Origin of the sequence: Streptomyces sp. NPDC001868 (assembly GCF_040297125.1) — a bacterium.
Lineage (GTDB): Bacteria > Actinomycetota > Actinomycetes > Streptomycetales > Streptomycetaceae > Streptomyces.
Window position 1 is genome coordinate 1 of the sequence record NZ_JBEOYO010000071.1, and the last position, 43386, is coordinate 43386.

General features: G+C 70.8%; 35 protein-coding genes and 1 tRNA gene. 18 read left to right on the forward strand and 18 right to left on the reverse strand.

Annotated elements, in window-relative coordinates; genetic code table 11:
• Window positions 1-541: 541 nt before the first annotated feature.
• Both ABT147_RS42315 and ABT147_RS42320 read right to left on the reverse strand, forming a co-directional pair.
• Window positions 542-868 (reverse strand): DUF7336 domain-containing protein, encoded by a 327-nt coding sequence (locus tag ABT147_RS42315; RefSeq protein WP_351416747.1) that lies wholly within the window; start codon window positions 866-868, stop codon window positions 542-544.
• Between the two features lie 99 nt (window positions 869-967).
• Window positions 968-7159, reverse strand: a complete 6192-nt coding sequence (locus tag ABT147_RS42320; RefSeq protein ID WP_351416750.1) for a DNRLRE domain-containing protein — start codon at window positions 7157-7159, stop codon at window positions 968-970.
• Between the two features lie 484 nt (window positions 7160-7643).
• Between ABT147_RS42320 and ABT147_RS42325 the strand changes: the two genes are divergently transcribed.
• Window positions 7644-8270: a hypothetical protein gene (locus tag ABT147_RS42325; RefSeq protein WP_351416752.1), complete on the forward strand. Its 627-nt coding sequence runs from the start codon at window positions 7644-7646 to the stop codon at window positions 8268-8270.
• 348 nt (window positions 8271-8618) lie between these two features.
• On the opposite strand, the gene ABT147_RS42330 is transcribed toward ABT147_RS42325, so the two are convergent.
• From ABT147_RS42330 to ABT147_RS42340, 3 genes are all read right to left on the reverse strand, one after another.
• Window positions 8619-8692: transfer RNA gene (locus tag ABT147_RS42330), tRNA-Pro, on the reverse strand.
• Between the two features lie 29 nt (window positions 8693-8721).
• Window positions 8722-9555, reverse strand: coding sequence for a Pr6Pr family membrane protein (locus tag ABT147_RS42335; protein ID WP_351416755.1), 834 nt, complete (start codon window positions 9553-9555; stop codon window positions 8722-8724).
• 189 nt (window positions 9556-9744) lie between these two features.
• On the reverse strand, window positions 9745-10683 hold the full coding sequence (locus ABT147_RS42340; RefSeq protein ID WP_351416757.1) for a metallophosphoesterase: 939 nt from the start codon (window positions 10681-10683) through the stop codon (window positions 9745-9747).
• A gap of 204 nt (window positions 10684-10887) precedes the next feature.
• On the opposite strand from ABT147_RS42340, the gene ABT147_RS42345 reads away from it, so the two are divergent.
• The gene (locus ABT147_RS42345) at window positions 10888-11355 is read left to right on the forward strand and encodes a GatB/YqeY domain-containing protein (protein WP_351416760.1); all 468 of its coding nucleotides are present in this window, start codon (window positions 10888-10890) and stop codon (window positions 11353-11355) included.
• 230 nt (window positions 11356-11585) lie between these two features.
• Here ABT147_RS42345 and ABT147_RS42350 read toward each other — a convergent pair whose 3' ends face one another.
• Window positions 11586-13898 carry a transglycosylase domain-containing protein gene (locus tag ABT147_RS42350; RefSeq protein WP_351416762.1) on the reverse strand — a complete coding sequence of 771 codons (2313 nt, stop codon included), beginning with the start codon at window positions 13896-13898 and terminating at the stop codon, window positions 11586-11588.
• A gap of 540 nt (window positions 13899-14438) precedes the next feature.
• Here ABT147_RS42350 and wblA point away from each other — a divergent pair.
• Window positions 14439-14777, forward strand: coding sequence for a transcriptional regulator WblA (wblA, locus tag ABT147_RS42355; protein WP_013001830.1), 339 nt, complete (start codon window positions 14439-14441; stop codon window positions 14775-14777).
• Window positions 14778-14937: 160 nt separating this feature from the next.
• Here the strand turns inward: wblA and bagB are convergent, their stop codons facing one another.
• Together bagB and bagA are read right to left on the reverse strand one after the other, a co-directional pair.
• Window positions 14938-16356, reverse strand: a complete 1419-nt coding sequence (gene bagB / locus ABT147_RS42360; RefSeq protein ID WP_351416765.1) for an ATPase BagB — start codon at window positions 16354-16356, stop codon at window positions 14938-14940.
• Entirely contained in the window at window positions 16353-17330 is a 978-nt protein-coding gene (bagA, locus tag ABT147_RS42365; protein WP_351416767.1) for an ATPase BagA, read from the reverse strand. Before bagA ends, bagB begins: the two co-directional genes overlap by 4 nt.
• A 163-nt stretch (window positions 17331-17493) precedes the next feature.
• Between bagA and sp36 the strand changes: the two genes are divergently transcribed.
• The 4 genes from sp36 to ABT147_RS42385 all read left to right on the forward strand — a co-directional run bounded on the left by sp36 (window position 17494) and on the right by ABT147_RS42385 (window position 20044).
• Window positions 17494-17652 (forward strand): Sp36 family protein, encoded by a 159-nt coding sequence (sp36, locus tag ABT147_RS42370; protein ID WP_005476015.1) that lies wholly within the window; start codon window positions 17494-17496, stop codon window positions 17650-17652.
• Window positions 17649-18116 carry a RidA family protein gene (locus ABT147_RS42375; protein WP_351416770.1) on the forward strand — a complete coding sequence of 156 codons (468 nt, stop codon included), beginning with the start codon at window positions 17649-17651 and terminating at the stop codon, window positions 18114-18116. Before sp36 ends, ABT147_RS42375 begins: the two co-directional genes overlap by 4 nt.
• A gap of 61 nt (window positions 18117-18177) precedes the next feature.
• Window positions 18178-19047 (forward strand): NUDIX hydrolase, encoded by an 870-nt coding sequence (locus ABT147_RS42380; protein ID WP_351416772.1) that lies wholly within the window; start codon window positions 18178-18180, stop codon window positions 19045-19047.
• A 166-nt stretch (window positions 19048-19213) separates the two neighbouring features.
• Entirely contained in the window at window positions 19214-20044 is an 831-nt protein-coding gene (locus ABT147_RS42385) for an MBL fold metallo-hydrolase (protein WP_351416775.1), read from the forward strand.
• A 180-nt stretch (window positions 20045-20224) separates the two neighbouring features.
• Here ABT147_RS42385 and ABT147_RS42390 read toward each other — a convergent pair whose 3' ends face one another.
• Window positions 20225-21049: a nucleotidyltransferase domain-containing protein gene (locus ABT147_RS42390; RefSeq protein WP_351416777.1), complete on the reverse strand. Its 825-nt coding sequence runs from the start codon at window positions 21047-21049 to the stop codon at window positions 20225-20227.
• A gap of 365 nt (window positions 21050-21414) precedes the next feature.
• Window positions 21415-22089, reverse strand: a complete 675-nt coding sequence (locus ABT147_RS42395; protein ID WP_005476003.1) for a Crp/Fnr family transcriptional regulator — start codon at window positions 22087-22089, stop codon at window positions 21415-21417.
• Window positions 22090-22364: 275 nt separating this feature from the next.
• Here ABT147_RS42395 and nth point away from each other — a divergent pair, with 275 nt between their 5' ends.
• From nth to ABT147_RS42410, 3 genes are all read left to right on the forward strand, one after another.
• Window positions 22365-23486: an endonuclease III gene (gene nth, locus ABT147_RS42400; RefSeq protein ID WP_502983259.1), complete on the forward strand. Its 1122-nt coding sequence runs from the start codon at window positions 22365-22367 to the stop codon at window positions 23484-23486.
• A 133-nt stretch (window positions 23487-23619) separates the two neighbouring features.
• Entirely contained in the window at window positions 23620-24351 is a 732-nt protein-coding gene (locus ABT147_RS42405; protein ID WP_351416780.1) for an NUDIX hydrolase, read from the forward strand.
• A gap of 119 nt (window positions 24352-24470) precedes the next feature.
• Window positions 24471-25670, forward strand: a complete 1200-nt coding sequence (locus ABT147_RS42410) for a MarP family serine protease (protein WP_351416782.1) — start codon at window positions 24471-24473, stop codon at window positions 25668-25670.
• A 61-nt stretch (window positions 25671-25731) separates the two neighbouring features.
• Here ABT147_RS42410 and ABT147_RS42415 read toward each other — a convergent pair whose 3' ends face one another.
• The 6 genes from ABT147_RS42415 to ABT147_RS42440 form a co-directional block, all read right to left on the reverse strand.
• Window positions 25732-25911 (reverse strand): hypothetical protein, encoded by a 180-nt coding sequence (locus ABT147_RS42415; RefSeq protein WP_351416783.1) that lies wholly within the window; start codon window positions 25909-25911, stop codon window positions 25732-25734.
• A 96-nt stretch (window positions 25912-26007) separates the two neighbouring features.
• Window positions 26008-26970, reverse strand: coding sequence for an alpha/beta fold hydrolase (locus ABT147_RS42420; protein ID WP_351416785.1), 963 nt, complete (start codon window positions 26968-26970; stop codon window positions 26008-26010).
• Window positions 26967-27446 (reverse strand): phage holin family protein, encoded by a 480-nt coding sequence (locus tag ABT147_RS42425; protein WP_037702568.1) that lies wholly within the window; start codon window positions 27444-27446, stop codon window positions 26967-26969. The genes ABT147_RS42420 and ABT147_RS42425 overlap by 4 nt, the downstream gene beginning before the upstream one ends.
• Window positions 27447-27497: 51 nt before the next feature.
• Complete coding sequence (nhaA, locus tag ABT147_RS42430; protein ID WP_351416788.1) at window positions 27498-28901, reverse strand: Na+/H+ antiporter NhaA; 1404 nt, start codon at window positions 28899-28901, stop codon at window positions 27498-27500.
• Window positions 28902-29032: 131 nt separating this feature from the next.
• Window positions 29033-30991 carry an acetate--CoA ligase gene (gene acs, locus ABT147_RS42435; RefSeq protein ID WP_351416790.1) on the reverse strand — a complete coding sequence of 653 codons (1959 nt, stop codon included), beginning with the start codon at window positions 30989-30991 and terminating at the stop codon, window positions 29033-29035.
• Window positions 30992-31160: 169 nt separating this feature from the next.
• Window positions 31161-33533, reverse strand: coding sequence for a SulP family inorganic anion transporter (locus ABT147_RS42440; RefSeq protein ID WP_351416792.1), 2373 nt, complete (start codon window positions 33531-33533; stop codon window positions 31161-31163).
• A gap of 263 nt (window positions 33534-33796) precedes the next feature.
• On the opposite strand from ABT147_RS42440, the gene ABT147_RS42445 reads away from it, so the two are divergent.
• Entirely contained in the window at window positions 33797-35104 is a 1308-nt protein-coding gene (locus ABT147_RS42445) for a polysaccharide deacetylase family protein (RefSeq protein WP_351416794.1), read from the forward strand.
• A 6-nt stretch (window positions 35105-35110) separates the two neighbouring features.
• On the opposite strand, the gene ABT147_RS42450 is transcribed toward ABT147_RS42445, so the two are convergent.
• Window positions 35111-36091, reverse strand: coding sequence for an ATP-binding protein (locus tag ABT147_RS42450; protein WP_351416796.1), 981 nt, complete (start codon window positions 36089-36091; stop codon window positions 35111-35113).
• Between the two features lie 99 nt (window positions 36092-36190).
• Between ABT147_RS42450 and ABT147_RS42455 the strand changes: the two genes are divergently transcribed.
• The gene (locus tag ABT147_RS42455; protein ID WP_351416799.1) at window positions 36191-37024 is read left to right on the forward strand and encodes a Fic family protein; all 834 of its coding nucleotides are present in this window, start codon (window positions 36191-36193) and stop codon (window positions 37022-37024) included.
• Window positions 37025-37395: 371 nt separating this feature from the next.
• On the opposite strand, the gene ABT147_RS42460 is transcribed toward ABT147_RS42455, so the two are convergent.
• Window positions 37396-38220: an HAD family hydrolase gene (locus ABT147_RS42460; RefSeq protein ID WP_351416801.1), complete on the reverse strand. Its 825-nt coding sequence runs from the start codon at window positions 38218-38220 to the stop codon at window positions 37396-37398.
• A gap of 581 nt (window positions 38221-38801) precedes the next feature.
• Between ABT147_RS42460 and ssd the strand changes: the two genes are divergently transcribed.
• The 6 genes from ssd to ABT147_RS42490 form a co-directional block, all read left to right on the forward strand.
• Window positions 38802-39896, forward strand: coding sequence for a septum site-determining protein Ssd (gene ssd / locus ABT147_RS42465; protein ID WP_351416803.1), 1095 nt, complete (start codon window positions 38802-38804; stop codon window positions 39894-39896).
• Window positions 39897-39954: 58 nt separating this feature from the next.
• Window positions 39955-41196 carry a TadA family conjugal transfer-associated ATPase gene (locus ABT147_RS42470; protein WP_351416805.1) on the forward strand — a complete coding sequence of 414 codons (1242 nt, stop codon included), beginning with the start codon at window positions 39955-39957 and terminating at the stop codon, window positions 41194-41196.
• A gap of 14 nt (window positions 41197-41210) precedes the next feature.
• The gene (locus ABT147_RS42475; RefSeq protein WP_351416816.1) at window positions 41211-42050 is read left to right on the forward strand and encodes a type II secretion system F family protein; all 840 of its coding nucleotides are present in this window, start codon (window positions 41211-41213) and stop codon (window positions 42048-42050) included.
• The gene (locus ABT147_RS42480; RefSeq protein ID WP_351416807.1) at window positions 42047-42838 is read left to right on the forward strand and encodes a type II secretion system F family protein; all 792 of its coding nucleotides are present in this window, start codon (window positions 42047-42049) and stop codon (window positions 42836-42838) included. Before ABT147_RS42475 ends, ABT147_RS42480 begins: the two co-directional genes overlap by 4 nt.
• Window positions 42839-42941: 103 nt before the next feature.
• The gene (locus ABT147_RS42485; RefSeq protein ID WP_502983260.1) at window positions 42942-43193 is read left to right on the forward strand and encodes a DUF4244 domain-containing protein; all 252 of its coding nucleotides are present in this window, start codon (window positions 42942-42944) and stop codon (window positions 43191-43193) included.
• Window positions 43180-43386: TadE family type IV pilus minor pilin (locus tag ABT147_RS42490; RefSeq protein WP_351416810.1), on the forward strand; the 207-nt coding region annotated here is incomplete at its 3' end. The genes ABT147_RS42485 and ABT147_RS42490, both read left to right, overlap by 14 nt.

Below are 43386 nucleotides of genomic sequence, written 5' to 3' on the forward strand. Positions count from 1 at the left end.
CTCCTCCCCTGCTCCTGGCTTGGTTTTATTGTTTTAATGCGTTTTGGAATATCTGGACCACCTGTTGGTGGGGGGCGGCGCCCCCCCGCCCCCCCCCACCCCCGAAGTTTCGTTCAGGTGCCTTATCTACTCGATCTACTTGCGGTCGAGATACTTCTTGGCCTTGTTGATGGGCCCACCGGGCCCATCTCCTTTTTGGTCGGCGGGCGCTGGAAGGCCTTCTTGAAGTATTCCACCGCCGACTGCTGCGCCGATTTCCCGGGGATCTTGTTCTTCCCCTTGACGAAGCTCGGAGCGTCGCTCGGCCTTTCCTTCCCGGATTTGCGGGCCTTGCGCCAGAGCCTCTTCACCTTGTTGACGGCCCACTTCTCACACCTCGCCGACGGTGTCCTCGACCGTGGTCAGACGCCCGGCCTTGTCGTAGCCGTAGCGCTGGTCGGACCAGCCGGAGTGGCTGGTCGTCCGCCCTTGTGCGGACCGGGTCACCACGTCGGTGTAGACGGTGGTGCCGTCGCTGTCGCGGGTGTAGGCCCTGGGTGGTTCAGTCCGTCTCCTCTGTCTCCTCGGAGCCTTCACCACCGGTCATGACGGTCACGAAGCCGTCCTTCCACTCGTCGGCGTCCACCGTGAACTCCTCGATGTAGAAGCACTCCGGCTCGTCACGGAACCCCGGGAGCAGGCGTGCCCGGACGATGCGCTCCTGGGCCTTGTCCCGGCTCGAATAGACGCCGAGGAGTTTGACGTCGTCCCCCTCCTCCTCGTCGGCCCAGAAGTCGTCGTCCGCGGCGAAGTGCCGGATCTCCGACCCATCGGTCGGCTCGGCGTGCCTGACATGCCACAGCAGGTAGGCCCGGCCCTGTCCGTCCATCGTGATCACCTTGTGTCTCAGAAGGAAGCCGCAGCCCGCGCAGCGGGTTCGCCGGCGCGGGCCGCGGATGTTCGGTTTCTCTGGGGTCTCAGGTCCTGCTCAGTTACGGGACAGGTACTTGCGGACCTTGTTGTAGATCGACCTCGGCCCCTTTTGGTACGGCGGTCGATATCCGCCCTTCTTCATGACCCGGTCGGTCGCCTTGTCGAGCGTTTCATTTTTTCCTTTGCGCTGGCCCTTGGCGAAGTCGGGCACATCGTTGCCCTTCTCCTTCCCGGATTTACGGGCTTCCTTCCACAGCGTGCGGACCTTGTTGACGGCCCACTTCTTGCCCTTCCACCAGATCAGGCCGATGATCGCGATGACCGCGCCCACGCCGATCACGGCGAGGACCGTGCCGGCGCTGACACCGAGACCGGCCATGCCGACCAGGGCGACCGCGGTCATCCTGCCGTCGAGGTCGATCAGGTTGACGGGGTCACCGCAGACGTACTCGTAGCTGTTGCAGCTGCCGCCCGTGACGGGGTCGACGGACAGGAAGCGGCCGGTGGTGGGGTTGTAGAGGCGGGCTCCCATGAGGAGCAGACCGGTCGGGGTCTCGGCGGAGCGCTGCTTGGCGCCGAGCCAGCCGTACCGGTGGGCGCCGCCGCCCTCGCGGACGTTGCCGTACTCGTCCGTGTCGATGACGACGGGCGCCTGGCTCACGTCCAGCGGGAGCTGGAGCGCCACATCGCCGTGGACGGTCGTGAACTGCAGCTCCGTGCCACCGGTCTTGCCGGTGATCGCGGCCAGGTCACCGGCGGCGGACGTCACGTTGCGGCTGACGGCTCCGCTCGCGGCGTCCTCGACGATCCAGCGGGGGCTGTCGCCGTCGTCGCCGTAGTGGTTGACCTTGGACCCGGTCTGGGTCCAGGTGGTGCCACTGCCGGTCTCGGTCTTCCAGGAGCGGAAACGCATGGCCGCGTCGAGCTGCCAGGTCTGCCGCTCGCCGCCCGCGGTCTGCCGGTAGGCGAGGTCGTTGGCGTAGTAGTCGACGGTGCCGCCCGGCAGCGCGGTGGTGCGGCCGAAGGCGTCGTAGACGTAGCCGGAGTCGACGAGCCGGTCGGCACTGTCGTAGGTGTGGCCGGTGGTGGTGCCTCCCGAGGCGGGGCAGGCGCCGGAGACCTCGCCCGTCGCGGTGGTCAGACCGGTGCGGTTGGAACGCTTGTCGAAGGCGTACGTGCGCTTGGTGCACACCTCTCCGACGGTGTCCTCGACCGTGGTCAGACGACCGGCCCCGTCATAGCCGTAGCGCTGGTCGGACCAGCCGGAGTGGCTGGTCGTCCGCCCCTGCGCGGACCGGGTCACCACGTCGGTGTAGACGGTGGTGCCGTCGCTGTCCCGGGTGTAGGCCCTGGAGGTCGGGGCGCCGGTGGCGTCCTCGGTGACGTTCAGGGTGTAGCCGCCGGGCAGCTTCTCGGAGGTGACGGAACCGTCCGCGTCGTACGTGGCGGAGAAGTCACCGGCGACGGAGTCGCTGGCCTTGGTGACCAGTCCGCGCGGTTCGGCGCCGTGATCGTAGGTGTAGGTGACGGTCGACGGGACGGAGTCGCTGACCTTGACCGCGCGGTCCAGCGCGTCGTAGGCGGTGGTGGTCCTGCCCCCGTCCGCGTCGGTGTACGAGACGAGGCGGCCGAGCTTGTCGTACGCCTTGGTGATCGTGCCCGCCGTCGGAGAGGTGATCTTGGTGATCGCCCCCGTCGCCGGGTCGTACTCCACGGTGGACTCCGGGACCGCCTGGCCGAGGCCGCCGGTCACCGTGGTCTTCAGCGGCCGGGCGGCGTCGTCGTAGGACCTGGTGGTCGTGCGTGACTGACCGTTGGCCGTGTCGGTGATCTTGGTGGGCTGGCCGAAGTAGCCGTACTCCACGGTGGAGTCGGTCACCTCGTCGGGCCGGCTGCCGCCGCCGGTGATCTTTCCGGCGGGTCCGCTCCAGCAGACCTGGTCGGCCCACTCGGGGCGGCCCTTGCAGAAGCCGGTGCCGTCGGCCGCCCAGTACTCGGTGACGCGGCTGGCGGCGCCGTCGCCGGTGCCGGCCGGAGGCACGACGTCGGTGATCCGGCCCTGTGCGTCGTACGTGGCGGCGGTCGTCAGGTTCAGGCCGCCGGAGTCCTGGACGACCAGCTTCGGCAGGCCCTTGGCCCAGTCGTACTGGGTCTCGGTGACCTGCTTCTCACCCATGACCGAGTAGTGGTCGCGGACCCGGGCACCGACGATCTTGAGCGTGACCTGGTCCTTGGCCTTGGCCGTGCCGTCGGTGGGCCGGCCCTCGTCGTACTCGTTGACCGTCCAGGTGCGGGCGGGCACGGAGGTGTCGGCCTTGACCAGGACGGTGGTCCCGTCCTTGAGGTCCTCGGTCAGGTCCACCCGGTGCAGCGGACCGAACTCCTCCAGCTCCCGGGTGCCGGCCTCGTCGAACAGGGAGGTCGTCGACAGCAGATGGGCGCGCTCGGCCGCGGACCGGGAGATGATGCCGAGCCCCGTCAGCGTGTCCTTCTGCGCGTCCGTCGTACCGAGCGCCAGCGCCCGGTTGGCCGCGCTCAGTTCACGGACGGTGTTGCCGAACCGGTCGTACTCGGTGGTGCTGATGTGCTTGCCGGGCTCCGCCGTGTTGACGGTACGGCCGGAGGCGTCGAGGTAGTGCACCTCGGCGCGCGTGTATCCGCCGCCGGTCAGGTCCGCGCCGTCGTGGGACGAGGGCACGGAGTCGGCGGGGAAGACGGCGGTGGCGTCGCTCGGGGCGTCGAGCTGCCCCCACTTCGCGACATCGCCGCCGCCCATGGCGTGCGGTGCCTTGGTGCCGGTGAGCGGGACGCCGTAGACGACGCTGGTGACCGCCTCGCCCTCGGTGGTGTCCACCGAGCCCTGCTTCAGCGCCGGACGCGAGACGCTGAGCAGCATCCCGGCACCGGAGGCGGTGCCGCCACCGGCGTTGCCGTAGTCGAAGGTGTACGGCAGCACGCCCGACGGCTGGTACCAGGTGACCCGGCCCTCGTGGTAGGCGTACTGGGTCTCGGCCTGCTGACCGATCCGCGGGTCCCAGTGCTGACGCAGCCGGCCGGCCGAGTCGTACCGGTAGGAGGCCACGGCCGTCGAGGTCGCGGCGGCGGCGCCGGGGGCGGTGGCCCACAGCTTGATCTGCTTGACCTGGCCGGTGAAGTCACCGAAGTCGGCGTCGTTCTCGGTGCCGGTCGCCGTGGTCGCGGTGGCGTAGACGAACTCCAGGACCCGGCAGCCCTTGGTCGCCGGATCGGCCTCGCACGCGGCGGCCGTGACCGCCGAGGTGGGGGCGATGAGCCGCTTGGGGCGGGCCAGCGCCTTGCCGCCCACGGTCACGGTCTCGGAGACCACCTTGGTGGTGGTGTTGCTCAGACCGTCGATCAGCGCGGTGGAGACCTGCCAGGTGGTGGCCGCCGAGCCGGGCTTGGTGAACGTGGTCACCGAGCCGTCGGTGTCCGACAGGGTGAACGAGCCGGTGACACTCCCCTTGAGGGTGAGCGCCTCGGCACCGGGCTCGGGCACCCAGCCGGTCTTGGCCGCGTTGGCGGTGAAGTGCACCGCGTCGCCCTCGGACAGCACCACGTCGACGGCGGTGTCGGAGACCCTGCGGATGTGGCTGTAGTCGGAGGTGGTCTCGTCCGCGACGGTGCCGGCGACCCACTCCTTGCCGAAGATCGCGGCCTGGCCCTCCTGCTTCGCACCCTGGTCGGGGTTGCGCGAGGAAGCGGTCCGCGTCATCTCCATGCCGAAGAACGACGCGTCGGTCTCCGACAGCGTGTAGTCACCGGTGAGCAGGTTCAGCGAACCGGGACCGGTCTCGGTGGTGGCCGCGCCGTCGGCGTTGCGGTCCACGACCACGGTCAGCGGCTCGGTGCTGCCGGCGGCGGAGTTCGGACCGGTGAAGTCGGCCTTGATCTGGACCGTGCCGTCGGGGTCGACGGTGCCGGTCGCGTTCCAGACCAGCGCCGCGTTACGGCCGTTCGTGAGCCCGACCGGCCAGGCGGTCAGTGCCGTGCCGCCGGAGGTGACGTCCCCGACGGGTATCTTCACCCACGCGTCGGCCTCGGAACGGCGCCAGGAGAAGGAGACCTTGTCGTACTTGCCGCCCTCGGCCTCGGCGACCAGCGGCAGCCGGCGTGCGGTGCGCTCGCCGTCGGCCGGCTGGAGGAAGCCGCCGGAACCGGCGTGGAAGGTGTACTCCTTGGCCTCGGACTTGTTGTCCGCCTTGTCGACGGACCGCACCTGGAGGGTGTGGGTGCCGTTCCTGGGCGGGGTGACGGAGACGGCCTTGGCCGCGCCGGCGCCGCCGGTGACGACCCTGGTCCAGGTCACGCCGTCCAGCGACCACTCCAGCCAGTTGTGGTCCGCGGCGGGCGGGGTGACGGTGAAGGTACCGGCCTGCCCGGCGCCCTTGACCCACTGGCCCGCCGGGTAGTCGGTGGAGGTGATCTGCGCCGGGGCGGACGGGGCCGAGGTGTCGACGGTGAACGTCTTCCACGCCGACCAGCCGGTGTTGTAGTGCTTCCCGTCGTACGGGTTGGTGCGGAACCTGTACGTCTTGCCGTTGCTCAGCAACCCGGACGGAACGGTCACCGACGCCGGGGACCCGGAGGCCACGTACTTCGAGACGATCACCTCGCCGACCTGGGTGTCGGTGGCGTTGTCGAAGATCTGGAAGGTGCCGTTGACCTTGTCACCGTCGGCGTCGACGAAGGTGTCGCGCAGCGTCGGTGTGGTGGTGTTCACCATGTAGGCGCCGTTGTAGGAGAAGAACGGCGGACCGGCCTCCTGCTTGGTGCCCGTCTTCGGCCGGAAGTTGTAGGTCACCACGAGCTTCGGCGGATTCGCCGCCGCGTTCGCGGAGTTGACCCGCTTCCACTGCGCCACGGCCGACTCGCTCGTCGCCCGCACACCCATGTTCCCGCGGGTGGCCTTGGCCGAGGCCCAGTCCTGCGCCAGCGCGGTCACATCGGCGTTGATCCAGCCGTCCGGCTGGGACGTGCACGAGGCGTTGCCCCGAGTCTCGGTCGAGGTGGCCTTCTTCGCCGTCATGGCGGGCCGGTTCGTCCACCGGGAGGACGTCGACGCGGCCCCCGAGGACCACACCTCCCAGGACTGCGCCGAGCAGTCCGTCTGGTTGGCCGAGTGGAAGTTCCACAGGCTCAGCTTCGCGCTGGAGACCAGGGCGTCGGCGATCGGCGAGGTGTTCCAGCTGACGAAGGACTGCGCCGTACGGGGCGTCCCGTCGGCGTTGGTCGTGCCCGGGTTGCCGAAGTCCAGCTCCGTCCCCGACGACCAGTCGACGGTCTCACCCTGCTGCACATAGGTGTCGAAGACGTTCGACAGCGAGGAGGTCGAAGGGTCCACGGTCACCGGGTACTTGGTCTCGGGGTCGGCGAGGAACGCGGGGTCGGGTGTGAAGACGAGATCGACACCAGAGCCCTTCTCCCCCTTCTCCCCCTTCTCGCCCTTCTCGCCGTCCAGGTCCCTCTCGACGACCTTCATGGACACCGGCACCCGGCGGGTGTGCTCGCCGGAGCGCTTGTCGACGGTGGAGTCCCACATCACCGGCGCGGGCATGACGGCCCGCTTCTTGTTCTTCTCGTCGGTGAACTGCAGGCTGCCGTTCTTCAGCTGCTCGACCTTCAGCCCGTCGGTCTCCAGCGGCAGCGTGTAGGAGAACCCGTCGGTGGCCGGCTTCTTCTTGATCTCGACGTACTGCTCGAAGCCGGTGCGGGTCGCCTCGACGACCACATCCGCGCCGGGCACCGCGTTGACGTACTCCGCGCGTGTCCCGTCGAGCTTCGGCTCCGGCAGACCGCCCTTCCAGCGCAGCGTGATCTGCTCATCGCCCTCGCCCAGGGTCACCAGGTCGACGGCCTTCGCCCGCTGCGCCGCCTCCAGCGACTTCGCCGGAGTACCCGTCCTGCCCGCCAGCCGCAGCCCGTTGGGGTGCGCCACCGGCTCGACATCGCCGCCCGACTCGCGCAGCTCCACATCGACGTCCACCCACGCGCCGTCACGCTCGAAGCGCACCGGCCCGGCCGACAGCTCCGTGGTCAGGCTGCCGTCCTTGTTCACCCAGGTCGTCGAGGTCTCGGTGCGTTCCGACAGCGCCTCCACCCGCTTGCCCGACAACCGCGCCGCGACCTTCGCCGACGCGATGTCCGCGGCGGTGGTCGCCGCCGCCGGCTTGGCGGGCTTCTGCCGCGGAGCGGCAACGGCCGGCCCCTGCAGCAGAGTCACGGACACGGCGGCGGCCACGCCACCCGCCGTCCAGCGCAGATATCTGCTGCGCTCATGCCAAACAGTCCTTCTCCGGAAAGGAGAGGACGAATCCCCCTGCGGTCTCAACATCCACCCGTATTCGGTTCTGCGCGGCCATGTGTAAGGCCGCTGTAAAGAAGTGTGGTCGATGTGAAAACCTAGCCGCTGCCAGAAGCGGGCAAAGGGATCGATCATCGCAAAGACGTGCGATGAGCCCAGCCATTCCTTGTGACATGACTCACCGTCATAGGCGTTTGCGCGCTACGGAGATACGCCCGATCCACGCCGCCACCGGTCAGGGCACCTTCGCGCACCCGGGCCGGAGAATCGGAGTTGCCTATCGGTACCCGATTCAGCTCGACCTGCGGAGGGCGCGCAGAGGTTCGTCTCCGTCGGCGGACGCCGCACCCGGCAGCCCCTGAGATCACTCCCTTGTACGGGTCATGACAGCCAAGGGAGCGGTAGGGGAGTGAGCATGTCTCGGGGGATGCGCGGAACGGTCGTGGGCCTTGCCCTGCTGTGCGTACTGACGGCCTGCTCCGGCGGGTCGAATGACGACCCGGGATCTCCGGAAGGCGAGACCGCTGCCACACCCCTCAACCCGTCGCAGCTGAGTCAGGCCATGCCGCGCAAGGTCGGTGCCCCCGAAGGCTGGCGAGGAAGGGAACCGCAGGTCCTGGACGGCGCCGAGGCACGCAAGCTGTGCGAACAGCAGGCCACCGCGAGCTGCGCCGGAGTCACCGCACTGGGTTCCGCGATCTACAACCTCGAGGCCTCCTCGGACACCCACACCCGTTTCACCCTGCTCGCGTACGACTCCGTGGACAACGCCAAGGCCGGCTACAAGACCCTGGTGGCCGACGACAAGGAAGACGCGGGCACGGCGGCGAAGGCCCTCGACCTTCAGCCGAGCGGCGCCGACGACATCTACGGATACACCAAGGACGGCGCCTCCGTCGCCGAAGTCCGCGTCGGCACCGTCCTCGCCTCCATCGCGGGCCGCGACCTGCCCAACCCCGACGACTTGCAGACCCTGGTCACTCTCCAGGTCGACCGCATCCAGACCGCGGCAACCGGCAAGAACCCCGACGCATAGGCCGCTGCCTTCCGACCACCGGCCCCCTGGCCCGAGGCGTTGCCGACCGCCGCCCAGCGCCGCAGCCGGGGCAACCACTACGCGCACCACCGGAGCGGAGCCCAGCCCGGCCCAGCCCAGCCAACAGGGACGCGTCTCTCCTCATCCACCGGCAAGCCACTCGACACTGCCGGCGCCCGCCGCGCCTTCCGCCGGGCGCTCAAGGACATCGACGGGACCAACGCCGACGACCGGACGCCTCGGGAGCCCCGGCACAGCTCTGCGTTCCTCGCTCTCCGACGAGCCACGCAGCAACGCCAGAGGGCCCTCACCGATCCGGTGAGGGCCCTCTGAACTGCTATCCAGCTGTCGGGGTGGCGGGATTTGAACCCACGACCTCTTCGTCCCGAACGAAGCGCGCTGCCAAGCTGCGCTACACCCCGATTGTCGCTGCTCGTCGCGGCGACGTCGTTTACTTTAGCCCACTGGTGGCCGGAGACGAAATCCGGTTTTCGGGGCGTCGGTCGTGGCGGTCGGGGCGGCCTCGGCGGGGGTGTACGGGGTCGGGGCGGAGGTGGTCGACGGCGATGAGGAGGAGGGCGAGGGCGTAGAAGGCGAGGCCCAGGAGGAGGGCGTTGCCGAGGACGCTCTTGTAGCCGTGGCGGTCGACGTCCAGGAAGGGGTAGAGGTACGGGGCCGGCCAGTCGGGGGTCACCAGGGCCGCTCGGCCGAGCGTGAACACCAGGTACACCAGCGGGTAGAGCAGCCAGGCCGCCGCATGGCTCAGGCGGGGCGGGGCCGGGCGGGTCAGGAGCAGCCAGTCCGCCACCACGGCGAGGGGGATCGCGGTGTGGAAGGCGATGTTCGTCAGGGCGAGCCAGCCCGTAGGGGCGGCCGGGGCGCCGGTCGACGTCATCGTCATGGAGAAGGCCGTCGCGTCCCTCATCAGGATCAGGTGGTACACCAGCGCCGCGATCACGGCGTAGAGAACCGTGCCGGCTGTCGCCCAGGAGGGCAGGGGGCGGCCGGCCGACCACGCTCGGCGGGCCGAGACGGCGAAGACCAGCGCCACCAGGGCCGTGCTCTGGACCGAGAAGTGGCTGAACGCCCGCAGGGGGCTGCCCAGCACCATCTCGGTCACCACGGCCGCTGCCGCCGCCAGTGCGACCAGGGCGCGGTACGTCGCTGCCAGTCGGCGTCGGGTCGGTTCCACCACCGCCGTCGCGGGCACGACGGACGTCACCGGCGCGGGAATGCCCGAGATCGCGGGCAGATCGGGGATGTCCCTGGGTATCGGTGCGGTCATGCGCTCACGCTAGGACGACCCGGTGGAATGGGATATTCGGGGTGATCCGTACGGGTTAACGCCCCGAGCATTCCGAAGGCGGTCCGGTGGTCGGCACCTCACATGGCCGTCCCCCCTCGCCGACACCTCACACGGCGGAGTCCGTCGCCGGTACCCCACACACGCACGGCGGAGTCCGTCGCCGGCGCCTCACACGGCGGAGTCCTCCCGCCCCACCAACGTCAGCAACGAAGCCTCCGGCGGGCAGGCGAACCTCACCGGGGTGTAGCGGTTCGTGCCGCAGCCGGCCGACACGTGCATGTAGGACGTCCGGCCGTCGGCCGTGTGCGTGGAGAGGCCCTTCACGCGGTCCGTGTCGAGGTCGCAGTTGGTGACGAGGGCGCCGTAGAAGGGGATGCAGAGCTGGCCGCCGTGGGTGTGGCCGGCGAGGATCAGGGGGTAGCCGTCGGCGGTGAAGGCGTCGAGGGTGCGGAGGTAGGGGGCGTGGACCACGCCCAGGGAGAGGTCGGCGGAGTCGGACGGGCCGCCGGCCACGCGGGCGTAGCGGTCCCGCTTGATGTGCGGGTCGTCGAGGCCGGTCAGCTCGACCGACATGCCCTCGATCTTCAGCGTGCCGCGGGTGTTCGTGAGGTTGAGCCAGCCCGCCCCGTCGAAGCCGTCGCGCAGGTCCTCCCACGGGTTGTGGATGGCGCCGACCACCGGCTTGTTGCCGTTCAGGCCGTGGCGACCCTGCACCTTCTCCAGGAGGTAGCGGGCGGGGTTGCGCAGCTTCGGGCCGTAGTAGTCGTTCGAGCCGAAGACGTACGCCCCCGGGAACTCCATCAGCGGGCCCAGTGCGTCCAGCACCTCGGGGACGCCCTCGGGGTCGGAGAGGTTGTCCCCGGTGTTGATCACGAAGTCGGGGCGCAGCCCGGCCAGGGACCGCAGCCAGCGCTGCTTCTTGCGCTGCCCGCTCACCATGTGGATGTCGGAGACCTGGAGTATCCGCAGCGGTCGCATGCCCGGTGGCAGCACCGGCACCGTCACCCGACGCAGCCGGAAGGAGCGGGCCTCGAAACCCGCCGCGTACACCACACCGGCGGCACCGGCCGCCGCGATCCCCAGAGGTACTCCGTATCGCGCTCGCATGCGTCCATCGTGTCAGACCCCGCCGAACCCGAGCGCCCGCCTGTGGACAACCACCGACCACCACAGCCGGACGTCACCGACCGTCAACTCCCCCTGTGGAAAACGGACTCCGGCCCACGCATCCCATCAGCGCCGGGTCTGCACCCGCACACACCAGCGAAATCAGGGCGCGCTCCCCGCACCACACCTGCGACAATCGACTCCATGACCACGCTCAAGTCGAAGCTGCAGGAAGACCTCAACGCCGCCATCAAGGAGCGCGACGAGCTCCGCTCCTCGACGCTCCGGCTGACGCTCACCGCGATCACGAAGGAAGAGGTCGCGGGCAAGGAGAAGCGCGAGCTCTCCGACGACGAGGTGCTCAAGGTGATCACCAAGGAGGCGAAGAAGCGCCGTGAGGCCGCGGACGCCTTCGCCCAGGGCGGTCGTACCGAGTCGGCCGAGCGGGAGACGGCGGAGGGCGAGCTTCTCGCCGAGTACCTGCCCAAGCAGCTGTCCGACGAGGAGCTGAAGCAGATCGTCGCCCAGGCCGTCGAGGAGGCCAAGGCCGCCGGCGCCGAGGGCCCGCGCGCGATGGGCCAGGTCATGAAGATCGTCAACCCGAAGGTGGCCGGGCTCGCCGAGGGCGGCCGTGTCGCCGCCCTCGTCAAGCAGCAGCTCGCGGGCAACTGAGCGGACCGCGCGACCACGCGACCCGACCGGACCTCCATGCACGGACCTCCATGCACGGGACTCCGCGCACTACGACAGAACAGAACAGAACAGAACGGCGGTGGGGGCGCCCCTTCTCAAGGGACGCCCCCACCGCCGTACACATTCAGCTCATCAGCGACTGTCGGATCTTCAGTGGCTGTCGGCCGAGCTCGCCACCAAGCCCGCGCCCGGGCCGGCCACCGCGGCCGTCACCCGAACCCGCCCCCATTGCCGTTCCCGTTGTTCCCGCCATTGGTCTGGCCCTGGATCCAGTTCTCCGGGATGGTGAACTCCGGCGTCGGGAAGGTGGCGCCGCCGTCGGTGCCGCCGATGAAGCCGTCGTCGCCGTCGTCACCATTGCCGTTGTCGTCGTCGTTCCCGTTCCCGCCGCCGTTGCCGTTCCCGCGGTCGTCGTCCCCGCGGCCGCGGTCCGGCCGCTCGTCGGGGATGTGGACGCGGTTGAAGTCGAGCCTGGGCTTGCCCTCCAGCGCGCCGGTCATCATGTCGCGCCAGATCGGGCCGGGGACCTTGCCGCCGAAGACCTTGTCGTGCAGCACGCCGCCGATCCTGATGTTCACCATGCGGCGCTCGTGCGCGGGGTCGCCCACCCAGACGGCACCGGCCATGTTCGGGGTGTAGCCCACGAACCAGGCCGCGTAACGGTAGTCCGTCGTACCGGTCTTACCGGCGCTGGGACGGCTGGGGCCGAGGCCGGCCTCCGTACCCGTACCGTCCTCGACCACACCCTCCAGCAGGGTGCTGATGGTGTCGGCGGTCTTCTCGGACATGGCGCGCGAGCACGTCGACTTCGGCACCTCCAGTGACTTCGACTTGTCGCCGACCCGCTGGGTGATGGACTCGATGGCGACCGGCGTGCAGTACATACCGCGCGAGGCGAAGGTGGCGTACGCGTTCGCCATGGTCAGCGGGGACATCTCCTGCGTGCCGAGCGCGATCGACGGGGCCTGGTCCATCTTGCGGCCGTCGGCCCGCTCGACGCCCATCTTCCCGGCCATCTTCGTCACCGGGCAGATGCCGATGTCCGCGATCATCTGCACGAAGTAGGTGTTGACCGACAGCGCGGTCGCCTTCTCCATCGAGTACGGGCCGACCTCGGACGCGCTCTCGTTCTCGAGCTTCGCGGCGCGGGTGCCGGTACCGTTCCGCCAGGTGGCGCCGTCACAGGCGGAGATCGGGCTCGGGTAGGCCATCTGGTACGGCGCGGGGTAGATCTTGCCCGGGGACATGCCGTCCTCGATGGCCGCCGCGGCGACGATCGGCTTGAACGTCGAACCGGGCTGGTAGCCCGCTCCGCCGCCCATGGACTCGTCGACCGAGAGGTTGATCGACGTCTCGTTCTTCTTGGTGTCGAGCCCGTACGGCCTGGACTGGCCCATGGCGAGGATCTTGCCGGTGCCGGGCTCCACGATGGTGGCGGCGGTGGCCACCTCGTCCTTCTGCCTGACGTGCTCCTTGACGGAGGCCTGGACCGACTTCTGGGCCTTCGGGTCCATCGTCGTCCGGATGGTCAGGCCGCCCTGGTTCCAGATCTTGGCCCGGGCCTCCTTGGACTTGCCGAAGATCGGGTCGTTCAGGAACACCTCGCGCACGTAGTCGCAGAAGAAGCCCGCGCCCTTGACGGCCGTGATGCAGCCGTTCTTCGGCTTGCTGATGTCGAGGCCGAGCGGCTTGGCCTTGGCCTTGTCGGCCTCCGCCTGCGAGATGTCGCCGACGTCGGCCATGCGCTGCAGCACGGTGTTGCGCCGCTTGGTGGCTTCCTGCGGGTCGTTCACCGGGTCGTACCGGCTGGGCGACTGCACGATGCCGGCGAGGAGTGCGGCCTCCTCGACGTCCAGGTCCTTGGCGGACTTCGAGAAGTAGCGCCGGGAGGCGGCCTCGACGCCGTAGGCCTGCTGGCCGAAGAACGTGATGTTCAGGTAGTTCTCGAGGATCTTCTTCTTGCCCAGCTCCTCTTCGAGCTGGATCGCTTTCTTCAGCTCGTTGATCTTCCGGCCGAGGGTCTGCTGGATGGCCTGCTGGACCTTCGTCGGGTCGTCACCGGCCTCCTCCACCGCGACGTTCTTCACCAGCTGCTGCGTCAGCGTGGACGCGCCCTGGGCGACGCCGCCCTCCTGCGCGTTGCGGTTGACCGCGCGGAGCACGCCCTTCAGGTCGATCGCGCCGTGCTGGTAGAAACGGGCGTCCTCGATCGCGATGATCGCCTGCTGCATGTACGGCGAGATCTCCTTGAGATCGACCACCGTACGGTCGCGGCTGTACACCGTGGCGATCGAGTCGCCCTTGCTGTCGAGGATCGTGGTGCGCTGGCTCAGCGGTGGCTGCTTGAGGTTGGCGGGGAGCTCGTCGAACCCCTCGACCGACCCCTTGGCCGCCAGCCCCAGGGCGCCGACCGCGGGCAGCGCGATGCCCGCCATGACGGCACCGGCGAGGACGCTGACACCTAGGAACTTGGCGGCCTGCTGTGTGGCGGAGAGACCACCACCCGAGCGCTTGTTTGGCATGAGGGCAGCCTAATCCGTACCGATGACCGTTCCTAAGGAGCGGGTGTGTCCGGAGGGGTACGGGTGCCGGATCGTGACATCTGTTGCCCGTGATCCGGAGGGCGGGCGGGCATGGAGACGCGAACGAACATGAACGGTTGTCTACGTTCTCATTCGCCGGACACGCACGCAGGCGTTGGCCTAAGCTGCTCTCAACTGTCACAGCCGTAGGCCCTTGTATCAAGTACGTCCAGCGAGCCCGAATCGTTCTGACGTTCTTCCGATTTTTTTCGGGTGCCGTGTCCGAATTTACCTCGTGTGTCATTCGGTGTCCGTTGTGACGCATGTCAACTGTCCCGTTCTGACGGGATAGTCACGTATGTCCTCAGGTCACTCCCGCGGGTGATCTGCCGCTTACGCATAGTCCGTTCGGGCCATTCAAGATTGGGCCCGAAGGGGGTGTTGCGCTGTGCCCACCTTCCGTAACGTCCTCAACTGGCGGCGGTGAATATGCCGCTGCCGCCGTGGGGGAGCCTCGATTCGGGAGAGGACGGCGCCGGTATGGGCTGGGTAACCGACTGGAGTGCGCAGGCTGCCTGCCGCACTACCGATCCGGATGAACTGTTCGTTCAAGGAGCAGCGCAGAACAGGGCCAAGGCGGTGTGCACCGGATGCCCGGTGCGCACGGAGTGCCTGGCGGACGCGTTGGACAACCGCGTCGAGTTCGGCGTGTGGGGAGGAATGACGGAGCGCGAGCGCCGCGCACTGCTGCGCAGGCGTCCGACCGTCACGTCGTGGCGCAGGCTGTTGGAGACCGCGCGCACGGAGTACGAGCGTGGCGCGGGCATTCTGCCGCTCGACGACGACGAGATCTACGAGAACTACGCGGCGGTGAGCTGAGGCGAGGCCCCTTCCGGGTCACGTCGGCCGAGGGCGCCCTTGAGGTGTCGGCGCGTCGGGCAGGTGTGCCGGCTCTCGGGTGCCCCGAGGCGTGGATCGCCAGATGGGGCAGCGTAGTCAAGTGATCAGTCGTTCGAGTGATCAGTCGTCCGACGGAGGTTCAGGCGTCGGAGGTGGGCAGTTCGGGCCTTATGGCTGCGAGCCGGTCACCGATGTCCCGCAGACCCGCGAGGTCGTGGACATCACCGGGCAGCGCGGCCACTTCGGCCACGGCCACCTCGGGATGCAGGGCGGTGAAGCGGTCACGCGTGCGCTGCTCGCGGGAGAGCAGCCGCATCCGCTCGGCATGCAGCCTGAGCAGGCCTGCGGTGAGCTGTTCCACGGTCAGGTCCTGTGGGGCGACGGACTGGTCGGCAACGGCCTGGTTCCGCTGGTCCGGGGCGGGGGAGCCGTCCTGGGTACCGGGCGTTGCGGAAGATTCTGGACTGCTTGAACTGTCGTACGTGTCGGGAGAGTTACGAACTGCTTTCCCGTCCATCTGATCCACAATGCGGGGCTCGTCAAGATTTTCCGCGGCGGCGAGCGCGCGCTCGGCGGACAGCTGGGCCGCGCCGCTGCCATGGACGCGGTTGAGCACCAACCCGGCCAGCGGCATGTCCTCGGCCGCCAGCCGCTCCACGAAGTACGCCGCCTCGCGCAGCGCGTCCCGCTCCGGCGCGGCCACCACCAAAAAGGCCGTGCCGGGCGCCTGGAGCAGCTTGTACGTGGCGTCCGCGCGCGTACGGAAGCCGCCGAACATGGAGTCCATGGCGGCCACGAACGTCTGGACGTCCTTCAGCAGTTGACCGCCGAGCAGCTTGCCCAGGGCGCCCGTCATCATCGACATGCCGACGTTCAGGAACTTCATGCCGGCCCGCCCGCCGACCTTCGCCGGCGCCAGCAGGACCCGGATCAGCTTGCCGTCGAGGAACGAGCCGAGCCGCTTCGGGGCGTCCAGGAAGTCCAGCGCCGAGCGGGACGGCGGGGTATCGACGATGATCAGGTCCCACTCGTCCCGGGCCCGCAACTGGCCCAGCTTCTCCATCGCCATGTACTCCTGCGTGCCCGCGAAGCCCGCCGAGAGCGATTGGTAGAAGGGGTTACCCAGGATCGCGGAGGCCCGGTCCGGGTCCGCGTGCGCCTCGACGATCTCGTCGAAGGTGCGCTTCATGTCGAGCATCATGGCGTGCAATTCGCCGTCCCCGTCGATGCCCTTCACCCGGCGCGGGGTGTTGTCCAGCGAGTCGATGCCCATGGACTGGGCGAGCCGCCGGGCCGGGTCGATGGTGAGCACGACCACCTTGCGGCCGCGCTCGGCGGCCCGCACCCCGAGGGCCGCCGCCGTGGTCGTCTTGCCCACACCGCCGGCGCCGCAGCACACCACGATGCGGGTGCCCGGATCGTCCAGCAGCGGGTCGACGGCGAGGGGGCGGGCCGAGCTGATCACACGGTGTCCGTCGGGGGAGTGGGCCGCGTCGTGCGCGGGCGCCGAGTCGTGAGGGTGGGCCGAATCGTGCGTGGCGGCCGGGTCCGAAGTCATGAGATCCCTTGCTGACGCAGTTCCTTGGCCAGTTCGTACAGGCCCGCCAGGTCCATTCCCTCGGCGAGCAGCGGCAGTTCGTGCGACGGCAGGCCCAGCTCGCCCAGTACGCCCCGCTGTTCGTGCTCCAGGGTGTACCGCTCGGCGTACTCCTCGGCCTGGGTGAGCAGCGGCCCCACCAGACGCTCGGCGGTGCCACCGCGCCGCGCGCCGCCCAGCCCCGCCGTCGACAGGGACTTGGCGACGGCCGTACGCGGCACCGACCGCGCGAACTCCAGCTCCTCGGAGTCCAGCACCTCGGGCCGCACCATGTTGACGATGACCCGCCCCACCGGCAGCCTCGCGGTCCGCAGCTCGGCGATGCCGTCCGCCGTCTCCTGGACGGGCATCTCCTCGAGCAGCGTCACCAGATGCACGGCCGTCTCGGGCGACTTCAGGACTCGCATCACGGCCTGGGCCTGATTGTGTATCGGGCCGATCTTGGCGAGGCCCGCCACCTCGTCGTTGACGTTCAGGAAGCGGGTGATGCGCCCCGTGGGCGGCGCGTCCATCACCACGTAGTCGTACGCGAACCGGCCGCTCTTCTCCTTGCGGCGCACCGCCTCGCAGGCCTTGCCGGTCAGCAGCACGTCCCTCAGGCCCGGCGCGACGGTGGTCGCGAAGTCGATGGCGCCGAGCTTCTTCAGGGCCCGGCCCGCGCTGCCCAGCTTGTAGAACATCTGGAGGTAGTCCAACAGGGCCAGTTCGGGGTCGATGGCCAGCGCGTACACCTCCCCGCCCCCGGGAGCCACCGCGATCTTCCGCTCCTCGTACGGCAGTGCCTCTGCCTCGAAGAGCTGCGCGATGCCCTGTCTGCCCTCGACCTCGACCAGGAGGGTGCGCTTCCCCTCGGTCGCGAGGGCGAGCGCGAGTGCGGCGGCGACCGTGGTCTTTCCGGTCCCGCCCTTGCCGCTGACGACCTGGAGCCTGCTCACGTATTCGAGCCTAACCAGTCCGCGCGCGGCCTACGCGGGAGGCTGTGGACAACTTGTGCCCTCCCCGCCTGTCGGCCCCGGCCTGTCGAGGCTGTCATGCCCGCCCGGACGGCGAGGGAACCCATGCCGGGACCGCGGCCGGACAGCGGATAAAGTCGGCCGCATGACCAAGTGGGAATACTCAACCGTGCCGCTGCTCGTCCACGCCACGAAGCAGATTCTGGACACCTGGGGCGAGGACGGCTGGGAGCTCGTCCAGGTCGTGCCCGGGCCGAACAACCCCGAGCAGCTGGTGGCCTACCTGAAGCGGCCCAAGCCGTGAGCGCCGTCGAGGCCAAGCTCGCCGAACTCGGGCTGAGACTGCCCGAGGTCGTCCCGCCGCTCGCCGCGTACCAGCCGGCGGTCCAGTCCGGTGTGTACGTGTACACCGCCGGGCAGCTCCCCATGGTGGACGGCAAGCTGCCCGTCACCGGCAAGGTCGGCGCCGAGGTCACCCCCGAGGAGGCCAAGGAACTCGCCCGTACCTGCGCGCTGAACGCCCTCGCGGCCGTGAAGTCCGTGGCGGGCGACCTGGACCGGGTCGCGCGTGTGGTGAAGGTCGTCGGCTTCGTGGCCTCGGCCTCCGACTTCACGGGCCAGCCCGCCGTGCTGAACGGCGCGAGTGAACTCCTGGGCGCCGTCTTCGGCGACAAGGGCGTCCACGCGCGCAGCGCGGTCGGCGTGGCGGTCCTGCCGCTGGACGCGCCGGTCGAGGTGGAACTCCAGGTGGAACTCACCGTCGCGTAGCGGCGACCAAGATCGCGGAGGCTCACTCGAACATCCGCCCGTGACGAGTTAGCCTCCGCCCATGGCAAACGGGCAGTGGTACCCAGCCGAGTGGCCGGACCGCATCCGCGCACTGGCGGCCGGCACGCTGACACCGGTGACCCCCAAGCGGGCCGCCACCGTCATGCTGCTCAAGGACACGGCCGACACCCCGGTCGTGCACATGCTGCGCAGACGCGCCTCCATGGCCTTCGCCGGGGGCGCGTACGCGTACCCGGGCGGCGGGGTCGACCCGCGCGACGACGACCACCAGATCCGCTGGGCGGGTCCCACGCGCGCGTGGTGGGCGTCCCGGCTCGGCGTCGACGAGACCGACGCCCAGGCGATCGTCTGCGCTGCCGTACGGGAGACGTACGAGGAGGCGGGCGTCCTGCTCGCCGGGCCGAGCTCCGACACGGTGGTCGGCGACACCACGGGCGACGACTGGGAGGCGGACCGCGCGGCGGTGGCCGGCCGGGAGCTGTCCTTCGCGGAGTTCCTGGAGCGCAGGGGACTGGTCCTGCGGTCCGACCTGCTGGGCGCCTGGGCCCGCTGGATCACCCCCGAGTTCGAGTCCCGCCGCTACGACACCTGGTTCTTCGTGGCCGCCCTCCCGCAGGGGCAGCGCACCCGCAACGCCTCCACGGAGGCCGACCGCACGGTGTGGATCCGCCCCAGGGACGCGGCGGACGGCTACGACAAGGGCGAACTGCTGATGATGCCGCCCACCATCGCGACCCTGCGCCGGCTCGCGGAGTACGACACGGCCGCCGCCGCGCTCGCCGCCGCACCGGCCCGCGACCTGACGCCCGTCCTCGCCGAGGCCCGTCTGGAGGACGACGCCGTGATCCTCTCCTGGCCCGGCCACGACGAGTTCACCAAGCGCGTACCGGCCGCCGGAGACACCCCATGACGGCCGCCCCCGACCGGCACAGCGGCGGGACTCCGCGCCGGCACGCGCCCGGCGCACCCCCGCACGAGCCCCGTACACCTCCGCACGCCCCTCGCGCCGCCGCGCGGGTCCGCGACCGACAGCGCGACACTCCGCACTCCGCCCCTCCCGTTGGAAGGCACCCCGTATGACCGACGCAGCAGCCCTCCCCGGCCAGCCCAGGGGCGGCGTCCTGTCGGGGCCCGCCACCGCGCGCGCGGTCAACGTCCTCGCGCCGAACGCGTCCGTGATGACGCTGGACGGGACCAACACCTGGATCGTGTCCGAGCCGGACTCCGAGCTTGCGGTCGTGATCGACCCGGGTCCGCTGGACGACGTCCACCTGCGCAACGTCGTCGCCACGGCGGAGGAGGCCGGCAAACGGGTCGCGCTGACCCTGCTCACGCACGGCCACCCGGACCACGCGGAGGGCGCCGCCCGCTTCGCCGAGCTGACCAGGACGAACGTACGGGCCCTCGACCCGGCGCTGCGGCTCGGCGACGAAGGGCTGGGCGCGGGGGACGTCGTCTCGCTCGGCGGCCTGGAACTCCGTGTCGTCCCCACCCCCGGCCACACCGCCGACTCGCTCTGCTTCCATCTCCCGGCCGACCGGGCCGTCCTGACCGGTGACACCGTCCTGGGACGCGGTACGACGGTCGTGGCGCACCCCGACGGCCGTCTCGGCGACTATCTCGACTCCCTCCGCCGTCTCAGGTCCCTCACGGTCGACGACGGCGTCCACACCGTCCTCCCCGGCCACGGGCCCGTCCTGGAGGACGCCCAGGGGGTGGTCGAGTTCTACCTGGCCCACCGCGCCCACCGGCTCGCCCAGGTCGAGACGGCCGTCGAGAACGGCTACCGCACCCCCGGCGAGGTGGTCGCCCACGTCTACGCGGACGTCGACCGCTCCCTGTGGCCGGCCGCGGAACTCTCGGTACGGGCACAGCTGGAGTACCTGACCGAGCACGGCCTGATCTGATCCCTCCGAGCCCCTGATCTGATCCCTCCGAGCCTCAGAGGCCGCCTCCGGAGCCACGACCGACCGGGGGCGCCCACGGGGCCTCAGAAGCCCCCCAGGCCTCACCAGGCCCTCCCAGACGCCTCCCAGAGGCCCTCCCGGGGCGCGCCCGACGCCTGATCACCGGCGGAGCCCGCCCGTTCACCTGTCTCCGGGACGGGGCGCTTTGAGGCCGTGCACGCGCGCGTACTCCTCGGCCAGCCAGGGCCCGAGGTCGTCCAGATACGACCGCAGGACATCGACATCGGCACCCGGCTCGTACCCGGCCACCGCCGCCGCCCCCATCTGGGCGGCGCGCTCGGGGTAGTACTGGCCGAACGCCTCCGCCATCTCGTGCAGATCGCTGGTCCACCCGTTCCAGCGGGGCATGACGAGGGTGAACCCGGTGCGGACGAGCCGCCGGGAGCAACCACGGACGAGCGCCCGCCGGGCGTCGTCACCGACGGCTTCCGCGACCCGCTCACGCCAGCGCGGCAGGAGCAGCGCCAGGTCGCCGTTGGTCTCGCGGGCGAGGAGGGAGTCGGGCCGGTAGCGGGGCAGCTCCTCGGCCAGGTCCTCGCCCAGCAGGGGAGTGCACAGACAGGCCACGAACCAGCCCAGGTCGTACCGCTCCAGGTCGCTGAGCACCTGCGCCCGGCTGACCAGCAGCGTTCCGGCTCCGTCGATCTGCGGGAACTCCTCGTCCAGCGCCCCGTCCAGCCGCCTCGCCTCCGCCCGGTCCGTCTCCGTGGGCTCCCCGCGCAACGCCAGCAGCAGATCGAGGTCACTGCGCCCCGGACGAGCCGCACCCCGGGGAACCGACCCATAGAGATACGCACTGTGCAGCCGCGCCCCGAACCCGTCCAGCACCCGCTCCCGAGCCGCCACGACCACCGGCCGAAACACCGCCCCCACCCGCCCGAGCGCCCCCTCCCGCTCGATGAACCCCTCCCTGTCCAGCCCCCCAGGACGCCCCGTTCCAGCCATGGGGCCACTGTGCCGGGAGGAACACGAGGGACGCAGTCCATTTACGCGATGCGGACCCCGCGCGAGACGCCACCCGTGGCCCGTCTCACGCGCGAGACGCCACCCGGGCCCCGTAAGGGGCGCGGGGAACTGCGCGAGCAACCACGAACACCCCGCACCCGCCAAACAACAGAACCCCCCGAGCTATAAGGCGCTCAGGGGGTCGAAGGGGCACAGCCCCTGGGGGATGGGACGGGTAGGGGCGGCGGGGGCGAAACAAATGGGGCCCGCCCCGCTGAACGAGACGAACCCCACCGACGACTGCACAGCGACGTACAACAGTTACCTGCGACAGCCCTGCCAGCCCTGTAAGCCCTGACCGGAGGTCAGCGCGACCGCTTCGCCAACCGCTCCACATCCAGCAAGATCACCGCACGAGCCTCCAACCGCAGCCACCCCCGCTGCGCGAAGTCCGCCAGGGCCTTGTTCACGGTCTCCCGCGACGCACCCACCAGCTGCGCGAGCTCCTCCTGCGTGAGGTCGTGCACCACATGGATGCCCTCCTCCGACTGCACACCGAACCGCCGCGAGAGGTCCAGCAGCGCACGGGCGACCCGCCCGGGCACGTCCGAGAACACGAGGTCGGACATCTGGTCGTTGGTCTTGCGCAGCCGCCGCGCGACCGCACGCAGCAGCGCCGCGGCCACCTCGGGTCGCGCGTTCAGCCACGGCTGGAGGTCGCCGTGGCCGAGGCCGAGCAGCTTGACCTCGGTCAGAGCCGTGGCGGTCGCCGTCCGCGGGCCCGGGTCGAACAGCGACAGCTCGCCGATCAGCTCACCGGGGCCGAGCACGGCCAGCATGTTCTCGCGGCCGTCGGGCGACGCGCGGTGCAGCTTGACCTTTCCTTCGGTGACCACATAGAGGCGGTCACCCGGATCGCCCTCGTGGAAGAGAGCGTCACCGCGCGCGAGAGTCACCTCACTCATGGAGGCGCGGAGCTCCGCGGCCTGCTCGTCATCGAGCGCCGCGAAGAGCGGGGCGCGCCGCAGAACGTCGTCCACGAGTTCTCTCCTTGTCGACCTGCTCAGGGGATCTTGCTCCCCGTACTACCAGGGGACCGTGTTCCCCATCTTGCCGGACGGACCAAACAGTGTGATCTGTCACAAGGATGCCGCACACATGTCCCGGGGTAAGCGTCAGGGGTCCAATTGGGGGCCGATCTTCTGGGCCCGGGGCGGATGTCGGTGCCGGGCTTTAGGCTGGCCGGGTGTCCAAATCGCCGGTGAGAGCACAGGCCAAGGGGGCTGGGCGGGTGGTTGTACGTCGCGATTCCGCTGTGGGCGAACAGGGCCCCACTGGAGCGAACAAAACGGCAAAGGCGACGAACGTGTCCGATCCATCAGAGGCGGAGAACCCCGCCCAGAAGACCACGGCCCGGGCGAAGAAGGCCGCACCGACAAAGACCGCCACAGCCCGAAAGACGACGACGGCCAAGGCAACGGCGAAGACGACGACGGCCAAGGCAATGGCGAAGACGACGACGGCCAAGGCAACGGCGAAGACGACGACGGCCAAGGCAATGGCGAAGACGACGACGGCCAAGGCAACGGCGAAGAAGGCAATCCCGAAGAAGGCGGCCACAGCGAAAACCCCCACCGCCACCCCGAGCGCACCCCCCAAACCCGAGTCCCACACCGCCCTGGTCCGCCGCGCCCGCCGAATCAACCGCGAGCTCGCCGAGGTGTACCCGTACGCACACCCGGAGCTGGACTTCGAGAACTCCTTCCAGCTGATCGTCGCCACGGTCCTGTCCGCGCAGACGACGGACCTGAGGGTCAACCAGACGACCCCGGCGCTCTTCGCGAAGTACCCGACCCCCGAGGACCTGGCCGGGGCGAACCCCGAGATCGTCGAGGAGATCCTGCGACCGTGCGGGTTCTTCCGGGCCAAGACGAAGTCGGTGATAGGGCTGTCGAAGGCCCTGGTGGAGAACCACGGGGGCGAGGTCCCCGGCCGTCTCGAAGACCTCGTCAAGCTGCCCGGCGTCGGCCGCAAGACCGCCTTCGTCGTGCTGGGCAACGCCTTCGGCCGGCCCGGCATCACCGTCGACACCCACTTCCAGCGGCTCGTACGACGCTGGCGCTGGACCGAGGCGACCGAGCCGGACAAGATCGAGGCGGCCATCGGCGCGCTCTTCCCGAAGAGCGAGTGGACGATGCTGTCGCACCACGTGATCTTCCACGGCCGCCGTATCTGCCACGCCCGGAAACCGGCCTGCGGCGCCTGCCCCATCGCCCCGCTCTGCCCGGCGTTCGGCGAGGGCGAGACGGACCCGGAGAAGGCCAGGAAGCTCCTGAAGTACGAGAAGGGCGGCTTCCCCGGTCAGCGCCTGAACCCCCCGCAGTCCTACCTGGACGCGGGCGGCATCCCGGCCCCGCCCCTGGGAGCCGCCGGATGACGGACCGTCCCGAGCCACCCGGCGGCTACTCTCCCCACCCCGGCACGGGCCACCCACAAGAGGGACGCGAGGCCCGAGCGGAACGATCAGCGGTCCCCCGGGCGTTGGGACCGAGAGAACGACGGGGGTGGCGATGACACGCGCGAGCCGGACGGACGGCGGCACGGACACCGACAGCGAGCACCGCGCGGTGGACGGGCACGTGAGCCTGGACAAGGCGGGCCTGCCCGCCTGGCTGGACCCGGTGGTGCGTGCCGCGGAGACGGTCGAGCCGCTGCAGTTGAGCCGCTTCCTGCCCCCGGAGAACGGCTCGGGGCGGCAGTCGGCGGTCCTGATCCTGTTCGGCGAGGGCACGGACGGGCCCGAGCTGCTGCTCATGGAGCGCGCCGGTTCACTCCGGTCGCACGCGGGCCAGCCGTCGTTCCCCGGCGGCGCCCTCGACCCCGAGGACGGCGACCCCCAGACCGACGGCCCGCTGCGCGCCGCCCTGCGCGAGGCCGAGGAGGAGACCGGCCTCGACCCCACTGGAGTCCAGCTCTTCGGCGTGCTGCCGAAGCTGTACATCCCGGTCAGCGGCTTCGTCGTGACCCCCGTCCTCGGCTGGTGGCGCCGGCCGACGCCGGTCCGGGTGGTGGATCCGAACGAGACGGCCCGCGTCTTCACCGTCCCCGTGGCGGATCTCACGGATCCGGCCAACAGAGCCACCGCCATTCACCCCCGGGGCTACGCAGGACCGGCATTTCTGGTCGAATCGGCCCTGGTGTGGGGGTTCACGGCCGGCGTGATCGACCGTCTGCTGCACTACGCGGGCTGGGAGCGCCCCTGGGACCGTGAGAAGCAGGTCCCGCTCGACTGGCGCTCATGACAGGGTGTCTGCCGTGCTGCGTCTTTTGGGGCTTGTCGTGTCCTCCCGTCGCCGCGCGGCGGACCGGACCCCCGGCCGGCCTGTAGTGATCGCGAAGTGACGAGGCGAGGCTTGAAGCGGTGAACGTGCTGGACATCCTGTTGCTGGTCGCCGCCGTCTGGTTCGCGATCGTGGGCTACCGACAGGGCTTCGTCGTCGGCATCCTCTCGGTGATCGGCTTCCTCGGCGGCGGCCTCGTCGCGGTCTACGCCCTGCCCGTCATCTGGGACTGGATGACCGACAATTCGGAGGTCAGCACGGCCGCCGCCGTCGTCGCGGTGGTCATCGTGATCGTCTTCGCCTCCGTCGGCCAGGCCCTGACCACCCACCTCGGCAACAAACTGCGCCGCTACATCACCTGGTCCCCGGCCCGCGCCCTGGACGCCACCGGCGGCGCCCTCGTCAACGTCGTGGCGATGCTCCTGGTCGCCTGGCTGATCGGTTCCGCACTCGCGGGGACGACCCTGCCGACGCTCGGCAAGGAGGTCCGCAACTCCAAGGTGCTGGGGGGCGTGGCGACGGCCCTGCCCAACCAGGCGGACACCTGGTTCGCGGACTTCTCCTCGGTCCTCACGCAGAACGGCTTCCCGCAGGTCTTCAGCCCGTTCTCGAACGAGCCGATCACCGAGGTGCAGCCCCCCGACCCGGCGCTCGCGAGCAGCCCGGTCGCCCAGCGCGCCAAGCGGTCCATCGTCAAGGTCATGGGCACCGCCCAGAGCTGCGGCAAGGTCCTCGAAGGCACCGGCTTCGTCTTCGGCGAACGCCGCGTGATGACCAACGCGCACGTGGTCGGCGGGGTCGACGAACCCACCGTCCAGATCGGCGGCGAGGGCCGCAAGTACGACGCCAAGGTCGTCCTCTACGACTGGGAGCGCGACATCGCCGTCCTGGATGTGCCGAGCCTGAAGGCGCCCGCGCTGGAGTTCACCACCAAGGACGCCGCGAGCAGCGACGACGCGATCGTGGCCGGCTTCCCGGAGAACGGCGCGTACGACATCCGCCCCGCGCGCGTGCGCGGTCGCATAACGGCCAACGGCGCCGACATCTACAAGCGCGGCACCGTCCACCGCGACGTCTACTCGCTCTACGCCACGGTCCGCCAGGGCAACTCCGGCGGCCCGCTGCTCACGCCCGAAGGCAAGGTCTACGGCGTGGTCTTCGCGAAGTCCCTCGACGACCCGGACACGGGTTACGCCCTCACCGCGGACGAGGTCGAGGAGGACATCGCCAAGGGCCGTTCGGCCAACCAGCAGGTGGACAGCGACAGCTGCGCGCTCTGAGGCCGGGCGGGGCCGGTGCGGTGAGGTCCGGTGAGGTCCTGGGCGGGTCGCCCCGCGTGGGTCAGGGACGAGGATGGCGCAGCCGCGCCGAGACCCAGCGGGCCCGGCGGCGCAGGATGCGCGGAATGCCCAGCCGGGGGTCCGTGCCCGGCAGTTGCGGGGCGCCCCTCCGGTGGGAGCTCAGGCCCGCGGCCGAGCGGCGGTTGCGTGCTGCGTCACTGTAGTCGTGCGTCCAGCCCATACCCCGACGTGTGCCCCCGCCTCAAGGTCGATAACCGCCCCCACGCCCCCCAATTGGCCTATGCGCCGGGCAAGTGGCTGTTCATGGAACAGGTGTTCACCGGTCGGGCTCGGGGTCCTTCAGCCAGTTGATGAGTTCGGTGGAGAACGCCACCGGATCCTCCTCGTGCGGGAAGTGCCCCAGACCGTCGAACAGCCGCCAGCGGTACGGCGCTTCGACGTACTCCCCGGACCCGGCCGCGCTGCGCGTGCGCATCACCGGGTCGAGCGAACCGTGCAGATGGAGGGTGGGCACCCGCACCGGACGCTTCATCCGGCGGTTGAACTGGATGCCGTCCGGGCGGGCCATGGACCGCACCATCCACCGGTACGGCTCGATCGAGCAGTGCGCCGTCGACGGGATGCACATCGCCCGCTGATACGCCTCCACGGCCTCGTCGTCGGGCAGCCGGGGCCCCGACCAGTCCCGCATCAGCCGGCCGACCAGGGCGCCGTCGTCGGCGGTGAGTTGCCGCTCGGGGATCCAGGGCCGCTGGAATCCCCAGATGTAGGAGCCCGCCGCCGTCTGCTTGACGTCGGAGAGCATCGCCGAGCGCCAGCGCCGCGGGTGCGGCATCGAGGAGACCGCGAGCCGCCGTACGAGCTTGGGGCGCATCACGGCCGCCGTCCACGCCAGATAGCCGCCCAGGTCGTGGCCGACCAGCGCGGCGTCGGGCTCGCCGAGGGATCGTACGACCCCGGTGATGTCGAGGGCGAGGTTCGCGGGGTCGTAACCCCGGGGTGTGCGGTCGCTGCCGCCGACACCGCGCAGGTCCATGGCCACGGCCCGGAAGCCCGCGTCGGCGAGGGCGACCAGCTGGTGCCGCCAGGTCCACCAGAACTGCGGGAAGCCGTGCAGCAGCAGCACCAGCGGCCCGTCGCCGACCTCGGCGATGTGGAAGCGCGCGCCGTTGGCGGCCACGTCCCGGTGGATCAGCCCCTTGGCGCCGGGCACGTCGAGTCGTACGGGAGACGCGGGCTGGTTCGAAGGGGCGGCCGGGGTGGTCGCGGGGTCGGTCATGACGTCGAGCGTGCCACAGCCTCGACGGCGTCGTCGGCCGGGGCGGGCCGACGGGGGTGCGGCTTGGCGTTCTGCAGCACGCCCGCCGTCTCCTTCATGGACGCGGCGACCTTCTGCGGGCCCTGCCCCTTCTTGGCCTTCTTCGAGAAGACCACGCCGATGAGCGTCAGCACGAGCGCGACCACGACATTCGCCGCGAACGACAGCAGGAAGCAGATCGCCAGGTTCCAGTCGCTCCAGGTGCGGATGCCGTACGCCAGGGCGAAGCTCAGCATGGGCAGGGAGAAGATCAGCACCGTGCCGGCCGCGGTGAACGCACCGCCGCCGATCACGCCTCGCTTGACGTCCTGCCTGAGCTGGGCCTTGGCCAGCGCGATCTCGTCGTGCACCAGCGCGGACATCTCGGCCGTCGCCGAGGCGAACAACTGGCCGACACTGCGTTCGGCTCCGACCGGGCTGCCGTCGGGTGCGCTCATCGGGGTCTCCCTCATATGCGTTTGTACGGTCCTGTCTACGGTCCAGTCAGATCATGCCGGACCGTCGTCGCCGTCGCCTGCCCCGCCCGCCACTTCGGCAAGCCTGCGATGCTCTGCGGCCTTGCGTTCGTGGATCTCGGCCATGCGCAGGTGGTACTCCGGATCGTCCTGTTCGTAGATGTCGGGGATGCCGTCGAGGTCCTCGTCGCGCTCCTCGGCGGCCCACAGGGCCTGGTACTTGGCGTTCCGCAGCTTCAGCAGGACGGTCGCGAGGACCGCCGCGACGAGCGACCCGGTGAGGACGGCCGCCTTGACGCCGTCGGTGAGCACCGGGTCGCCCTCGAAGGCCAGTTCGCCGATGAGCAGCGACACGGTGAAGCCGATGCCGGCGAGGGAGGAGACCGCGAAGACGTCCGGCCAGGACAGGTCCTCGGAGAGGGAGGCCCGGGTGAAGCGGGCGGTCAGCCAGGTCCCGCAGAAGATCCCGACCGCCTTGCCGACGACGAGCCCGAGCACCACCCCGAGCGTCTCCGGCTGGGTGAACACCCTGCCCAGCGCACCGCCCGACACCGAGACGCCCGCGCTGAACAGGGCGAACAGCGGCACGGCCAGACCGGCGGACAGGGGGCGCACCAGGTGCTCGATGCGCTCGCCGGGGGAGCGTGTCTCGCCTTCGCGCCGGGTACAGCGCAGCATCAGCCCCATCGCGACACCGGCGATGGTGGCGTGCACGCCGCTGTTGTACATCAGCGCCCAGATGACGAGCGCGAGCGGAACGTACACGTACCACCCGCGTACGCCCTTCCTCAGCAGCAGCCAGAAGACGGCGAGACCGGCGAAGGCGGCGCCGAGCGCGGCGAAGTCGAGGTCGTCGGTGAAGAACACCGCGATGATCAGGATCGCGCACAGGTCGTCGACGACGGCGAGGGTGAGCAGGAAGGCCCGCAGCGCGTTCGGCAGGGACGTGCCGATGACGGCGAGCACGGCCAGCGCGAACGCGATGTCGGTCGCCGTGGGCACCGCCCAGCCGGCCAGGGAGCCGCCGCCGGTGAGGTTGGTGAGCGTGTACACGAGCGCCGGTACGGCCATGCCGCACAGCGCGGCGACCACGGGCAGCGCGGCCGTCCTGGGGTCCCGCAGGTCCCCGGCGACCAGTTCGCGCTTGAGTTCGATGCCGGCGACGAAGAAGAAGACCGCGAGGAGCCCGTCGGCCGCCCAGTGCGCCACGGACAGATCGAGGCCGAGGGCCGAGGGGCCGAAGTGGAAATCGCTGACGCTCTCGTAGCTGTCGCGCAGCGCGGGGACGTTGACCCAGACCAGGGCGGTGACGGCGGCCAGGAGCAGCAGCACACCGCCGACGGTCTCCGTGCGCAGCGCGTCCGCCACGAAGGTCCGTTCGGGCAGTGAGAGCCGTCCGAAGACCTTGCGGGTGGGGGTGGTGCGGGACGCGGCCACGGTGGGGACCTCCGGTCGGGGACAGCACGGAACGCTTGCCGACCAGACTTCCCGGCGCACCTTTATTTACTTTAGCCAAAGGGCACCCGGCGGGCTCGCCGCCGGGTGCCCTTCGAGGCCGTACGTGGGTGTCAGTCCTCGCTCGGCGCCGCCGGCAGCTTGGCCTGGATCAGGTCCATCACCGTGGAGTCGGTGAGTGTCGTGACGTCACCGAGCTGCCGGTTCTCCGCCACGTCGCGCAGCAGTCGCCGCATGATCTTCCCGGAGCGGGTCTTCGGCAACTCCTGCACCGGCAGGATCCGCTTCGGCTTGGCGATCGGGCCGAGGGTGGCACCGACGTGGTTGCGGAGGTCGGCGACGAGGCCCTCGTCGTCGGCGTTCGCCGTACCGCGCAGGATCACGAACGCGACGATCGCCTGGCCGGTGGTCTCGTCGGCCGCGCCGACCACGGCCGCCTCGGCCACGGACGGGTGCGAGACCAGCGCGGACTCCACCTCGGTGGTGGAGATGTTGTGGCCCGACACGAGCATCACGTCGTCGACGCGGCCGAGGAGCCAGATGTCCCCGTCGTCGTCCTTCTTCGCCCCGTCACCGGCGAAGTACTTGCCCGGGAACCGCGACCAGTACGTGTCGAGGAACCGCTGGTCGTCGCCCCAGATGGTGCGCAGCATCGACGGCCACGGCTCGGTGAGGACGAGGTAGCCGCCACCGCCGTCGGGGACTTCCTGGGCCTCGTCGTCCACCACCGTGGCGGAGATGCCCGGCAGCGGGGTCTGCGCGGAGCCCGGCTTGGTCGACGTCACGCCCGGCAGCGGCGAGATCATCATCGCGCCGGTCTCGGTCTGCCACCAGGTGTCCACGATCGGCGTCGCGTCGGCACCGATGTGCTTGCGGTACCAGATCCACGCCTCGGGGTTGATGGGCTCACCGACGGACCCGAGGACGCGGAGGGAGGACAGATCGAACTTCGCGGGGATGTCGTCGCCCCACTTCATGAACGTACGGATGGCCGTGGGCGCCGTGTAGAGGATCGTCACCCCGTACTTCTGCACGATCTCCCAGAACCGCCCCTGGTGCGGGGTGTCGGGCGTGCCCTCGTACATGACCTGTGTCGCGCCGTTCGCCAGCGGCCCGTACACGATGTACGAGTGGCCGGTGACCCAGCCGACGTCGGCGGTGCACCAGTACACGTCCGTCTCCGGCTTGAGGTCGAAGACGGCGTGGTGGGTGTACGACGTCTGCGTGAGGTAGCCGCCGGAGGTGTGCAGGATGCCCTTGGGCTTCCCCGTGGTGCCGGACGTGTACAGGATGAACAGCGGGTGCTCGGCCCCGAACGGCTGCGGGGTGTGCTCGGCGGACTGCCGTTCGACGATCTCGTGCCACCACACGTCGCGGGAGTCGTTCCAGGCGACGTCCTGGCCGGTGCGGCGGACGACGAGGACGTGCTCGACATTGCCGGCGCGGTCGGCGGCGTCGTCCACGGCGGGCTTGAGCGCGGACGGCTTGCCGCGGCGGTAGCCGCCGTCGGAGGTGATGACCACCTTGGCGTCGGCGTCCTGGATACGGGTCGCGAGCGCGTCCGCGGAGAAGCCGCCGAACACGACGGAGTGCGCGGCGCCGATCCGGGCGCAGGCGAGCATCGCCACGGCCGTCTCCGGGATCATCGGCATGTAGACCGCGACCCGGTCGCCGGCCTGGACCCCCAGCTCCAGCAGGGCGTTGGCGGCCTTGCTCACCTCGTCCTTGAGCTCGGCGTAGGTGACGGTCCGGCTGTCCCCGGGCTCGCCCTCGAAGTGGATGGCGACCCGGTCGCCGTTCCCCGCCTCGACATGCCGGTCGACGCAGTTGTACGCGACGTTGAGCTCGCCGTCCTCGAACCACTTGGCGAACGGCGGGTTCGACCAGTTCAGCGTCTCGGTCGGCTCCTTGGCCCAGGTCAGCCGCCGGGCCTGAGCCGCCCAGAAGCCGAGCCTGTCGTCCCTGGCCCGCTCGTACGCCTCGGCCGTGACGTTGGCGCTCTCCGCCAGGTCAGCGGGCGGCGCGAAGCGTCGCTCCTCCTTCAAGAGGTTGGCCAGGCTTTCGTTGCTCACGACATCTCCCTTGCGGTGCTTTGCCGGGGCGTCCGTTGTGTCCCAGGCCACAGCTCATCAGACCCGGACCCCCGATGACAAGGGCCTTCCCCGGATTGGTTTAGACCTGTGGGCGGGTGGCCTGCGGCCAGGACGCCACCCGTTCCCACGGACCGGGACGGAAATCGGTTCACGCGCGCGTGTCGTGCAGGACCGTCCCGGTGGGGTCTGCCGTCCCGGCTGTTCCGGCGACCTTGTCGAAGACTCCGCCGTCCGGGGACTCCTCGGTGAGCAGATACGCCTGCGCCTCGCCCACGTGGAAGTACATCCCGTGCAGTTCGAGTGCGCCCTCGCGCAGGGCGCGCGCGACGGAGTCGTGGGCTCTGAGGTGCTCCAACTGCTGGATGACGTTGGTCAGGCAGAGCTGTTCGACGGCGTCGGCAGGTTCGCGGCCGGCCAGGCGGGCCCAGGGGCGGTTCTTGTCGGTCGCACGGTCCAGACTGGGCCTGCCGTGCCGCAACCAGCGCTTCAACGGCGTCTGGGCGCCGTGGGGATCGGTCTTGAGCAGGGCCTGCATCGCGCCGCAGCCGGAGTGCCCGCAGACCGTGATGGACCGTACGTTCAGCACGTCCACCGCGTACTCGATCGCCGCCGCCACCGAGTCGTCGCTCTCCTCGCCGGGCAGGGGCACGAGATTGCCCACATTGCGTACGACGAAGAGGTCGCCGGGGCCGCTCGCGGTGATCATCGAGGTGATGAGCCGGGAGTCGGCGCAGGTCAGGAAGAGCTGCGAGGGCTGCTGCCCCTCCCGCGCGAGCCGGGCCAGCTCACCGCGGACCAGGGGGGCGGTGTTGCGCTGGAACGCGCTGATGCCGCGCGCCAGTTGGTGGCCGTTCGGTCCCTCGGCCGCCTCCTCCTGCGGTGTCCCTCGCGTCGGGGTGGCCGGGGCCTCGCACTGGTGGTTGCGCCAGGGCGTCCAGGGACGGCAGCGGCAGCCGGCCGCCGAGCTGCCGGCGGGTTCGGCGATACGGGTGCCGGCGCGGCCGGTGATCTCCACGGAGCCACCGCGCGCGTGGTGCGCGTGCTGCCAGTCCTGCAGCGACTCGTACGCCGCGTGGTCCATGAACGAGCCGTCCAGCTCCACGACGACGGCGGCACCCTGGGGGACCTGGTGCAGGGCGCGGCTGAGGCGCGGCACGGCGAGGAACGTCAACTGTCCCCGTACGTGGACGTGATGGACCCCTTCCTTCTCCTCGTGGGTGATGCGGGTGCGGGTGAGGCGGTGCAGGGCGACACCGACGGCCACGGCGATGCCGAGTGCGACGCCTTCCAGGACGCCGAGAGCGATGACGCCGAAGGTGGTGACGGCGTAGACCAGCACCTCGCGGTGGCGGGTGACCGTGCGGATGTGGTGCAGGGACACCATCTGGACCCCGACGGCCATCACCAGGGCGGCGAGTGAGGCGAGGGGGATCAGCTCCAGGGCGGGGACCAGGAGCAGCGCGGCGGCCACTACCCAAACGCCGTGCAGCATCGTGGAGTTCCGGCTGGTGGCGCCAGCTCGGACATTGGCCGTGCTGCGGACGGCGACGCCGGCGATGGGCAGGCCGCCGAGGATGCCGGAGACGACATTGGCGGCGCCCTGGCCGCGCAGCTCGCGGTCGAGGTCCGAACGCCGTACGTCGGTCCGCCCCGCCGCCAGCTTGTCCATGGCGACGGCGCCGAGGAGCGACTGCACGCTGCACACCAGGGTGGTGGTGAGGACGGCGGCGACGAGGCCGAGCGTCGGCCCGTCGGGCACTCCGGCCAGGGCATGGCTCCGCCAGGACGGCAGATCGACCTTGGGCAGGCTCAGCGCGGCGAACGCGGCCGTGGCCGTGGCTCCCGCGACGGCGACGAGGGCGGCCGGGACGGTGCGCAGCTGTCTCCCGACGCGGCCTGGGAGCCGGGGCCAGGCGAGCAGCAGGACCAGGGTGAGGGCGCTCATGGAGACCGCGGCGGGGTGCAGGTGCGCCAACTGGGCGGGGAGCGCGCCGATGTTGGCGCTGACCGAGCTCTGCGGGGTGCCGCCGAGCACGATGTGGAGCTGGGCGACGGCGATGGTGACGCCGATGCCGGCGAGCATGCCGTGCACGATCGCGGGGCTGACGGCGAGCGCGGAGCGGGCCACGCGCAGGTGGGCCAGGCCCAGTTGGGACAGGCCGGCGAAGACGGTGATGGCGCAGGTGGTGCGCCAGCCGTACTGGTGGATGAGGTCGGCGGTGACGACGGTGAGACCGGCCGCCGGGCCGCTGACCTGGAGGGGGGAGCCGCCCAGGCGTCCGGCGACGAGACCGCCGACGGCCGCGGCGACGAGGCCGGCCTGGAGCGGGGCGTCGGTGGCGAGGGCGATGCCCAGGGACAGGGGGAGGGCGATCAGGAAGACCGCGACGGAGGCGGACAGATCGGCGGCCGATACAGGGACTCGGCGACGCGGACCCTTCGGGGGGCTGTGGGGTCGGTGGTCACGCTCTGTGCGGTTCGGGTCCGGGTCGGTGGCGTGGGTGGGGACGCAGGCGGACATGTTCTCCCGTCTCCTCCGGGGCTGCGCGGTCGCGTCGGGTCGCGGCCGTGGGGCACGGCGTTCAGCGGCGGGAATTCTCAACGCTCAGTAAACGAATCGTAATGCAGAGTAAAGGATGTGCAAGAACATTAGCCGCAAATGGGTCATTAGATCACCCAGGAGGATGAATAGAGCATTTCATCGGCTTGTCGTATTAATAATGATCGGAACTCTGTGTGACCTTGGCCGCCCTGCCCCTGAGCGAAGGAAGAGGTGGGCGGAAGATGGCCGTCACCCAGAGGATCGCCGCCGGCGTCACGCTCGCCGCGACCTGCGCAGCGGCGCTCGCCGGCTGCGGGATCGGTGAACCGACCGGAGCCGTCGGCTCACCGGGCGCGAAAAGAACGGAGAAGGAGGGCGGGCAGGGTGTACCCGCCACCAAGGAGGGCGTCCCGGCGCCACCGAAGGCCGCGGTCCGGCTGATCGGCGACGGCTCCACCGCCTACACCGGGGCGCAGCCGCACCTGCCCCGACCCGAACGGCTGAAGCCAGGTCAGAGGCCCCCGCAGTTCGTGGTCTTCTCCTGGGACGGAGCCGGAGAGGACGGCCAGCGGCTCTTCTCGCACTTCCGCGAGGTGGCCCGGGCCAACGACGCGACCATGACGTACTTCCTGAGCGGCGTGTACATGCTGCCGGAGGAGAAACGGGACCTCTACCGCCCGCCCCAGCATTCGCCCGGCCGTTCCGACATCGGCTTCAACGACGTCCGCGGCATCAACGACACCGTGGAGCAGCTGCGCGGCGCGTGGCTGGAGGGCAACGAGATCGGAACGCACTTCAACGGTCACTTCTGCGGTCCCGGCGGCGGGGTCGGCGAATGGTCGGTCGAGGAGTGGAAGAGCGAGATCGCCCAGGCCAAGGCCTTCGTGAAGGCCTGGAAGACCAACACCGGCGCGAAGAACGCCGAACCACTGCCCTTCGACTACGACAAGGAACTGATCGGCGCCCGCACACCCTGTCTGGAAGGGCAGACGAACTTCATGCGGGCCGCCCGCGACCTCGGCTTCCGCTACGACACCAGCGGAGTCAGGGACCAGGTCTGGCCCGAGAAGAAGGACGGGCTGTGGGACCTGTCGCTGCAGCTCGTCCCCGTCCCGGGGCGGGACTTCGAGACGCTGACCATGGACTACAACTTCTATGTGAACCAGTCCGGGGCCCGAGCGGGGGCCCCGGCGAAGCGGGAGCAGTGGGGCGACCAGTTCCGTGACGGGCTGCTCGCGGGCTTCGAACGCGCCTACGAGGGCAACCGCGCGCCCCTGATCATCGGCAACCACTTCGAGTCCTGGAACGGCGGCGTCTACATGCGCGCCATCGAGGAGACCATCGAGGCGGTCTGTGGCAAGCCCGAGGTGCGCTGCGTCTCCTTCCGGCAGCTCGCCGACTGGCTCGACGCCCAGGACCCGAAGGTCCTGGACCAGTTGCGCACCCTGAAGGTCGGTCAGTCCCCGAAGAGGGGCTGGAAGCACTTCCTGTCCGCCGGACCGGCACCCGCCCCGAAGGGGGTTCCCGGGGCTCCGGCGGGCAAGTCGTAGCCGCACTCACACGGTGGCGGCGACCTCTTCGCCGAGCACGAACTCGGGGTCGATCTGCGCGGCCAGGTCGGCCCCGGTCCGCTCATTGCCCCAACTGGTGGCGTTCTTCAGGTGGAAGTGCGCCATCTGACGGGTGTAGCGCTCCCAGTCGCGCAGCTCGTACGTGGCGTCGGCGGCCTCGTGCAGGGTGCGCAGGGACTGGCGGTTGGCCTCCTCCAGGCGCTCGAAGCGGGGCGGGCGGCCCTTCTCCAGGGCACGCACCCAGTCCGAGTGCCCGACGGTGACCAGCAGATCGTCCCCGACCTCGCCGCGGAGGAAGTCGAGGTCGTCCTGACCGTGCACCTTGTTGCCGACGACCTTGAGGGCGACGCCGTAGTCACTGGCGTACTCCTTGTACTGCCGGTAGACGGAGACCCCCCTCCGGGTCGGCTCGGCGACGAGGAACGTCATGTCGAAGCGGGTGAACATGCCGGACGCGAAGGAGTCCGAACCGGCCGTCATGTCGACCACCACGTACTCGTCGCGGCCGTCCGTCAGGTGGTTCAGGAACAGCTCCACCGCTCCCGTCTTGGAGTGGTAGCAGGCGACCCCGAGGTCGGCGTCGGTGAAGGGGCCGGTGACCATCAAACGGACGGCTCCGCCGTCGAGTTCCACCGGGCGGGCGCAGGCGTCGTAGATCGCGTTCGGCTCGCAGACGCGCACCAGGCGGGAGCCGTCGCCGGGCGGGGTGGTCTTGATCATCGTCTCGGCGGAGGTGATCCGCGGGTTGGAGCCGCGCAGATGGTTCTTGATCAGTGCCAGCCGGTCGCCCATCGCGGGCAGTTCGGCGGCCTCCGACTCGTCGAGGCCGAGGGCGGCGCCCAGGTGCTGGTTGATGTCGGCGTCGACGGCGACGACCGGCGCCCCGGAGGCGGCGAGATAGCGGATGAACAGGGCGGACAGCGTGGTCTTGCCACTTCCGCCCTTCCCGACGAAAGCAATTTTCATGTTCACTAACGGTAGTGGGGTGAGCGCCAAGGGTGTTCGTGTGCGGCGGAAGACCACTCCTTCGAGGGGTCGGCGACCGGTGCGCGTAGGGTCGTACTCATGAGTACGACAGGTGCGGCCGCCGATCCGCTCGCGGCCCTGGGAGAGCTTCCCGGTGTGGCCGAGTCCGTGGAGTCCGTGCGCAAGGCCGTCGACCGGGTCTACGGCCACCGCGTCATGCGGCGCCGCAGCAACGCGGTCACCAGCGAGGCGGCCCTGCGTGGTGCGCGCGGCTCGGCGGCACTGTCCGGCGCTGACTGGGCCCTCGAAGAGGTGCGCCGTCGCAGCGACTTCAGCGGCCAGGACGGCGACGACGAGGCCCGTGCCATGGGCGCCGCGCTGCGGCTGACCGCCGAGGCGGGCCAGCTGCTGTCCATCTGGCGGCAGTCACCCCTGCGGGTGCTGGCCCGGCTGCACCTGGTGGCGGCCGGGAGCGACGACGCGCGCGTGGGGCGGCCCCGACAGGACGGGGAGCCCGTGGACGAGCCCCTCGTCGAACTGCCGCTGCCGAGCGCGGCCGAGGTCGCCGGCCGTCTCGACGGCCTCTCCGAGCTGATCATCAAGGGCAGTTCGGCCCCCGCCCTGGTGACCGGCGCCGTCGTCCACGGCGAACTGCTCGCCCTGCGGCCCTTCGGTTTCCACAACGGCCTCGTCGCGCGCGCGGCCGAGCGGATCGTCCTCATCGGCAGCGGCCTCGACCCGAAGTCGGTCTGCCCGGCGGAGGTCGGTCACGCGGAACTCGGCCGCGCCGCCTATCTGGCCGCCCTCGACGGCTATGTCTCCGGCACCCCGGAGGGCATGGCCGCCTGGATCGCCCACTGCGGCAGGGCGATCGAACTGGGCGCGCGCGAGTCGACGGCGGTGTGCGAGGCGCTGCAGCGCGGGGCCGCGTAGAAGCCCGGTGGGCCGGGCGGTGAAGAACCCCCGGAAAAGGGTTGCGGCGGTACGAGAATTCGTACCGCCGCTGGCATGTCCACCCGGTTACCAAGCGTCCTCGATATATGCCCATCAGGCCGGGAACTATGGCCCGTGACCTGGTGCGGCTGGCCCGTAATCGACGGGTCGACGTCGCGTGGGTGCCCGGTTTTCATGCTAGGTCCGTGGGGCCAAAATGAGTTTTAAAGGTGATCCTCTCGGATGTCCTTTGGTCTCGCGGGCCTTGAATCCTTTCTACTCCAGGACCGAGGCAAGCGGAACCCCTTGATGCGCTTCTTTACTTTTAGGTTCAAAGAGGGTGAATCGGCTGCCGTCGTGCCGACCGCGGGTCAGGCGGTCGCCTCCCGGCGCCGGCTCGCGTACCAGACGAGCCCCGCGGTGGCCGCCGCGGCGCCTATGGCGGCGGCCGCGAGAAGAGCGGGTTTCGGCCGGACAGCGAGGCGCTGCTTGAGGCGCACGGGGCGGTGGAAGTCGAGAATGGGCCACCCGCGCGCGAGGGCCTCCTTGCGCAGGGTCCGGTCCGGGTTCACCGCGTGCGGGTGCCCCACCGCCTCCAGCATCGGCAGATCGGTCGCCGAGTCGCTGTACGCGTAGCAGTGCGCGAGGTCGTACTCCTCGGACTCGGCCAGCTCCCGGATCGCCTCGGCCTTGGTCGGGCCGTAGGCGTAGTACTCCACCTCGCCGGTGAAGCAGCCGTCGTCGCCGACGACCATCCGGGTCGCCACCACCCGGTCCGCGCCGAGGAGTTCGCCGATCGGCTCGACCACCTCGGCACCGGAGGTGGAGACGATGACGACGTCCCGCCCGGCGATGTGGTGCTCCTCGATGAGGGAGGCGGCCTCGTCGTAGATGATCGGGTCGATCAGGTCGTGAAGGGTCTCGGCGACGATGTCCTTCACCTGTTGGACGTTCCAGCCCCGGCACAGCGCGGACAGATACTTCCGCATCCGCTCCATCTGGTCGTGGTCGGCGCCGCCGGCGAGGAACACGAACTGGGTGTACGCCGTCCGCAGGGCGGCCCTGCGGTTGATCAGGCCGCCTTGGTAGAACGACTTGCTGAACGTGAGCGTGCTCGACTTCGCAATGACCGTCTTGTCCAGGTCAAAGAAGGCCGCTGTGCGGGGCAAGGAGTGGTTTTCCACGACGCCGAGCATATGCGCCCGCCATTCGGGCTAGTGTGGGGCGTGTGGGTTTGCCTGAGAGGCCTCTCGGGTACACCATGGAAGTCACGGATCGTTCGCGACCGTGCTAACGCGGCCCGGCTCCTCCCCCCCCGAGTCGGCCGTGAAGACGACCCCCACTCTCCCCCCCGGTGGGGGTCGTCGCATGTCCGGGTGCGTTTTCCCCTCCTCATCCCAGCCCGCGAGGCGCCTTCGTGCCCTCGTGGGCTTTCCTCTGCCCCGGCACAGGATCCGTCACCGTCCGTAGCTGTCGGGCTGCGCTGCGGAGGCCGCACAGGAGTCGCCTGTTCGGGTGATGGCGATATCCACAAGCGCTGAGTTGTCCACAGTTATCGACCAAGATCCACACGATTTCCCGGCTCGCCGCATCGTGATTCCAGCGCGTCCCGACGGCGGCGAGTTCCTGGCCGGTTCCGTTTCCCGGATGCGCGGGGCCGGTTTCCGTCGGCCGCCCCTCGTGGCGGCCGATCGCCGGTTCCTCCCACAGGACTTGAACACGGGCGCCCGGAAGGCGAGGCGCCGCGTGGACGCAGTGAGTGAAGGGGCTGGGGATCGTGGCGGGAGCCATCACCGACGACCGGCCGTCCGCCGCCGAGGGGCGGCAGGGCGGACCGTTGATCGTCACCGAGGACGTGGAACTGCTGGACGACCTGCTGCGGCTGTGCGCGGCGGCGGGCGCCCGGCCGGAGGTCCACCACGGAGTGCCGGAGGGCCGGGGCCGGTGGGAGACGGCGCCGCTCGTGCTCGTCGGGGACGACGCGGCACGACGGCTGCGCGGGGCCGCGCGCAGACGAGGAGTGGTGCTCGTCGGCAAGGACCAGGACGACTCCGGGGTCTGGCAGCGGGCCGTGGAGATCGGCGCCGACCACGTCCTGATGCTGCCGGACGGCGAGCAGTGGCTCGTCGACCGCATCGCCGACGTGGCCGAAGGGGTCGGCAGGCCCGCGCTCACCGTCGGTGTGATCGGCGGCCGGGGCGGCGCCGGAGCGTCCACGCTGGCCTGCGCCCTCGCCGTCACCTCCGCGCGACAGGGCACGCGCACCCTCCTGGTGGACGCCGATCCGCTGGGCGGCGGCCTGGACGTGCTCCTCGGCGGCGAGAGCGCCGACGGACTGCGCTGGCCGGCCTTCGCCGCCTCACGCGGCCGGGTCGGCGGCGGCGCCCTGGAGGAGTCCCTGCCCGAACTGCACTCCCTGCGCGTCCTCAGCTGGGACCGCGGCGACGCCGTCGCCGTCCCGCCCCAGGCCGTCCGCGCGGTCCTCGCCGCCGGCCGACGTCGAGGCGGCACGGTCGTCGTCGACCTGCCGCGCCGCATCGACGAAGGCGTCGCCGAGGCGCTCGCCCAGCTCGACCTCGGCCTCCTGGTCGTCCCCGCCGAGCTGCGCGCCGTCGCCGCGGCCTCCCGCGTCGCCTCCGCCCTCGGCATGGTCCTGCGCGACCTGCGGGTCGCGGTCCGCGGGCCGTACGCCCCCGGCCTCGACGACCACGAGGTGGCCCGCCTGCTGGGGCTCCCCCTCGCGGGCGAAGTACCCACCGACATCGGGCCGCCGGACAGCGGCAAACCACCGGGAGGCGTCCCGCGCGGACCACTCGCCCGGTTCTGCGAAGGCTTCTGGGAGCGCGTGGCGGTCAGGGGTGAGGCGGCGTGAACCGGGTGCGTCCCGACGGGCCGCCGGGCGACTTCGACCCGGACCGGGGTGAGGGCTGATGAACGGGATGCGCGAAGACGGCCTGCTGGACGGCGTACGGCAGTGGCTCGTCGAGAGCGGGGCCGAACCGACACCCGCGCGCGTGGCGCAGGCGCTGCGGGAGCGAGGACGGGTGCTCGGGGACGCCGAGGTGCTCGGGGCGGCCGAGCGGTTGCGCTCGGAGCTGGTGGGGAGCGGGCCGTTGGAGCCACTGCTCGCCGACCCGTCGGTCACCGATGTGCTGGTCTCGGCGCCGGACCGGGTGTGGGTGGACCGGGGCGGCGGCCTGGAGCTGACCGAGGTCTCCTTCCCGGACGCGGCCGCCGTACGACGGCTCGCGCAGCGCCTTGCGGCCGTCGCCGGACGCCGGCTGGACGACGCCCGGCCCTGGGTGGACGCCCGGCTCCCGGACGGCACCCGGCTCCACGCGGTGCTCCCCCCGGTCGCCGTCGGCTCCACCTGCCTGTCCCTGCGGGTCGTACGGCCCCGCGCCTTCACCCTCGCCGAACTGGCGACGGCGGGCACGGTCCCACCCGGCGGCGACCGCGTCCTGCGGGCACTGATCCGCTCCCGGCTGTCGTACGTCATCAGCGGCGGCACCGGGACCGGCAAGACCACGCTCCTGAGCGCGCTGCTCGGCCTGGTCGACCCCGGTGAGCGGATCGTGCTCGCCGAGGACTCGGCGGAACTGCGGCCCGACCATCCGCATGTGGTGCGGCTGGAAGGCAGACCGGCCAACCAGGAGGGCGTGGGGCTTGTCGAGCTGCGGGACCTGGTGCGCCAGGCACTGCGGATGCGCCCGGACCGGCTGGTGGTCGGCGAGGTGCGGGGACCCGAGGTCGTCAGCCTGCTGGCAGCCCTCAACACGGGCCACGAGGGCGGCTGCGGCACGCTCCACGCCAACGCCGCGGGACAGGTGCCGGCCCGTCTGGAGGCCCTCGGTACGGCCGCGGGGCTCGACCGGGCCGCGCTGCACAGCCAGCTGGCGGCTGCCTTGTCGGTGGTCCTGCACCTCGTACGGGACCGCGACGGGCGACGGCGGATCGCCGAGGTGCATGTGCTGGAGCGGGACGGGTCGGGGCTGGTGGTGACCGTGCCGGCGCTCCGCTGGGGCGAGGAGGCGTTCGTGTACGAGCGGGGCTGGGAGCGGCTGCGGGGGCTGCTCCGGGACGGGGTGCGGAGCCGGGGCGACGAGTTCCCGGACGGGCCGCACGGTCGGGATGACGGCCTTCTGGAAGGAAAAGGAAGTGGACGACGGTGACGGGGGTCGGGGAGATGTCGGTCGGGGTGGTGGCGGTGGCGTGCGCCGGGGCGGCGGCCTGGTTGTCGGATGACGGGCGCCGCGCCGGGGTGCGGCGGGCGCGGTTGCTGCTGGCCGGTGGCGGGGCCGTGGGGCCGCCACCCTGGGCACGGGTGGTCGGCCGGGTACGGCTGCTGGGGGCCGAGTGGTGGGCGCCGGTGGCCGGGTCGGTGATCGCGGTGCTGGGGGCCTCGGTGCTGCCGGTGCTAGCGGGGGCGGCGGCGGTGCCGCTGCTGAGGCGGGTGCGGCGGGCGGCGGAGGAACGCCGGGCCCGGGAACGGCGGGGCGATGCCGTGGTCGCCCTCTGCTCGGCGCTCGCCGGGGAGGTGCGGGCCGGGCGACAGCCCGGGGAGGCGTTGACGCGGGCCGCGCTGGACTCCGGAGGGCTCGGGGAGGCCCGGGCCGTGGTGCTGGCGGCGGCGCGGTTCGGCGGGGACGTACCGGGTGCCCTGGCGGACGCGGCCCGGCAGCCGGGCGCCGACGGGCTGCTGGGGCTCGCCGCGTGCTGGCGGGTGGCCGTCGACCGGGGCGCGGGCCTCGCCGCCGGGCTCGACCGGCTGGAGGGCGCCCTGCGCGCCGAGCGGGACCAGCGGGCCGACCTGCGCGCCCAGTTGGCCGGCGCCCGGTCGACGGCGGTGATGCTCGCCGGGCTCCCGGTCCTGGGCCTCCTGCTGGGCACCGCGCTGGGTGCCGACCCGCTGCGCGTGGTGCTGCACAGCACGGCGGGGCTGGGCTGTCTGCTCGTCGGCGCGGTGCTGGAGGGCGCGGGGCTGTGGTGGGCGCTGCGGATCGTACGGGGAGCTGAGGCGGCGTGAGCGGCGAGGTCGTCCACAGGCTGGGGATGGTCGTCTGCGCGCTGGGGGGACTGTGGTTGTCGGCCCGGGCGCTCGCCGCCGCCCGACGCGAACGACGGCTGCGCACCCGGCTGGCCGAGGTGCTCGCCGTCGCGGCCGAGCCGCCCCGGCGGAACCTGGTGCCGCGGGGTGCCGTCCGGCGGTGGCTGCCGGTCGCCGGGGCCGTCTGCGCGGGGTGGGTGCTCGTCGGCGGCGTCCTGGGGGTGCTGCTGGGGCTCGCTGCCGGAGTCGGGGCCTGGCTGTGGCTGCGGAGGGCGCGGCGCGCGGGCGGCGACCCGGCGGAGGCGTACGACGCCGCGGCGGCAGCGCGCCAACTGCCGCTCGCCGCCGACCTGCTGGCCGCCTGCATCACGGCCGGGGCGAGCCCCGTGGTGGCCGCGCAGGCCGTGGGCGAGGCCCTGGGCGGCCCCGTGGGCGCACGACTGGCCAGAGGTGCGGCAGAGGCCCGGCTCGGGGGCGAACCGGCCGAGGCATGGCGCTCGTTGGCGGTCCTCCCCGGCGCCGCAGCTCTGGCACGGCTTCTGGAACGCGCCGACGAGTCCGGTGTTCCGGCCGCCTCCCCTGTCGCCCGCCTCGCCGCCGAGGCCCGCGCCGAGTGGGGCCGCTCGGCGACGGAACGGGCCCGCCGGGCCGCCGTGATGGTCACCGCACCGGTGGGGCTGTGCTTCCTGCCCGCCTTCATCGCGGTGGGCGTACTGCCGGTGGTGATCGGGCTGGCGGACGGCTTGCTGGGAGGGGGTGGGGGATGACGGGGCGGACGTGAACGAGCGGTGAGCGGTGATGACCGGTGAGCAGGTGATGACTGGTGACCGGCGATCGGTGTCGACGGAACAGAACCTCGCGGGGGTTGAGATGCGCAAGGCAGTGAAGGCAGTACGGGCAGTGAAGACGGTGCGGGAAGCGGTGCGGGTCCGGGTGCTGTGCGCCGTGACGTGCCGGGTGCGGGCGGCACGGAGGGACGCGGGGATGGTGACCTCCGAGTACGCGGTCGGGATCATCGCGGCGGTGGCCTTCGCCGCGGTGCTCTACAAGGTGGTGACCAGCGGGCAGGTCCAGGCGGAGCTGCAACAGATCGTCGGGCGGGCACTCAATGGCGGGGCGTGAGCCACCTGGGCCGCGCCGGCGTCGCGGGGCACTGGGCGGCGACGGCGGGTTCGTGACCGCCGAGGCGGCCATGGTCCTGCCCGTGATGCTGCTCTTCGCGACGGCGCTCGTCTGGGCCCTGTTCGCCGCCTGCGCGCAGATCCAGGTCGTGGACGCCGCCCGGGCCGGTGCCCGGGCGGCGGCCCGGCAGGAC

Excerpts from the sequence above, each read along its gene's own strand:
- ABT147_RS42315 (WP_351416747.1), bottom strand. The coding sequence starts at position 868 with ATGGACGGACAGGGCCGGGCCTACCTGCTGTGGCATGTCAGGCACGCC.
- ABT147_RS42335 (WP_351416755.1), bottom strand. The coding sequence starts at position 9,555 with ATGACCGCACCGATACCCAGGGACATCCCCGATCTGCCCGCGATCTCG.
- ABT147_RS42340 (WP_351416757.1), bottom strand. The coding sequence starts at position 10,683 with ATGCGAGCGCGATACGGAGTACCTCTGGGGATCGCGGCGGCCGGTGCC.
- ABT147_RS42345 (WP_351416760.1), top strand. The coding sequence starts at position 10,888 with ATGACCACGCTCAAGTCGAAGCTGCAGGAAGACCTCAACGCCGCCATC.
- ABT147_RS42350 (WP_351416762.1), bottom strand. The coding sequence starts at position 13,898 with ATGCCAAACAAGCGCTCGGGTGGTGGTCTCTCCGCCACACAGCAGGCC.
- wblA (WP_013001830.1), top strand. The coding sequence starts at position 14,439 with ATGGGCTGGGTAACCGACTGGAGTGCGCAGGCTGCCTGCCGCACTACC.
- bagB (WP_351416765.1), bottom strand. The coding sequence starts at position 16,356 with ATGACTTCGGACCCGGCCGCCACGCACGATTCGGCCCACCCTCACGAC.
- sp36 (WP_005476015.1), top strand. The coding sequence starts at position 17,494 with ATGACCAAGTGGGAATACTCAACCGTGCCGCTGCTCGTCCACGCCACG.
- ABT147_RS42380 (WP_351416772.1), top strand. The coding sequence starts at position 18,178 with ATGGCAAACGGGCAGTGGTACCCAGCCGAGTGGCCGGACCGCATCCGC.
- ABT147_RS42385 (WP_351416775.1), top strand. The coding sequence starts at position 19,214 with ATGACCGACGCAGCAGCCCTCCCCGGCCAGCCCAGGGGCGGCGTCCTG.
- ABT147_RS42390 (WP_351416777.1), bottom strand. The coding sequence starts at position 21,049 with ATGGCTGGAACGGGGCGTCCTGGGGGGCTGGACAGGGAGGGGTTCATC.
- ABT147_RS42405 (WP_351416780.1), top strand. The coding sequence starts at position 23,620 with ATGACACGCGCGAGCCGGACGGACGGCGGCACGGACACCGACAGCGAG.
- ABT147_RS42415 (WP_351416783.1), bottom strand. The coding sequence starts at position 25,911 with ATGGGCTGGACGCACGACTACAGTGACGCAGCACGCAACCGCCGCTCG.
- ABT147_RS42420 (WP_351416785.1), bottom strand. The coding sequence starts at position 26,970 with ATGACCGACCCCGCGACCACCCCGGCCGCCCCTTCGAACCAGCCCGCG.
- ABT147_RS42425 (WP_037702568.1), bottom strand. The coding sequence starts at position 27,446 with ATGAGCGCACCCGACGGCAGCCCGGTCGGAGCCGAACGCAGTGTCGGC.
- ABT147_RS42440 (WP_351416792.1), bottom strand. The coding sequence starts at position 33,533 with ATGTCCGCCTGCGTCCCCACCCACGCCACCGACCCGGACCCGAACCGC.
- ABT147_RS42445 (WP_351416794.1), top strand. The coding sequence starts at position 33,797 with ATGGCCGTCACCCAGAGGATCGCCGCCGGCGTCACGCTCGCCGCGACC.
- ABT147_RS42450 (WP_351416796.1), bottom strand. The coding sequence starts at position 36,091 with ATGAAAATTGCTTTCGTCGGGAAGGGCGGAAGTGGCAAGACCACGCTG.
- ABT147_RS42455 (WP_351416799.1), top strand. The coding sequence starts at position 36,191 with ATGAGTACGACAGGTGCGGCCGCCGATCCGCTCGCGGCCCTGGGAGAG.
- ABT147_RS42460 (WP_351416801.1), bottom strand. The coding sequence starts at position 38,220 with ATGCTCGGCGTCGTGGAAAACCACTCCTTGCCCCGCACAGCGGCCTTC.
- ABT147_RS42470 (WP_351416805.1), top strand. The coding sequence starts at position 39,955 with ATGAACGGGATGCGCGAAGACGGCCTGCTGGACGGCGTACGGCAGTGG.
- ABT147_RS42475 (WP_351416816.1), top strand. The coding sequence starts at position 41,211 with ATGTCGGTCGGGGTGGTGGCGGTGGCGTGCGCCGGGGCGGCGGCCTGG.
- ABT147_RS42485 (WP_502983260.1), top strand. The coding sequence starts at position 42,942 with ATGCGCAAGGCAGTGAAGGCAGTACGGGCAGTGAAGACGGTGCGGGAA.